Raw genomic sequence first — 57,671 nt, 5'->3', positions numbered from 1 at the left:
CACCCGGGCCACCACCCATGCCGCCGCCGAAGGCGCGCGTCACGCCTTCCGGGGCGTCGGCGGGAAGCCTTCCCGGGCCGCCGCCGTTGCCCGCGCCGCCGAAGATCCGGCCCAGGCCGTTGTATCCGATCACCAGGTCCCAGACGGTGTTGTCCGTGCTGCCGCCGATGTACGGGCGCGAGGACGCGGGCCACCGGTCGACCACGACCATCCACCACGCACTGGTGACCACGAGGACCGCCCCGGCGGACAGCAAGCGCCCGATCCGGCGTACGAACGTCCCCGGCGCGGCGTAAAGATAGGTCAGCGCGAACGCCGGCAGCACGAGGTACGCCTGGAGCATCTTGGCGTTGAAGGCGAGGCCCACCAGCACGGCGGTGACCAGAAGCGTGCGCAGGCGCCCGGTGCGGATCGCCTCCAGACAGAACCATCCGGCCGCGACCAGCAGCAGCACCAGGACGGTGTCCGGGTTGTTGTCCCTGTTGATGGCCACGGTGATGGGGGTCAGCGTCATGACGAGCGCCGCCAGCAGGGCGGCGGCCCCGGCCGCACGGGCGTCGAGCCCGCCCAGCGCCCGCCGTACGGCGGAGTGGACCAGGGCGACCGACGCCACCCCGGCCGCCGCCTGCGGCAGCAGCATGCTCCACGTGCCGAACCCGAAGATCCGGGCCGACAGGCCCATCACCCACAGCGCGAAGGGCGGCTTGTCGACCGTGATGTACGACCCGGCGTCCAGCGCGCCGAAGAAGAACGCCTTCCAGCTCTTCGTGCCGGAGTAGATCGCGGCGGCGTAGTAGTCGTTGGCGTACCCGTTGCGGCCGAGCGCCCACGTGTAGAGCACGGCGGCCAGGACGAGGACGGCCCACTTCCCCCAGCGCAGGAGCGGGGTCACCCTGTCCGCCGGGGCCCGGCGGCTCATCGGGGTCACGGAGGCGAGGAGGGTCAACGGGAGTCCTTCCGGGGCGCGAAGACCCAGGATCGCAGGAGCAGGAAGCGCAGCAGGGTGGCGAGGCCGTTCGCCACGATGACGGCGGCGAGCTCGGCCGCGCGGGGCGCGCCGCCGGGGAGCACGGACAGACCGGCCGTGGTCAGCGCGAGCCCGGCGACGAAGGCGACGAGCCCGCCCAGGTGATGCCGCAGGGCCCCCGCCCTGCCCCGTACGCCGAACGTGAAGCGGCGGTTGGCCGCGGTGTTGGCGACGGCGGTGACGAACAGGGCGATCGCGTTGGCCGCCACGGGCGGCAGCACCGAGCGCAGCATCCAGAACAGCGCCAGGTGCGCCACCGTGCTGATCGCCCCGATCACCGCGAAGACGGGGATCTGCGTGCGCACCGACGTCCGGGACGGCGGCGCCGCAGGGGCCGCCAGGCTCCCCCGGGCGACCCGCCACATGCCCTTGAGGTCGTCCACGGCCGTCCTGACGATGTCCACCCGGCTGTCGGGGTCGTCCACCCAGTCGACCGGCACCTCGTGGATGCGCAGGCCGTGCTGCTCGGCCAGCAGCAGCAGCTCGGTGTCGAAGAACCACGCCTCGTCCTGCACGGCGGGCAGCAGGGCCTGCACGACCTCGGTGCGGGCCGCCTTGAACCCGCACTGCGCGTCGGAGAAGCGCGCCCCCATCAGCGAGCGCAGCAGCAGGTTGTACGACCTGGAGATGATCTCGCGCTTCGGGCCGCGCACCACGTTGGACCACGGGGACAGGCGGGTCCCGATCGCCAGGTCGCTGTGGCCGGTCATCAGCGGCGCCACCAGCGGGAGGAACGCGTCCAGGTCGGTCGACAGGTCCACGTCCATGTAGCCCACCACGTCGGCGTCGCTGGACTCCCACACCCGCCGCAGCGCCCGGCCCCGGCCCTTCTGGTCGAGGTGGACGGCCCGCACTCCCGGCAGCTCCCGGGCCAGCCGCTGGGCGATCGTCCACGTGCCGTCCGTGCTCGCGTTGTCGGCGATCGTGACGCGGAAGCCGTACGGGAAGTCGCCGCTCAGGTAGGCGTGCAGCCGCCCCACGCTCGCGGCCAGGACACGTTCCTCGTTGTAGACGGGGACGACGACCTCGACCAGGCGGGTCCTCCGGGACGCCCCCGCCGCCGGCCCGGAAACCATCGTTACGCTCATGCCGCCTCCTCGCCTGACGGCTCGGAGTCGCGTCGTGCCGGGGGCGCGCCGATGACGCCGGCGCGAATCGCGCTGTGCCCATCGATTCGCTCGCTTCGCTCGCTCATGCGCCCACGCTCGCGGGCCGGGATGGGACGCCTCTGAGGCGTTCATTAAGGCCGCATGAATTGCGCCTGCGGTAGGGGTTGACCGGGTAGCCGAGGCGGCCGACGCGCAGGGAGACCCGTGGTCGCAGCTCAAGGTGGAGTGCGCGGCCTTCGTCGCGGCCGGCACTGATCCTGACGTGCAGCGGATCACGCTGTGGTGGGCCTCCGTGGGCCGCTGCTGAAGGATGGTGCCCCAAGCCTGTTTGGTGAGTGAAGAGATCCCTTGATAACCCCGGTTATCAGGGTTCCGGGACAATGGCTCCCGCGTCACCGCTAAGGTGCTGATCACGCCGGATACAGGTGCGCCTGAGGGAGGAGGTGGTGGGGATGCACGAGGACGTCCGCTGGCCGATCTCCTATGCCGAGATCGCGGCGTTGGCGGAGGTGCGCCGCCCCGTGGCCACCACCTGGGCTCGTCGGCACACGGACTTCCCGAAGCCGATGCGGCACGAGGCCGGCCGGCCGATCTTCGACGGACGGGAGGTGGTCGACTGGCTGGTGGCCACCAACCATGGCAACGCCTCCCCCCGCAAGCTCCGGTCGGAACTGGCGCTGCACACACTGGCCGGATGGCGCGACCGTCTGCCCGCTCGCGTCCTGGTGAACGCGCTCACCGCACTCATCTGCCTGCGGCAGCAGCAGGACGCGCCGCTCTCCGGCTGCGGCTGGCCGTCTGTCCTGCGGCACGCCGCCCGCCTCGACGCCGAAGACATGTTCCTCCTCGCCGAGCTGCGCGCGCTCGCCGAACCGGGCGCGGGGGCCGACGCGGAAGGCGTCGGTGCGGCTCTGGCGGCACTCGCCGACGAACTGGTCGAGGCCGCCTACACGCCCGCCGAAGCCTTCGACTGGGTGCTGGACGCACGCCGCCGCCTGGGCGCCCACGAGTGGGTCGCCGACGAGCCCGCACCCGTGCTCACCCGCGCGCTCGCCCGGCTCTGCGGGATCGCCGAGATGGAAGACGGAGCGGTCCTCGCCACGCCGTACGCCCGCAGCGGCGATCTGCTGGCCGCCATGCACGCGCAGGCCGCCCCCGACGCCGGTCACACCTACCTCGCCTCCGACCCCGAACCGGACCTCGCCCGGCTGGTACGTCGCCGGATGCTCGTCCGCGAGGTCTATGAGTTCCAACTGGGCGTGACCGCTGGGCCGGAGCTCGCGCTCGACGACTGGGACGACCCCGACATCGTGCTCTGCGCACTGCCCTACGAGCCCTCCGAGACCCGCAGCCCCCTGGCCGTGCTCGAGCAGGTCCAGGCGCTCGCCGACCTGCTCGGCTCCGGCCGCGCCGCGGTCGTTATCGGCCCGGCCGACGCTCTGGTCCGCCCGCTGGCTCCGCAGAGCGACGCCGACCGGCTTCGCCGGTCTTTCCTCGCGGACGGCCTGCTCAAGGCGGCGGTCAGCCTCCCCGACGGCGCGTTTCGCTACCGCCCCGGCTACCGCACCGCCGTATGGGTGCTCTCTCGCACTCCGGAGAGCGAGCGGCACGGCCTGATCCTGCTCGCGGACCTCTCGGCCCAGCCGCTCGCCGAACAGACTCTCGACGCGCTCGTGGAAGACCTGCACATCTTCCGGGCGGCGAGCTGGCGGGAGGACCACCGGCACACCCCGCGGCATGCGGTGATCCTGCCTGCCAAGGTGCTCGACGACCGGCCCGGCGCCGCCTTCACCCCGCAGCACCGGCCGCACGAGAGCCGTTACACCCGTGCCGTCATGGAGCGGCCCGAGCGCGTTTCGCAATTGGAGATCCGGCTGAGTGAGCTGGCCGAGCAGCTCCGCCGTGATCTCGACGGCGAATCCGGGCTGCGCACGCACGCCGTCCTCCGATCGGAGGATCGGCCTGTACGGCGCACGACGGTCGGGCGCATGCTGCGCGAACGCCGTCTCCGCCGCCTGCCCGGCCACCGCATCAAGGCCGAGCACCTCATCTCCGAGGGCGGCTACGCCGTCCTCAGCTCCGCCGAGGTCCTCGGCGCCGCGCCCGCCGGCGGCCGGCGCATCGACCCCCTGTTGTTCACGGCTGCGTACGAGCATGCGAACCTCACCCGGCCCGGAGACGTCATCGTCACGACCAGCCCCGAGTTCGGGGCGTACGTCGATGAGGAAGGGCTCCGCGTCGTCGCCTACCCGGCGCGGATCCTGCGGGCTCGGCCCGAGGCCGAACGTCCGGTGCGTCCCCGGGTCCTGGCGGCGCTGCTGCGGGCCGCGGCCATGGAACACGGTCGCGCCAGAGGGGCCGTGCGGGCCTCCAGGCGGCTCGAAGACCTGCTCATCCCCGATCTCGCTGCGGACGAGGCAGAGCGATACGACGCTCTTCTCGCCGAGATCGGCCGGCGCGACGCGCTCCTTCGGGCGCAGATCGCCGCGCTGGACGATCTGAACCGGCTCACCGCCGCCGGCCTCGCCGACGGCACCCTCACGCTCCTGCCCACACCCCACGCTGTTTGAAGGAGAAGGCCGCCCCGATGCCCCCAGCGAAGAAATCCGCCGGCGCCCAGGCCGAGCTGTTCAACGCCTCCAGCACCAAGGAAATCCGCGACATCCTCTGGAAGACGGCCGACAGGCTCCGCGGCTCCCTGGACGCCGCCCAGTACAAGGAGTTCGTCCTCGGACTGATCTTCCTCAAGTACGTCTCCGACGCCTTCGAGGAGCGCCGCACCAAGCTGGCCAAGGAACTGGCCGAGGAGGGCATCGCCGAGGAGCGGCTCGAGGAGTTCCTGGAAGACAGGGACGAATACACCGGCCACAACGTCTTCTGGGTCCCGGAGGAGGCACGCTGGTCGTGGATCTCGGCGCACGCCAAGAGTCAGGCCGCGGGCCTTCTGCTGGACAACGCGATGGACGTGATCATGCGCGAGAACAGCGCGCTGACCGGCGTCCTGCCGAAGATCTTCAATCAGGACCGGGTGGATCAGAAGGTCCTTGCCGGGCTGGTGGACCTCATCAGCGACGCCCGCTTCTCGGGAAACGGCGACAAGCCGGCCCAGGACGTGCTCGGGGAGGTCTACGAGTACTTCCTCGGCAACTTCGCCCGAGCGGAGGGGAAGAAGGGGGGCGAGTTCTACACCCCGCGCTGCGTCGTCCAGCTGCTGGTCGAGGTGCTGGAGCCGTACAAGGACCGGGTTTACGACCCGTGCTGCGGCTCGGGCGGCATGTTCGTCCAGGCCAGCAAGTTCATCGAGGCCCACGCGGGCAACAAGTCGGACATCTCGGTCTTCGGCCAGGAGCTCAACGAGCGGACCTGGCGGCTGGCGAAGATGAACCTCGCCATCCACGGCATCGACGGCAACCTCGGCCCCCGCTGGGGCAACACCTTCGACGACGACAAGCACCCGGATCTCAAGGCGGACTTCATCCTCGCCAACCCGCCGTTCAACATCAAGGACTGGCCGCGCAACGAGAACGACCCCCGGTGGAAGTACGGCGTGCCGCCGAAGAACAACGCCAACTACGCCTGGCTGCAGCACATCATCGGCAAGCTGGGGGAGCGCGGCACGGCGGGCGTGGTCCTTTCCAACGGTTCCATGAGCTCCCAGCAGAACGGCGAGGACGAGATCCGGCAGGCTCTCGTCGAGGCGGACCTCGTGGCCTGCATGATCGCGTTGCCGTCGCAGCTCTTCCGCACCACGCAGATCCCGGCGTGCCTGTGGTTCCTCGCCAAGGACAAGACTCCGCAGGGCGGGAAGCGGCTGACGGACCGGCGCGGCGAGATCCTCTTCATCGACGCTCGCCGCATGGGCGAGATGGTGGACCGCACCGAGCGCGTCCTGACACCGGCCGACATCGCTGAGATCGCGAGCGCCTACCACGCGTGGCGTGGAACCGCCTCAGCGCGCGACGCCGGGCTCACATACGAGGACAAGCCGGGCTTCTGCTTCTCGGCGGATCTGGAAACGGTCCGCTCGCATGGCTACATCCTCACCCCAGGACGGTACGTCGGGGCCGTCGAGGCCGAGGAGGAGGACCCCGAGGCGGTCGCGGAGAAGATCGCCGCGCTGACGGAGGAGCTCTTCGAGCTCTTCGACAGGTCGGACGAACTGGCCAAGACGGTCCGCGAGCAACTCGGGAGGCTCGGATGAGCCGGCTGCGCGCCTTCACGCTGGGTGAGGTGACGCGGAACTTCGACGCCGTCCGCGTCCCCATCAAGTCCACAGACCGGATCCCGGGGCCGTACCCCTATTACGGGGCTTCCGGGATAGTCGACCAGGTCAATGAATATCTGTTCGACGGAGAATACCTCCTCGTCGCGGAGGACGGCGAAAACCTTCGAACGCGGAAAACTCCTGTCGCGTTCGTGGCGACCGGCAGGTTCTGGGTCAACAACCACGCTCACGTGGTCCAGGCGAACCAGTTCGCCAACACGCGCTACCTGGGGTACGCGCTGAACCAGGCGGACATCTCCGGGTATCTGTCGGGGTCCACGCAACCCAAGCTGACCCAGGCCGCGCTCAACTCCATCACCCTTCGGCTTCCGAGCAGAGCGGTGCAGGACGCGGTGGTCGCCGTACTGGTGGCCCTGGACGACAAGATCGCCCTCAACGAGCGCATCGCGGCCACCGGCGAGAAACTGGTGCTGGCCATGGCCTCCGGGAAGCAGTGGGCGTCCCGCGTCCGCCTCGACGAGATCGGCTCCCTTTCGAAGGAGCAGGTCTCGCCGGCGGAGATGGCCGACAGGCAGGTGGATCATTACAGTCTGCCCGCGTTCGACACCGGCAAGTCTCCGGAGCGCGTGGCCCCGGAAACCATCAAGAGCAACAAGTTCCTGATCAGCAGGCCCTCGGTACTGCTCTCGAAGCTGAATCCGGACATTCCGCGCGTCTGGGACGTGGAGCCTCAATCCGGGACTCCGGCACTGGCCTCGACCGAATTCCTGGTCCTGGTGCCACGTGCGGGCCTGACCCCCCACGAACTGTGGGCGGTCATCGCGCAGCAGGAATTCCTCGACACTCTTGCGTCGAAGGTGACAGGGACCTCGAAGAGCCATCAGCGGGTCCGGCCTGCCGAGGTTCTTTCCGCGGAGGTCGTGGATCCGCGCCAGTTCGGCGAAACGAGTCTGCGGATCCAGACCCTGGCCCGCTCCGTGGCCGCGATGCGCCAGGAATCCCGCGCGCTCGCCGCCCTGCGCGACACCCTCCTCCCCCAACTCATGTCCGGCCGGCTCCGCGTCAGGGACGCGGAGAAGATCGTCGAGGACGAAACGTGACCCCTCCCCCCGGGCACCCCCGCTTCCGTCCCCTGGAGATCGACTGGGAGCTTCTCGCTCTCGACGAACTCGCCAGGCTGAACTGGCTTCCCGCCAACGGCAACGAGCTCGCTCCCGGCTCCGATCAGCGCAAGTCCTGGGACGACCTCATCCTCTACGCCGACCTGCGCGAGGCGATCGAGCGCCTCAACCCCGAACTGCCCCCCGACGCCGTACGCAGGGCGGTGGAGGAGGCGGCGCGGGCGAGGTCGAGCGATGCCTACGAGGAGAACCGGACCGCGCACGGCCGTCTGACGGGCGGCATCCGTTCGGTGACCTACACCGACGAGTTCGGCGCCGAGCACAACCCGACGATCCGGCTGATCGACCTGGCGGATCCGACCGCGAACGTCTACCGGGCGGTCCGGCAGGTCACCGTCATCCAGAGCGAGAAGAACCGTCGCTTCGATCTCGTCCTCTACGTCAACGGCCTGCCCCTGGCGGTCCTCGAGATCAAGCGTGCCGGCGACGAGCACGCCACGCTGCAGGACGCGCACGCCCAGATCGGGTTGTACGTCGCGGAGTTCCCGACCGCCTTCCGCTACAACGCGGTCGTCCTGCTCTCCGACGGCGTCACCGCGAAGTACGGCACGCCGTTCACGCCCTTCGAGCACTTCGCGCCGTGGAACGTGGACGAGGCCGGGGAGCCGGTCGAGTCGCTGGACGGCGCGGGTCTGTCGGAGTCGGCGCAGAACCTCGCGCTGCACGGCCTGTTCACGCATGACCGCTTCCTCAAGCTGATCACCTCCTTCATCAACTTCGTTCCGTCGAAGAAGACCAAACGGATCGCCAAGCCGCACCAGTTCTTCGCCGTCAACCGGGCGGCGGAAGCCGTACGGGAAGCCGCGGCGACCGACGGCAGGGCCGGCGTGGTCTGGCACACGCAGGGCTCGGGCAAGTCCGAGGAGATGGTGCTGACCAGCAATCTGGTCATGCGCGACCCGGCCCTCCTCAACCCCACGATCATCGTCATCACCGACCGCAACGATCTCGACGACCAGCTCCACTCCACGTTCCTGGAGAGCGAGATCCTCCCCGAGAAGCCCCGGCAGATCCTCACGCGTGCCGAGTTGCGCGAGGAGCTGGCCGCCAAGCGGACCGGCGGCATCCTCTTCACGACGCTGCAGAAGTTCGGCCGGACCAAGGAGGAGAAGGAGTCGGGCACCGATCACCCGCTCCTGTCCGACCGGCGCAACATCGTCGTCGTGGTCGACGAGGCGCATCGAAGCCACTACGACACCCTTGACGGTTACGCCCGGCACCTGCGTGACGCCCTGCCGCACGCCACTCTGCTCGCCTTCACCGGCACCCCGATCTCCGCGGCCGACCGTGACACCCGGGCCGTTTTCGGAGACAGGGGCGCCCACGGCGGCTACATCGACGTCTACGACCTCAAGCGGGCCGCCGACGACGGCGCGACGGTGAAGGTCTACCACGAGAGCCGTGTCGTCGAGCTCGTCCTCGACGACAACGTCGACATCTCGAAGATCGACGAAGAGGCGGACCGGATCACCGAGGGCCTCGACGACACCGAGCGCCGCAGGATCGAGCAGGCCGTCGCCACCATGAACGCGATGTACGGCGCGCCGGCCCGCATCCGCGACCTCACCGACGACCTGGTCGCGCATTGGGAGGCCCGGCGCGAGCGGATGAAGCCGTTCGTCGGCGTCTCGGAGAAGGGCGGCGTGCCCGGCAAGGCGATGATCGTTTGTGCGACCCGGGAGATCTGCGTCCGCGTCTACGACGCACTGCGCGAACTGCGCCCGGAGTGGCACAGCGACGACCCCGCGAAGGGCGCGATGAAGATCGTGTTCTCGTCGAACTCCCGGAAGGATCCCCAGCGTCTGCGGGCCCACGCGCTGAGCGACTCCCAGCGCAAGGCCGTGATCAACCGTGCCAAGGACCCCGACGACGAGCTGGAGTTGCTCATCGTCAACAACATGCTGCTGACCGGCTTCGACGCGCCGCCGATCCACACGATGTACCTGGACCGGCCGCTTCGGGGCGCCACCCTCATGCAGGCGCTGGCGCGCGTCAACCGTCGTTTCCGCGGCAAGGAGGACGGGCTGCTGGTCGGTTATGCCCCGCTCACCGAGAACCTCCAGAAGGCGATCGCCGAGTACTCGGCGGCCGACCGCCAGGACCAGACGCTGGGTCAGGACATCGACCGGGCCCTGGACGAGCTGCGTAACGAGTTCGACATCATCGAGGGGATCCTGCGCGGCTTCGACTGGCGTGGCCTGCTGGCCCGGCCCAGCCGTACCTCCTTCGTCGACGCGGCGCTGCGCACCGCGAACCACCTGCGGGATACGAGGACCCCTGGCAACAACCCGGAGAAGCTCGACGATCCCAGCAGGACCCTCGGCCGCCGTTTCCGGGAACACGCGCACCTGTTGGAACGCTTCTACGCGCTCACCGCGTCTTCGGCCACCATCGGCGAGCGGTTTCCCGACCACCCGAAGACGTGGCGGCGGGACATCCAGTTCTTCGTCGAGGTCCGTGTCTACATGGCGAAGCTGGACGCAATGGACCGCGAGGCGAGGGGCCTGCCCGGCACCACCCGCGAGATCGAGCTGTATCTCGAGCAGCTGACGTCCACGGTCGTGGAGACGAGCGGGGTCACCGACCTGTTCGCCGAAGCGGGTCTGGAGACCGCCGACCTGACGCACCTCAACGACGCGTTGATAGCCAAGCTGACCGACAGCGAAACGCCCCACCTGGCCGCCGAGGCGCTGCGCCGGCTCATCGAGCGCAAGATGCGCGAGGTCACCCGGCACAACATCGTGCGGCGGACGACGTTCTCCGAGCGTCTGCAGGACCTCATGATCAGGTACATGCGCGAGCAGCTGACCAGCGCCGAGACCATCGCGAAGCTGGTCGAGCTGGCCAAGGAGATCGCGAACGACCCCAAGCGCGGCGAGCGGTTCACGCCGCCCCTGGACTGGCAGGAGCTCGCGTTCTACGACGCGGTCGCCGACCACGGCACGGCACGCGAGGTGATGGGAGACGAGGTTCTCGCAGGCATCGCCCGTGACCTGGTCGTCCAGGTGCGGAAGAACCTCAAAAAGGACTGGATCTCCCGCGAGCCCGTCCGCGCCCGGCTGCGCGCCACCATCAAGCGCCTTCTGGCCCGCTGCGACTACCCGTCGGATCAGGAGGTCAAAGCCATCGAGCTGGTCCTCCGGCAAATGGAGCACTTCGCCGACGTGTGGTCCAAGGACGGCACGGTCGACTGACAGAACCGTCCGAGTCCGCAGCGAACCGTTCTTCCTCGGCTCGTGCCGCGGGCCGACCGTTTGCGAATTCCGTGAGGTGCCATGGCTCACGACACCCGCCGAGTCCAGACCCCCCTGGGGGCGAGGTGACGGCCTGAGGGCTGGGCCCGCCGGTCAGACGATCGGGGGGCGACCCGCGAGGGTGAGCCGTGCCACGGTCGCCCACGACATGGGTCGGCGCTGCCCGTGCCCGCCCTTCAGGCCCTCGCGAAGCCCCCTGAACCACACAGCGAGGTTCGCACGGGAGCGAATCCGGACGGCGCTGACCACGCTCCAGACGGCCAGGTAGACAGGGATGAGCGGGGCGGGGAGCCTCCGGTAGGCGAGCCACACCCGGTTGCGCGCGACGAGACGGTAGAAGGGGGCGTGCCTCGCCGGGTCGGTGGCGGGGTGGTGGATGACGACGTCCGGCGCGTAGTAGCCGGTGCGTCCGAGATCCCACAGCCTCCAGCTCAGGTCGACGCCCTCGTGGAAGAGGAAGAAGTGGCCTGGCCAGCCCCCGGCGGCTTCGTAGTCGGCGCGGCGGAGAAGGACGACGCCTTCGGCCATGACGGTGATGGTGCCCGGCCGCGTGGCCGTGCCGGCGCGCAGGCGCGGCACCCAGCGGCGCAGCGTGACCCCGCTGCGGGGGTCGGCGATGCGCGGCTGGACGTAGGCGGCCCCGGGGTGGCGGCGGGCGACGGCGATGAGCCGGGCGAGGGTGTCGGGGGCGGGCAGGACGGCGTCGTTGTCGAGGAAGAACACGAACTCTCCGGCGTCCGGCCCGGCGAGGGCGTCGGCGCCGGCGTTCCGCCCGGCGGGGATGCCCTCGTTGACCGGCAGGACCACCGTGCGGGCCCCGGCGGGCACGTGGTCGGGTTCGACGCCGTTGCCGACGATGACCACACGCAGGTCGACGTCCCGCTGGGCCAGGAGGGATTCCATCGCCCGTTCGAACGGCTCGGGCCGGTCGTTCATGGTGAGCACCACCACGTCGACGGTGGCCTTCGGGCTGGTCATCGTGTCTCCCTGATGCGTGTGGCACCGGCCGTGTCACCTAGCGGGGTCTCGTCACGCGCCGTTCCCGGCGTGTTAACCCACCACCCTAGTGGTCGTCACCTCCGGATTCGGGCCGATCGCGGACGCCCGGGCGTGCTCGGCCGGACCTCGGCGTCCAAGCGTCCGAGCGTGCCCAGGCAGGTCAGGCGGCGGGCGGGCCGCCGGGGAGTTCGACCGTGGCGAGAGTCCCGCCGCCGGGCGCGTTCTCGATCGCGACCCGTCCCCCGGCGTCCCGTACGGCCTGTGCCACGATCGACAGGCCGAGGCCGGAGCCGGGCAGGCTGCGCGCCGACGGCGAGCGCCAGAACCGCTCGAAGACGTGCGGCAGCTCGTCCCCGGGGATGCCGGGGCCCTCGTCGCGCACGGTCAGCACGCCGCCCTTGAGCCGCACGGTCACCAGGCCGCCGGGCGGGCTGAACTTCACGGCGTTGTCCAGCACGTTCACCGCGGCCCGCTGCAGGCCCCGGGCGTCCCCGTGGACCTGCCACGGCTCCAGGTCCACGTCGAAGCGCAGCCCGGGGCCGCGCCGCCTGGCCCGCTCGACCGCCGACGCCACCACCTCGTGCAGGTCGATGTCGGACGACAGCTCGCCGCTCTCCGCCTTCCTCGACAGCTCCAGCAGGTCGCCGATGAGGCTCGACATCTCCTCGAACTGCTCCTTGACGTTCGCCAGCAGCCGCCGCTTGGCCGAGGGCTCGATGGCGCGGCCGGTGTTCTCGCTGCGCAGCAGCAGGTCGATGTTGGTGCGCAGGCTGGTCAGCGGGGTGCGCAGCTCGTGCCCGGCGTCGGCCACGAGCCGCCGCTGGCGTTCCTGCGAGCTGGACAGGGCGGCGGTCATCGTGTTGAACGACCGGCTGAGGCGGGCGATCTCGTCCTCCCCCTCGACCGGGATCGTCACGCTCAGGTCCTCCGTCCTGGCCACGTGCTCGACCGCGCGGGTCAGCCGCTCCACCGGGCGCAACGCCGTACGGGCCAGCCAGAGGCCGGCCACGGCGGCGCCGAGCACGCCGAGCACGCTGACAGAGCCGAAGACGAGGGCGAGAATGCGGAGCGTCTGGTCCATCTCGCCGGTGGAGCGGAACACGCTGACCGTCACCGGGCCCTGCGGCAGGGGCGGCTCCGCGAACTGCGGGGCGTCGCCCGGCGGGCCGCCGAGACGCGGCTCATACCTGAAGGTGTAGACGAGCACGGAGGTGCCGTCGGTGGTCACCGCGTCGCGCAGCACGGGCGTGCCGCCGGAGACGGCCATCGCCCGCTCCCGCGCGGTCGGCGTCACCTGTGCGGATCCGGACGCGACGCACACCGAGCCGTCCGCCAGGACGACCTGCCAGCTGCGTCCGGAGGGGTCCCAGTCGGGCCGCGGGTGGCCCTCCCTGCGCCCCTGACCGGCGCAGTCCCGCAGCGCGAACCCGACCTGTTGCGCCGGCGGCTGCAGGTGCGTGATCGAGCCGACGATCTGGCCGCGCATCTCGCCGCGGACGAGCAGCCAGCACACCGCCGCCGCCACCGCGACGGCCAGGGCGACCGCCGCCGCGATCAGCAGAGTGAGCCGGGAGCGCAGGGATCGGCGCCTCACGGGGACGACCGCAGCACGTAGCCAACGCCGCGCACGGTATGGATCAGGCGGGGCAGCCCGCCCGCCTCGGTCTTGCGCCGCAGGTACATGACGTACACGTCGAGCGAGTTCGACGACGGCTCGAAGTCGAAGCCCCACACCTCTCGCAGGATCTGCTCTCGGGTGAGCACCTGACGGGGGTGGGTGAGGAACAGTTCGAGCAGCAGGTGCTCGGTGCGGGTGAGGTCGAGCCTGCGGCCGGCCCGGGTGACCTCCCAGCTCACGGTGTCCATGCGCAGGTCGCCGAAGGCGAGGACGTCGCCGCCGCCGTCGTTCTGCGTGTACTGCCCGCCGCGCCGCAGCAGCGCCCGCACCCGGGCGAGCAGCTCGTCGAGTTCGAACGGCTTGACCAGGTAGTCGTCCGCTCCGGCGTCCAATCCGGAGACGCGGTCGCCGACGGCGTCGCGGGCGGTGAGCATGAGGACGGGGATCCGGCTGCCGGCCGCGCGCAGCCGGCGGCAGGCCGTCAGCCCGTCGAGCCGGGGCATCATGACGTCGAGGAGGACCGCGTCGTACGTCCCCCCGTTCTGCGCGGCGCGGTCGAGGAGGTCGAGCGCGGTCAGCCCGTCGGCGGCGGTCTCGACCACGTAGCCCTCGAACTCCAGGCTGCTGCGCAACGCCTCCCTCAGGGCGGGCTCGTCGTCCACCACCAGCAGTTTCGCCGCTTCCTCACGCACCGGCACAAGCTACCCGAGGGTCATGAGAATCGGGTTAACAGCGCCATCGCGGCATTGTGCCCGGGGATGCCGCTGACGCCGCCGCCGCGCCGGGCGCCCGCGCCGCACAGCAGCACCCGCTCGTGCGCGGTCTCGACACCCCACTGAGCAGGCCGAGCGCCGTGGTCGCCCTCCTCGCCGTACGGCCAGGACAGGTCGTGGTGGAAGATGTGGCCGCCGGGCAGGCCCGCGTCCCGCTCCAGGTCGAGCGGGGTCTTGACCTCCAGGCAGGGCTCGCCCGAGGGCGCGCGCAGCAGGCAGTCCTCGACGGGCTCGGCGAGCACGGAGTCGATCGAGGCGAGCGTGCGGGCCAGCGCCTCCCGCTTGGCCGCCGGGTCGGCGAACAGGCGCGCCGGCATGTGCAGGCCGAACAGCGTCATCGTGTGCGCCCCCGCCTCCCGCAGCTCCGGGCCGAGGATCGAGGGGTCGGTGAGCGAGTGGCAGTAGACCTCGGCGGGCGGCAGGTCCGGCACCTTCCCCGCCGCCGCCTGCGCGTACGCCGCCGCGAGCTGGTCGCGGCTCTCGTTGATGTGGAAGGTGCCGCTGAACGCCTCGGCGGGATCCACGGCGGGGTCCCGCAGCCGGGGCAGCCGCGACAGCACCATGTTGATCTTGAGCTGGGCGCCCTCGGGCTGCTCGGGCGTCTCCCCGAGCAGCCGGGCGAGCACGGCGGGCGGCAGGTTGGCCAGCACCTTCCCCGCGGTCACCGCGTGCTCCGCACCGTCGTGGAAGGTGACCTCCCCGGTGCCGGGGTCGATCGCCAGCACCTCGGCCCCGGTGCGGATCTCGGCGCCGTGCCGCCGGGCGACCTCGGCGAGCTCGGCGGTCACCGCGCCCATGCCGCCGACCGGCACGTTCCAGTCGCCCGTGCCGTCGCCGATCACGTGGTAGAGGAAGCACCGGTTGGCCAGCAGGTCGGTGGCCGGATCGGCGAAGGTGCCGATCAGGGCGTCGGTGAGGACGACCCCGCGCACCGTGTCGTCGGCGAACCGCTCGTCCACGACCTGGCCGATGGGCCGTTCGAACAGGTCGCGCCACGCCTCGTCGTCCCCCACGACCTCCCGCAGGGCCGTACGGTCGCGCAGCGGTTCGAGCAGCGTCGGCGCGACCCGCCGGGCCACGTGGGCGGTCATCCCGTAGAACCGCTCCCAGGCCGCCAGGTCGTGCCGTCCCCCGGTCACGGCCTCGAAGGAGGCGGCGGTGCGCGCGGCGTCCTCGTTGTCCACGAGCAGGCCGGTGTCGCCGGCCGGGGTGTAGGAGGCGAAGCGGCGGCGGCGCAGGTCGAGGCGCAGCCCGAGATCTTTCACGATCTTCGTGGGCAGCAGGCTCACGAGGTAGGAGTAGCGCGAAAGCCGCGCGTCCACGCCGGGGAACGCACGGGCCGACACGGCGAGGCCGCCCACGTGGCCAAGGCGCTCCAGGACCAGCACGCTGCGCCCGGCCCGGGCGAGATAGGCCGCGGCGACGAGGCCGTTGTGCCCGGCGCCGGCGATGACGACGTCGTAGTGCGAGCGTGGCATGGAGCGTTCTCCCGGGTCGTACGTGGCTCGGTGTCTGTGGCTCGGTGTCTGTGGCTCGGTGTCTGGGGCTCGATGTCTGGGGCTCGATGTCTGTGGCGGGCCGCCAGGCTGTCCACGGGCCGGATTCGGCGCGTGTGGGCGGGCGTGGGAGGGTCTCGGAGGGGGTGACGGGAGGATGCGGCGTCGGACGGGCCTGGGCGGACGCCCGCAACTTATCGCAAGGTCCCCCGCAAGACCCGGGCAGAATATGCCGAAGCGGACAATCTTCCGCCAACGAAAGAACCCCAAACGGGAAACAGGAGAGACATGCGCGTTTCCGATGAGGTCGCCGAGGCGCTGGCCGCCGGCCGTCCGGTCGTCGCCCTGGAGTCCACCATCATCTCCCACGGGCTTCCCCAGCCCCGCAACCTCCAGGTCGCCCTCGAACTGGAGGACCTCGTCCGGCAGGCGGGAGCCGTGCCGGCGACGGTCGCGGTGCTGGACGGTGTCCCCCGGGTCGGCCTGGACAAGGACGGGCTGGAGCGGATCGCGACCGAGCCGGGCCTGCGCAAGCTCGGCTTCCGCGACCTCGCCCCGGCCGCCGCGCTCGGGCTGAGCGGCGCCACCACCGTGTCGGGCACCTCGTTCCTTGCCGCCAGGGCGGGCGTGCGGGTGTTCGCCACCGGGGGTCTCGGCGGCGTCCACCGCGGCTGGACCACGGTGCAGGACGAGTCGGCCGACATCGACACGCTGAGCCGCACCAGGATCACGGTCGTGTGCGCCGGGGTGAAGTCGATCCTCGACGTGCCCGCGACGCTCCAGCGGCTGGAGACCAAGCAGGTCACCGTCGTGGGCTACCGGACCGACGAGTTCCCCGGCTTCTACCTGCACAGCTCCGGAGAGCCGGTGGACTGGCGCATCGAGACGCCTCAGGACGCCGCCGGGATCATGCGGGCCCAGGACGCGCTCGCCGGGCTGGAGACCGCGCTGATCGTGGCCAACCCGGTGCCCGCCGACCTCCAGCTCGACCCGGACCTGCACGACCGGGTGCTCGCCGAGGGCCTGCGCGCCGCCGAGGAGCGCGGGGTCACCGGGCAGGCCATCACCCCGTTCCTGCTGGAATACCTGGTCGAGGGCACGGGCGGCGCGTCGCTGGAGGCCAACCTCGCGGCCGTACGCGGCAACACCCGCCTGGCCGGGGAGATCGCGGCCGCCTGGGCGGCCGGGTGAGCGGTCTGCTGGTGATCGGCGACGTGGTCACCGACGTCGTCGCGCTGCACGACGGCCCCGCGGCCACCGGCACCGACACGCCCGCCGACATCGCGTTGCGCCCGGGCGGCTCGGGGGCGAACACCGCCTCCTGGGCCGCCCGGCTCGGCGCCGACACCCGCCTGCTGGCGCGGGCCGGGTACGACACAGGTGAATGGCACGCGGCCGAGCTGGCCAAGGCCGGGGTCCGGCCGCACCTGCGGATCGACCCGGAGCGGCCCTCGGCCGTCGTGATCGCGATGGTCGACTCCACCGGGGAGCGGTCCATGCTCACCAACCGCGGGGCGAGCGGCCGCATCGGGGTCGGCGACTGGACGCCCGACCTCCTGGACGGGGTCGGGCATCTGCACCTGTCGGCGTACACGATGTTCGCCGAGCCGGGCCTGGAGCTTGCGCGGCTGGCCATGCGCGAGGCCGCCGGGCGCGGGATTCCCGTCAGCGTCGATCCGGCCTCCTGCGGGCCCCTGCGCGCGTTCGGCCCCGAGCGGTTCCTCCGCGAGACGGCCCCGGCCGGCGTCGTGATCCCCAACCTGGAGGAGGCACTGCTGCTCGCGGACGCCGCGGATCCCGAGACGGCGGCCCGCACGCTCAGCGCCCACTACGGCACGGCGGTGGTCAAGCTGGGGGCCGGCGGTGCCCTGCTGGCCCGCGATGGCCGTATAGTCGCCAGAGCGGCCGCGCCCTCGGCGGAGGTGGTCGACTCGACGGGCGCGGGAGACGCGTTCGCCGCGGGCTTCCTGGTCGCCTCGATGGCCGGCGGCACACCCGAGGAAGCCCTACGCAAGGGATGTGAGGCGGGTGCGGCGGCGGTCGCCCAGGTCGGCGGCAGACCGAATTCTGGGAACTTTACCCTATTGACACCAATTGCTGGTTTGCAGCGTAAGCTGCACCATTAGCAACATGCGTCACTCTCGGGAGGGTGCGGTCATACCGATGGACGCCGAGTCAACGATCTGCCTGAGCGACCTGGTCCCGGCCCTGCGCTGGAGCCGTCCTCAGCAGGTGGCCGAGATGCTGGCCGACCCGCGCCTGCCCGGCGGCTGGTGGGCATCCGTCGGGATCGGCCGCGTGATGCGGGCGACCGGCGTTGACTGGCTCTGCGAGCGGCTCGCCCGCCTGGCCGTCGGCCGTTTGGATCACCTGCCCCTCACCGACCTGCTCCCGGCGCTCCAGGTGCAGACCGTGGACCCGGCCATGCCCGGCTGGCCCGATCCCGTACGCACGGTGGTCAACCACCTCGGCGGGTGGTACCGGCTGCGCCGCCTGACCCCGTGCGATCTCCAGGCCCCGGCCGCTCCCGCCTCGCCCGAGGTCCTGCTGACCACGGTCTTCCGGGAGGTGTTCGGGCGCCTGGAGAGCGACCTGGCGTCCGGGCCGTCCGCGCAGGCGCTCGCGGGGGGCGAGGCAGCGGCCCAGGTCCAGACCCGGGTCCAGCCCCCGGCGCAGGCGCAGTCCCAGCCGCAGGCGCCCGCCGGTCCCCCCTCCGAGCCCCTCCCGCAGGCCGCGCCCGGGACGACCTCCCAGCCGTTCCCCCAGGCCACACCGGGAACCACCTCCCAGCCGTTCCCCCAGGCCGCACCCGGGACAACCTCGCAACCCTTCCCCCAGGCCGCACCCGGGACAACCTCGCAACCCTTCCCCCAGGCCGCACCCGGGACAACCTCCCAGCCCTTCCCGCAGGCCGCACCGGGAACCACCTCGCAGCCGTTCGCCCGGCCGGTCGCGCCGGCCCCCGGGCAGGCCGCCCAGACGCCCACCCAGACGCCCGCTCAGCAGGGTCAGGCGCCCGTCCGGCCCGGGCAGGGCGTGCCGTCGCCGGCCCCGTCGCCCGCCTCGCCGCCTGTCGCGGAGCCGGTCAAGCCCGCCACCCAGCCCTTCGCCCGGCAGTCCGGGGCCTCGCTCCCGCAGCCCGCGGCCTCCCCCGCCCAGCCCACGGCCGAGACGGCACGGGAGCGGCAGCCGGCCGACCTCAGCGCGCACCCGATGGTCGCTGTCATCGAGGGCCTGTTCCGCGACTGGGACCCGCTCGCCAGGGCCGTCGCGGCCGAGCGGCTGTTCGCCGCGGAGCCGGTGAGCCTGCGCACACTGGCGCACAACCTCAACGTGGACCGCGAGCTGCTCTCCCAGGCCCAGCGCACGGCCGAGGAGCGGGTTTTGCTGTGGCTCCGCTCCCCCGACTCCGCGCCGCTCACCGGCCATCTGTTCGGGCTCACCGAGTGGCTGGGCGCCGCGGCCACACAGGAGCAGCTCATCGCGGCGGACCCGTCCCACCCCATCGAGGTCCCGGCCCTCGGTACGCCGCTGTGGCGGGTGCTGGTCACGCTCATGCCCGACCGCCGCCTGCAGGACGGCTGGCTCGTGGTCGGCGACCTGGTGGGGCTGCGTGACAAGACCCGCCAGCTGCTGGCGAGCAAGCCCGCGGACGCCGACGTCGTGGAGCTGCTCGGCCAGCTCGGCATCCGCGCCCACTCCGCCAAGGCGTGGCTGGACTCCATGCCGCAGGCCGGCTCCCCGTCCGAACCCGGCCCCCTGCCCACCCGGCACGGCCCCGACCACCAGACGGCCAAGCCCGCTCCGCTGCCCCGCCGTACGCCCGGCGCGAACGGGCACCACCACGGCCGCGGCGGGGTCCCGATCCCCTCACAGGCCAACAACGGGCCCGACGCCGCCACCGCGCTCGCCGCGCTCAACGCGCTCACGAACGGGAACCTGGGCGGCAACCTGAACGGGAACCTGGCGGGCGGAAACCTGGCGGGGGGCGTGCCCCGGCCGCATCTGGTGCCGAACCCCCGCCCGACCTCCAGCCCGGCCTCCGATCCGCGCCGCTGGCAGCGGATCGACGTCACCAGCGGCCACCTGCGCGGCGAGCCGGTGGCGGTCCCCGAGGGGTACGCCGCCCAGCTCGGCATGCGCCCGGGGACACTGCTGTCGGTCACCGGCCCGGGAGACAACGCGGTCGTCCTGGTGTGGCGTGACCGGCAGCCGGTGTTCGACTCGCTCCAGCCGGTCCTGATGCGGCTGAACGCGCGGCCCGGCGACTCGGTCTACGTGACCGTGGACGGCTACCGCCTGGACGCCCAGCTCACCTCGACCGTCTGACCGTCCCTGCCGCGCGTGGCGTACGGCGCGACGCGCGGCATCTCTCCGGAAGGGCCGGTCGGGTCATGCCCGCATGCCGGCCCCGACGGTGAGCGTGTAGTTTGCGCCGACGCGGAAGCCTCCGGAGGACCCGTGGATGGTCAGCGTGTGGCGGCCGGGCCGCAGCGGTTGCAGACGCACCCAGAGCCCGCACGCGTAGAACGTTTCCGTTCCCTCCACGCCGGTCAGAGGATTGCCCGCCACACCGGTCACGGCGACGTCGTCCTCTTCCATCCGTTCCGGCCTGGCCGGTCGGCCGTCGAGGACGGCGCCGCCCTTCGCGGTGGCCATGAACTCCTCGCATTGCGCCTGGGAGCCGACCAGATTCACCAGCGGGAACACCACCGGCCTCCCCGTGGGAAGCGCGCATGTCCGCCTTACGGTGCCGCCGAAGGTCCCGGCGAGGAACCAGACGTCCTCCGGCTGGTTCCGATCGCAGAACTTCCCGGTGTCGTCCGCGACGGGGTTGGTGCTCTCGGTCTCGGAGGACGCCCACGTCCACCAGCGTCCCTGGATCGACTCCGCGGGCGAGGCGGACGGCTCCGGAGAGACGACGTCGTCCGCGCCGCTCGTGCGGGCCGTCGCGCCACAGCCGGCCAGGAGACTGACAAGCACCAGAAGTGGCAATAGGGATCTTGGGGACATCCGGGAATCATAGACTCGATCACCGCCGACCTCACGGCGATTAGGAGTTTCCGGATCCCGCGAGCCCGTATAACGGGCTCACATCTTCGGTCTGAGCATCTTGCGGTAGTAGGTGGCCGACACCTCGTAGCCGAGGGCGCCGTAGAACTCGGCGGCCCGCCGGGTCGCCAGCGCGACGTATCCGGCCTGCCGTGAGCGCGCCCACGTCTCGAACTCCTCGAGCAGCCGCCGCCCGATGCCGTGGCGGCGGTAACCGCTCTCGATCATCGCCTCCTCCACCCAGGCGACCCTGCCGTTGGCGAACAGCGTGATGTGGGTGAAGCCCAGCAGGTAGCCGCGTACGGTCCCGTCGACCGTGGCGACGATGAGGAAGGCGTCCTCGTTCTCCAGGAGTTGCGGCAGCGCCGCGTCGAACGGCGCGCGCTCGGGCCGGAACGTCAGCGCGAACTCGCGGGCGAGCGCGAAGATCTCGTCCGCGTCGGTCTTCTCGGCCCTCCGGAGCTGGAGATCACCAGACGTCATGAAAGGGACTCTAGGAGTACCCGCGCACATACGTCCAATCCAAGCTCACCCCCCGAGACCGGCGGCAGGCAGGACCCCCTCGCGTCCGCGGGCCGTCCGGCCGTTCTCACCCGGGAGTGCCGTTTCATCCCGAAGCGTCGTTTCATCCCGAAGCGCCGTTTCTCACCCCGTGCCGACGGCGAAGGCCCTCCGGCCGTACCTCACGAACTCGCGCACGGCGGGGCCCTGCCCGCCACGCCACACGAGCGCGAGCAGGGCGGGCGTCTCCACGTCCTCGATGGTGAGCGCGGTGAGCCGGTCGCGGTGGGCGACGGCCATCGACTCACTGAGGACGGCGACGCCGAGTCCGCGGGCCGCGAGGTCCGCGACGGCGTCGGCCGCCCCGGCCTGCAGCGAGATCACCGGCTGGAGGCCCTGGGCCGCGCAGGCCCGGTCGAACACCGTGCGCAGGCCGGTGCCGTACGGCATGCAGACGAGCGGATACGAGCCGAGGTCACGCAGAGTGACGGCGCCCCGCTCCGCGAGGGGGTGGCCGGGCGGGACGGCGGCGACGAGCCGCTCGCTGACGATCGTCAGCGTCTCCAGACCGTCCGGGGCGGCGGCGAGCCCGGTGAGGGCCAGGTCGAGGGCACCGGACCGCACCCCCTCGACGAGCCGCTCCGAGTTGTCCTCCAGCAGGACGATCTCGACCCCCGGATGGGCCCGGTGGAACGCCGCGAGGGCGTCGAACAGCGGCGTGACGGTGCAGCCGACGACCATCCCCACGGTGAGCCGGCCCCTGATGAGGCCGGTCACCTCGCCCACCGCCTGTCCCAGCGCGCCGGCCGCGGCGAGCGCGGCGCGGGCGTGGTCGAGCGCGGCCTTCCCCGCGACGGTCAGCGTGACGCTCCGCGCCGACCGGTCGAACAGCTCGGCGCCGAGCTCGCGTTCGAGCTGCCGGATCTGGGCGCTGACGCCCGACTGGCTGATGTGCACCCGCTCGGCGGCGCGGGTGAAGTTGCGCTCCTCGGCGACCGCGACGAAATACTCCAGCTGGCGCAGTTCCATAACTCCTGATTCTAGTTTCCATCCGAACCATCTGTTGGACTTCTGACACGCGGCTCGGCAGGCTGGAGGCCGTACGAGAGATCGGGAGGAACCCATGCCGGAGTACGAGAAGGCCATGCGGCCGGAGGACATCACCCGCCTGTTCGTCGAGCGGTCCAACGCCGGGGACGCCGCGGGGGTGGCGGCGCTGTACGAGGAGAACGCGGTGCTGGCCTACCCGCCGGGCGGCGTGACGGTCGGCCGGGAGGCGATCCGCGCCCTGTGGGAGAAGGTGCTGGCGAACCGCCCCCGTTTCGAGCCCGAGGAACCGCTGCCGACCCTGGTCAGCGACGACATCGCGCTGACCTCGACCCCGCCGAAGGACGGCGCCGGCGCCCGGGCCCAGGTCGTACGGCGCCAGCCCGACGGGAGCTGGCTGCGGGTGCTCGACCAGCCCGAGTTCGCGCCGCCCGCCCGCTGATCCGGTTACGGGTGAGCCGCCGGGGCGGGGGCGGGGGCGGGGCCCGCCTCGGGGGCCGGGGCGGCCGCCTCGGGGGCCGGGGCGGCCGCCTCGTCGTCCACGAACGTCGCCTCGTCGAAGGGGGCCCGGCCGGCCAGCACCTCCTCCGCCCGCGAGCGGTCGAAGTCGCCCACCCACGTGCCGATCAGGACGGTGGCGACCGCGTTCCCCGCGAAGTTGGTCAGCGCCCGGGCCTCCGACATGAACCGGTCGATGCCCACGATCAGGCCGACGCCGTCCACGAGGGCCGGCCGGTGCGACTGCAGGCCCGCCGCCAGCGTGGCGAGGCCCGCGCCGGTGACGCCGGCGGCCCCCTTGGACGCGATGATCATGAAGACCAGCAGGCCGATCTGCTCCCCCGCAGAGAGCGGGGAACCGGTCGCACGGGCCACGAACAGCGTCGCCATGGTCAGGTAGATGGCGGTGCCGTCGAGGTTGAAGGAGTAGCCGGTCGGGACCGTGATGCCGGCGACGGTGCGGCTCACCCCCAGGTGCTCCATCTTGGCGATCAGGCGCGGCAGCGCCGACTCGGAGGAGGACGTGGACAGGATGAGCAGGAACTCCCTGCCGAGGTAGCGCAGCAGCGACAGCAGGTTGATCCGCGCGCCGAGCCACAGCACCGCGCCGAGCACGACCCCCACGAACAGCAGGCACGTCAGGTAGAACCCGCCCATCAGCACGGCCAGGCTGCGCAGCGCGTCGAAACCGCCCGCGCCGACCACGGCGGCCATCGCGCCGAACGCGCCGACCGGAGCCGCCCACATGATCATCGCCAGGACGCGGAAGACGAGCCGCTGGAGGTGGCCGATCCCCCGCAGGATGGGCGCCGCCCGCTCCCCCATCGCCTGCAGCGCGAAGCCGGTCAGCAGCGCGACCAGCAGGGTCTGGAGCACCTGGCCCTCGGTGAACGCCGAGACGAAGGTCGCCGGGATGATGCCGAGCAGGAACGACGTCGTGTCGCTCTCGCCGCCCTTGGCCGCCTGCTCCTCGGCGGCCTTGCGCAGCTCGTCGGTCAGCTGGAGCCCCTCGCCGGGGTGCAGCACGTTGCCCACGAGCAGGCCGACGGCCAGCGCCACCGTGGACATGACCAGGAAGTAGCCGATGGCCAGCCCGCCCACCTTGCCGACCTTCGCGGCCTGGGCCACCGATCCGACGCCGAGCACGATCGTGCAGAAGATGATCGGGCTGATCATCATCTTGATCAGGGCGACGAAGGCCGTGCCCAGCGGCTTCAGCGCGGCCCCGGCGTCCGGCGCCGCCAGCCCCACGGCGATCCCGAGGACGACCGCGGCGATCACCGCCAGGTACAGGTAATGGGTCCGGTCCCGGGGCGCCCGGTTCATCGTGGTCGTCACACGACCCTCCTCGTCCTCATGCGGCCCGCGACGGCGCGGGCGGAGATGTGATCTGGTCGGTGACTATGCGCCGCGGTAGTGACCTGGGTCACTATTGCGTACATTTCGTTCACGGCGGTTTTCACCGGCGCCCCTCGGTGAATCCGCGCAGACCCGCACGTGAAGCGAGGACGCTGAGACCGTGACGACGATGACCGCCAGGCTCGGACGCTGGAGCCTGGCCCGGCAGGTGCTCGTGCTGCAGATCCTGGTCGTCGGGATCACCGTGGCCGGCGCCACCCTTCTCGGTTTCCTGCGTACGCGCGAGCTTCTCGGCGACGAGGCCGCGAGGACGACCAGGGCGGTGGCGATCAGCGTGGCCGACGCGCCCACCGTGCTCGACGCGCTGGACGACCCCGATCCCTCGGCCGTGCTCCAGCCGTACGCGGAGCGGGTGCGCGCGGAGGCCGGGCTCGACTTCATCACGATCATGAACAGGGACGGCCGCAGGTACACGCATCCCAACCCCCGGCAGATCGGCGGGCGCTTCCTCGGCACCACCGCGCCCGCGCTGGCCGGGCGCACGTTCACCGAGACCTACACCGGCACCCTGGGCCCGTCCGTACGGGCCGTCACCCCCGTACGGGACGCCACCGGCCGGGTCCGGGCCCTGGTCAGCGCCGGCATCACGGTGGCGAAGATCAGTGCCGAGGTGCGCGAGCAGATCGGCTCGGCCGTCATCACCGGCCTGCTCGGCCTGGCGGCGGGCATCGCGGGCGCCTACCTGGTGGGCGCCCGGCTGCGCCGCCAGACGCACGGGCTGGGCCCGGCCGAGCTGAGCCGCATGTACGAGTACCACAACGCGATCCTGCACGCGGTGCGCGAGGGGCTGCTGCTCGTCGACCGCGACGGCCGGCTGACCCTCGCCAACGACGGCGCCCGCGAGCTGCTCGGCCTGCCCGGGGACGCGGAAGGGCGGCACGTGGGCGACCTGGGCCTGTCACCCTCGCTGGCCGCGATGCTCGGCTCCGGGGAGAGCCGGTCCGACGAGATCCACCTGACCGGGGAGCGTGTGCTGGTGGCGAGCGCCGCCGTGGTCCGCTCCGGCACGCGCTCGCTCGGCACGGTGGTCACGCTCCGCGACCACACCGAGCTGCAGGCCCTCACCGGGCAGCTCGACGCCGAACGCGGCTTCGCCGAGTCGCTCCGCTCGGCCGCGCACGAGGCCGCCAACCGGCTGCACACGGTCGTCGCGCTCGTGGAGCTGGGCCGCGCCGACCAGGCGGTGGAGTTCGCCACCGCGGAGCTGCGGGCGGCCCAGCGGCTCACCGACCGCGTGGTGGGCGCGGTCCGCGAACCCGTCCTCGCGGCGCTGCTGCTCGGCAAGAGCGCGGCGGCCGCCGAGCGCGGGGTCGACCTCGTGATCAGTCCCGACAGCGAGCTCGACGACGTCGCCCTCGACGCCCGCGACCTCGTGACCATCGTCGGCAACCTGATCGACAACGCGATCGACGCCGCGGTGCAGGGCACTGTGCAAGGCACTGGGCAGGACACTGTGCATGGCGCTGGGCAGGGCGCGCCGCCCGCCCGGGTCCGCGTCCGCCTGCGCGCCGAGGACGGCACGTTCCTGATCCGGGTCGCCGACAGCGGCCCCGGGCTCGACCCCGGCGTCGTACGGGACGTGTTCCGGCGCGGCTGGTCCACGAAGGGCGACGGCCGGGGGCTCGGCCTCGCGATGGCGGGGCAGGCGGCCCGGCGCCTGGGCGGCGGCATCGAGGTGGGCACCGGTGGTCAGGGCACCGGTGGTCAGGGCCCCGATGGTCAGGGGGCGGTCTTCACCGTACGGCTCCCGCTGCCGCCCCGGCCGGCCCACGACGGCGTGACACGCGACCCGGCGCGCGAGGAGGTGCGGCCGTGATCACGGTCCTGATCGTGGAGGACGAGGAGCTCACGGCCGAGGCGAACCGCCTCTACGTCGAGCGGGTGCCGGGCTTCCGGGTCGCCGGCGTGGCCAGGTCCGGCGGCGAGGCCGTCCGCGCGCTACGCCGCGAACCGGTGGATCTCGTGCTTCTCGACCTCTACCTCCCGGACATGCACGGGCTGGAGGTCTGCCGGGCCATGCGGGCCGCGGGCCTCCCCTGTGACGTCATCGCCGTCACCTCCGCGCGGGACCTTTCGGTGGTCAGGTCGGCCGTCTCCGCCGGGGTGGTGCAGTACTTGCTGAAGCCCTTCACCTTCGCCCTGCTGCAGGAGAAGCTCGAACGGTACGCGGCCTTCCGCTCGTCGATCAGCGGGCCGGGCGAGGTCAGCGGCCAGGGCGAGGTGGACCGGGCGCTGTCCACCCTGCGCGGGACCGCCCGCCCCCATCTGCCCAAGGGGATGACGGGCGACACCCTGGAGGCGGTGGCGGGCGCGTTGCGGGACGCCGCCGGCGGCATGTCGGCCCAGGGCGTGGGCGCGGCCGTGGGCGTGTCCCGGGTGACGGCACGGCGCTATCTGGAGCACCTCGTCGACACGGGCGTCGCGCGCCGGGTCCCGCAGTACGGCGGCCCCGGCCGCCCGGAACTCCGCTACACCATCGCCTGAACGAACCCGCGGACCCGCCGAGGCATTTGTCCAGAAATGGGCAGGTACAGGTCGGGGTGAGGGCCATGGAAGATCGTCATCGACAGGACCGGGCCGAGAGCGGAGAGACGGGCTGCTCCCGCCGCCGGTTCCTCGCCTACTCGGCCGCGGGACCGCTGGCCCTGGCCGCCGTACGGCAGGCGCCACCGAGGCAGGCCGCCCCTGGGACCGCCCGGCGGGACTTCGTCGTGCAGGAGACTCCGTCCCGTTACTTCTCCCACCGGGGAAACGGCTCGGAGGAGATGAAGTGGGGTCCGGTGGGCGAATATGGGGACCTGATCCCCAACGACCGGTTCTACATCCACAACCGGGCCCGCCCGCCACGCATCGACCGTTCGTCATGGCGCCTGGAGATCACCGGTGACGCGGTCGCGCGCCCCATGTCGTTCTCGTACACGGACCTGCTCGCGCTGCCCCAGGTCACCCTGCGCCGCACCCTCGACTGCGGCGCCAACTGCTCGGCCTTCTTCCCCGAGCTCCCGCCGTCGGGCGACGGCCGATGGCTTCCCACCGGTTACACCCAGTGGCACTTCGGCGCGGTCGGCGCCGCGGAGTGGACCGGCGTACGGGTCAGGGACGTGCTCGCGGCGGCCGGGCTCGGCCACGCCGCGGACGTGCGGTTCACCGGTCTGGACGAGATCGCCACCCCGGAGGGGACCGTGCACTACTCGGAGGTGGTCGCCGCGGACAAGGCCCTGCGGGACGACAGCCTGCTGGTGCACCACATGAACGGGGCCGACCTGCCGGCCGACCACGGCTACCCGCTGCGTGCCCTCATGTCCGGGTGGGGGGCCAACACGGCGGTGAAGTGGCTCGGCACGATCGAGGCGTCCGTACGGCGCCTGCCTCCGCGGGGCCTGCAGCGCAACCAGGTGCTCATCGGCCCCTCCTACCCCACCCCCGTCCGGCCCACCGTCGGCCGGGTCCGCAGCGCCCTCGAACTCGACGACGGCGTCACGCTCCCGCCCGGCGACCACACGCTGCACGGCCGGGCCTGGTCCGGCGCCGGGGCGATCGACCGCGTCGACGTCGCGATCGAGCGGCTGATCGCCCCCGGGCGGTGGGTGGCGGAGATGCCCTGGCGCGGGGCGGCGCTCCTCACCCCGCCCGAGCCGCTGATCTGGGTGCGGTTCGAGGTGCCGTGGCGCGGGGCCCGGCCGGGGCGATACCGCGTGATGTCACGCGCCCGCGACAAGGCGGGCAACGTCCAGCCCCGGCCCGCTGACGTCCCGTGGAACCAGCACGGGCTCGGCTACGACGGCCACGCCCCGCTGTACCTCACCGTCCTCCCGCCCCGGACCATGCCGTAGAGATACGCGCCCGCCCGTGGGGACTCCCGCCGCGCGCCGCAGCGCGGTGCACGGCACCGGTCATGAACATCAGTCGCGGCGGGCCACCGTGTCGGCGATCCTGGCGAGTGGCGAAGAGGTCACCCGTCCTGCGACCACTTCCTGACGGTCGGCCTCGCGGTAGGCCATGTACATCCCCTGCACGCCCAGCCAGCGCAACGGCTCGGGCTCCCACTTCCTGACCTTCCTGCCCACCCAGGGCAGCCTGGTCAGCGTCGTGTCGGCGCCGAGAACGAGGTCGCGGAGCGTGCGGCCGGCGAGATTCGCCGTGGCCACGCCGTGTCCCACATAGCCTCCCGCCCAGCCGAGTCCCGTGCGCCGGTCCAGCCCGGCGGTGGAGCACCAGTCGCGGGGCACACCGAGCACTCCTGACCAGGCATGCGCGATCGCGGCGTCGGCGGTGGACGGGAACAGCCTGACGAGCGCGTCCCGCAACTGCCGTACGGTCGCCGCCCGGGTGCGGCCGTCGTTGTCCGTCCTCGATCCGAACCTGTACGGCCAGCCCCGCCCGCCGATCGCGATCCTGTCGTCCGCGGTCCGCTGAGCGTAGATGTACGCGTGGGACACGTCGCCGAGCAGTTCCCTGCCCGTCCACCCGATCTGCGCCCAGAACCGCTCGCCCAGCGGTTCCGTCACGATCAGCGAGGAGTTCATCGGCAGCCACGTGCGCCGCTCCCCCGGCAGTCCCGCGGTGAATCCCTCGGTCGCCCTGATCACGAACCGGGCCCTGACGGTCCCGTACGGCGTCTCGGCCGTGTGCGGGGCGATCCCGGTCACCGGGGTGGACTCGTAAATCTCGACACCGAGCCTCTCCACGGCCCGGGCCAGCCCTTGCACCAGCTTGGCCGGCTGGACCCGGGCACAGTGCGGGGTGTAGGAGGCGCCGAGCGCACCGGCGACGCCGATCCTGGCGACCGTCTCCTCCGCGTCGAGCAGCACCACGTCGTCGTCCCACGCCTGGGCGGTGACGACCTGCTGACGCAGCCTGGGCAGCTGGGCGGGCGCGTGCGCCACCCGCAGCATGCCGTTCTTCACGATGTCGGCCTCGATCCCCTCGGCGGCGGCCACCGCGATGATCTCGTCGACGCTGTCGTTCATCGCCTGCTGGAGGTCGAGGACGGCCCGCCGGCCGTGTGTGGCGGCGAAGCGCCGCCGCGACCCGGCGAGGGCCGCCGTGATCCAGCCGCCGTTGCGGCCGGAGGCGCCGTAGCCGGCGAAGCTCCGCTCGAGGACCGCGATCCGGAGGCCCGGATCGGCCTTCTTCAGGTAGTACGCGGTCCACAGGCCGGTGTAGCCGCCGCCGACGACGCACACGTCGACGTCAACGGACCGGTCGAGCGGCCGCCGGCAGCGGGGCAGGCCGATCTCGCGATACCAGAACGACACGCCTCCGTTGACGGTCACCCCGCCACCCCCACGGCAGGAGCGGGCACGGCCCCGCCCTCGCGGACGCGCCCGATGCGCAGGCAGACCAGCGTGAACACGTAGAACAGCACGGTTGTCAGGGCGACCGGCCAGTAGTGGCCGCCGGTCCACTCCAGCGACGCGGTCGAGAACAGCGGCACGACGCCTCCGCCGATGGCCCCGGCGAGCTGGTAGGACAGCGACATGCCGGTGTAGCGGACGCGCGGCGCGAACAACTGGGCCACGTACGCCGCGCCCACCGAGTAGGTGGCGGTCACGCCGATGAGCCCGACGCCGACGCCCACGCAGAGCCAGAAGGCGCTGCCGGTCCCGAAGAGCCAGAACGGCGGCACCGCCCAGAGGAGCCCCGCCACGGCGCCCCAGCCGATCACCTTGGCCTTGCCGTGCCTGTCGCCCATGGCGGCGAAGACGAACATGAGCGCCGCCTCGACCACCGCCGCCACGATCTGCCCGGCCAGTGCGGTGGATTTGGGCAGGCCCAGCTGAGTCGTGGTGTAGGCGAGCATGAACGTGGTGAGCAGGTAGTAGGCGACGAAGCCGCCCGCGAAGATGCCCAGGCCCACCACGATCTGCCGCCATGAGGTGCGCAGGCACTCGACGATGGGCAGCGCGTCCGATCGCGTGGACTTCCGGAAGTCGGGGGTCTCCTCGATCCTCATCCGCACCACGAAGCCCACCACGACCAGCACGATGGAGACGAGGAACGGGAGACGCCAGCCCCAGCTCTCGAACTGCTCGGCGGTCAGCAGGCCGTTGAGCACGGTGAACATGACGGTGGCGAGGAGCAGCCCGACCGGCGAGCCGATCTGCGCGAACGCGCCGAAGAACGAGCGCCGCCGCGCGGGCGCGTGCTCTACGGAGATGAGCGCCGCGCCGCCCCACTCACCACCGACCGCCAGGCCCTGAACGAAGCGCAGGGCGACGAGCAGCAGTGGTGCGAGCGCGCCGATGCCGCTGTATGTGGGCACGCAGCCGACCAGGAAGGTCGCGGTGCCCATCATGAGCAGCGTCCAGACAAGCGACTTCTTACGCCCCATCCGGTCGCCGAAGTGGCCGAACACGACAGCGCCGAGTGGCCTGGCGACGTAGCCGACGGCGTACGTGGCGAATGCCGACAGCACGCCCGCGATCGGAGACAGCGTGGGGAAGAACAGCTTGTTGAAGACCAGCGCGGACGCGGTCGTGTAGATGAAGAAGTCGTACCATTCGATGCTCGTGCCGAGTGCGGACGCGAGCGCTACCCGGCGCATCTGCGGTTTCGTCATTGGGGGGTCTCCTTCACGATCAAGCCGTCCCTCAGGTCGGCCTCGCGGTCTGCCACCGGCCTCTCGGCGGGCGGGCCGTAGCCTCCGCCGCCGCCGGTGCGCAGGCTGACCCGTTCACCGGCGGCGAGCTTGACCGCGTCGATGTGGGACAGCCGCTGGATGGTCCCGTCGGACCTGGTCACTTCGAGCCCGCCGGTGGCGCCGTCGCCGCCGCCGAACAGACCGCGGGCGCCGTAGCGGTGCCGGTCGGAATAGGCGGAGAAGGTCACGCCGTCCCTGGTCGCCTCGTACGTGCGCACGAAGCCGAGGCCGCCGCGACTGCGGCCGTCTCCTCCCGAGCCGGGGATGAGGGCGAACTCCGTCACCCTGAAGTGCGAGTAGTCGATCTCCAGCGCCTCGACGGGGGCGCTGGCGCAGTTGGAGATCGGGTTGTCGAGCCCGTCCGCGCCGTCCTGTCCGGGACCCGCGCCCCAGCCGCCGCCGAGCACCTCAAGGACCACCTGGTATTCGTGGCTGTCGGGGTCGAGGTAGCTGAGCGCCGCGGCGCTGGTCGTGTCGTAGCCCGTGGCCACCACACGGTCGGGCAGCGCGTCGGCGAGCGCCCGGATCACCGCGTCGAACGCGCGGCTGGCCGGGGTGAGCCTGGCCCGGACGGCGGCCGGCGCGGCCGGGTTGAGAATCGAGCCGTAAGGGGCCTTCACGGTGATGGGCCGGTTGCAGCCCTCGTTGAACGGGATGTCCTTGTCCCTGAGCAGGCCGCGGATCGCGCTCTGCACGGAGGAGACCGTCGAGGCGAACGGGCAGTTGAGGTTGGCGCCGACCTGGGGGTCGGTGCCGGCGAAGTCGACCTCGATGCCGGAGCCCCGCACGCGGACGGAGACCCTGACGTGGTGCCGGTCGCCTCCCCAGGACGACGCGTCGATGATCTCTTCGGCGGAGTAGTCGCCGTCCGGGATCTCGGAGATGGAGTCACGCAGCCGCCGCTCGGCGTAGTTCTGCAGTTCCTCCATCACCGCGAAGGTCAGCTCGGCCCCATGCCTGGAGACCAGCTCGCGCAGCCGTTCCGCGGCGACGCTGTTGGCCGCGAACTGCGCGTTCAGATCGCCCACCACGAGGTCGGGAACCCGGACGTTGAGCCGGAAGAGCTGCTCGACGAAGCCGCCGTGCCAGTCACGGGAGATCGAGAACGGCCGGCCGGGCAGGCGCAGCCCCTCCTGGAAGACCTCCGTGGCGTTGATGGTCAGTCCCGGCTCGCCGCCTCCGATGTCCACATGGTGCGCGACACTGGCCGCGAACCCGACGAGCAGGTCCTCGTGGAAGACGGGCGTGAACAGGTAGATGTCCTGCAGGTGCTGACCGCCGTTGAAGGGATCGTTGTAAAGGATCGCGTCGTCGGCCGTGAGAGTGCGCGGGTCGTTGCCGGCCAGCACGGCGGCGATCGCGTGCGAGATGCCGGCGGTCATGATGGGGATGGCCTCGGCCTGGCTGACCACGTTGCCGTGCGGGTCGACGAGCGCCACCGCGTAGTCCCGTGCCTCCCGCACGACCGAGGAGAACGCGGCGCGCCGCAGGTTCGCCGCCATCTCCCGGGGGATCGCCGCCAGCGCGGTGCCGACGATGTTCAGGGTGACCGGATCGACCGTCATGTCAGGCTCCTCGCGTCAGCAGCAGGTTGGTGGCGTCGTCCACGGCGGCTGTCCAGCCGGGCGGCACGTAGGTGGTGGCGGAGTCCTCCTCGATCACCGCGGGACCGGTGATCGCGAAGCCGGGCGGCAACCCCGCCCTCCACAGGAACGCGCAGGTCCGTTCCCTCCCGCCGATCACGACGGGCAGGTCCTCGCGGCGCGCGGAGCCTTCCGCCTGTACGGCGGGCAACGCCGTGTCGCGCCGGGGCAGCCGGAGGGTGAGCCGGTAGGTGACGACCTGAACCGGCTTGTCCCGGGTGGCGTGGCCATACCTGAGGGCGTGGGCATCGTGGAACAGCTCGGCGGCCTCGGCCGGCCCCGCTCCCCTCGGCACCGGCACCGTCAGCTCGAAGCCCTGGCCCCGGTAACGCAGATCCAGCTCGTGCTCGGCGAGCATGTCGTCCGGGTCCATGTCCTGGGCGGCGATCTCGGCACGGGCGTCGGCGAGCAGCTCGGCGAACACGTCGTCGAGCTCGCCCGGCGCCAGCTCGCTCAGGTCGGCCACTCTGGTGACCGCGAAGCGGCGCTGGAAGTCGGAGCTGAGCAGGCCGTACGCCGACATGAGACCGGCGTGCGGCGGGACCAGCACGGTCCTGATGCCCAGCTCGTCGGCGACCGCGGCGGCGTGCAGCGGGCCGGCGCCGCCATAGGCGACGAGCGTGTGATCGCGGGGGTCGTGGCCGCGCTCGGTGGAGACCAGCCTGATCGCGCCCGCCATCGCGACGTTCGCGATGCGGAAGACGTCCTCGGCGAGCTGGGCGGGCGTGCGTCCCAGCGGACCGGCGAGCACGTCGAGCGCCCGCACGGCGGCCGGCCGGTCGAGCGCGTGCCTGCCGCCGAGGAAGTGACCGGGACGGATCAGCCCGCGGGTGACGTTCGCGTCCGTCACGGTCGGGACGGTTCCGCCTCGGCCGTAGCAGGCGGGACCCGGATCGGCGCCGGCACTCCGCGGGCCGACCTGGAGCATGCCGCCCGGATCGAGCTGGACGACGCTGCCGCCGCCCGCACCCACGGTGGCGATGTCCACCATCGAGAGCTTGACCGGAATCCTGTCGATCATGGACTCGTTGGTGATCTGGGGCCGGCCCCCCGTCACCAGGCAGACGTCGGTGCTGGTGCCGCCCATGTCCATGGTGACGATGTCGTCGACGCCCGCCGCGGCGGCGACCGCGACGGCGCCCGCCACCCCGGCGGCCGGGCCCGAGAGCAGCACGTGGATCGGCCGCCGCCGTACGTAGGCGGCGGGCACCACCCCGCCGTTCGACTGCATCATCGACACCGCGCCCATGCCGCGCTCGGCGAGGGAACGCTCCAGGCGGCTCAGGTAGCCGTCGACCGTCGGCTTGACGAAGGCGTCGATGGTGGTGCTGCTCGCCCGCTCGTACTCGCGGAACTCCGCCACGACCTCGCTGGACAGCGAGACGTCGAGGGCGGGCGCGACCTCGGCGGCGAGCTCGCGGACCCGCTGCTCGTGGGCGGGGTTGCGGTAGCTGTGCAGGAAGCACACGGCGATCGAGGTGACGCCGAGCCCGGCCAGCTCGGACACCGCTTCACGGACGGCCTGCTCGTCGAGCGCGACCAGCGGCTTGCCGTTCGCGTCGAGCCGCTCCGGCACCTCGCGCACCAGCTCACGCGGCACCAGTGGCCGCGGCTTGCGGTAATGCAGGTCGTACATCACGTCGCGGTCGTGCCGTTGCAGCTCCAGGACGTCACGGAAGCCCTGGGTGACGATGAGACCGAGCTTCGGCCCCTTCCGCTCGAGGACGGCGTTCGTGGCGACCGTGGAACCATGCAGGAGCGGCGTACCGGACAGGTCGGCCGTCTCCAGACGGGCGATGGCCTCCAGCACGGCGAGGGACGGGTCGGCCGGGGTGGAGAACACCTTCCCAGTGGCGACAAGCCGTCCGACATCATCGAGCAACACCAGGTCGGTGAAGGTTCCGCCGCACTCCACGCCGAGTCTCATCGCAGTCCTCTCTGTCGATTGGAGAAACGGTCACATGGCCTACTATCTGCGGCAATACGTCGATTACCCTATGGACAGCCCTTGCCGGGACCGCACCGCCTGAAGTACGAGGAGACGCCCGTGGATGTGTCCTCCCTGCCGGGGATGGCACGCGTCTCCGCCGACGGCACGGTGATGCGGCTGGACGGCATCGGCGTGGACCTCTCCGGCAGACCGATGCTGGTTCGCGCGGCGATCGCGCTGTTGCGGTCCGGACGCGACGCCCTCACCTTCCTGGAGGTCGAGCGGGACGAGCGCTGGACGCACGTCTCGATGACGGTCGCCCGCGAGACGGACGACGTGCTGGTGTCCGCGGTCGAGGTGCCGCCGCCGTACGGGCTCACCCCGCGCGAGCTCGACGTGCTGACTCTCCTGGCCGGAGGGCTCACCAACACGGACGTGGCGCATTACCTGGGCACCAGTCCGCGCACGGTTTCCAAGCAGGTGGAGAGCGTGCTGGGCAAGCTCGGCCAGGCGACCCGCAGCGGCGCCGCCGCCTTCGCGGTCGACCACGGCCTCCTCAGGCTGCCGATCCCCGGCCGCTGTCCGGAACTGGCCGCCCTCGCGGTGGGCGCCGTGGACAAGCTGATGCACACGACCGGGCCCCTGCCCGCGTTCGCGACCTTCGGGGTGGTGCCACGCCGGCCGGTCGCGGTCGCGCCGCACGAAGTCGGGCTGTTGCTGCCGCTGCTCGGCGCCTCGGGGGACGACGGAGAGCAGATGCGGCGCGGAGCGGAGCTGGCCGTCGAGGAACTCAACGCGCGTGGCGGCGTGGCGGGCAGGCTGGTGCGCACCTATGTCACCGCTGTGGACGCGCTCGACGCCGAGTCGGTCTCGGCGGGCCTCGCGGAGCTCGCGGCCATGGAGGTGTCGGCCATCGTCGGCGGCTATCTGCTGACCGACGAGCGGGCCTCGTACGAGATCGTGGCCGACTACGGCGCGCCCTACCTCAACATCGCCACCAGCGATCTGCAGGCCGCGTGGGTGCGGCAGGAGCCGGACAGGTTCGGCCGGATCTTCCAGACCGGCCCCACTCGCGGCAACTACGGCAAGGGCTTCGCCCGCTTCCTGCACGAACTCCAACCGCACAGGCGAAGCGTCGGCTTCATCGAGACCACGATGCCCGACACGCAGGCGTTCAACGAGGAGACCTCGCGGCTGATCGAACAGGCGGGGCTGACCATCGACTTCGTCGTCAGGCTCACCCCGCCGTACAACGACTGGAACGAGGCGCTGCGCGCCGTCCGCACCCACGCGCCGGGCGCGGTGATGGTCACGCACCACCTGGCCGAGGAGGCGGCCGCGTTCCAGCGGGAGTTCGTGCGCGAGCCGTCGCCGACGCTGGTCTACATGGTCTACACACCGGCCGTGCCGCAGTTCCTGGAGCTGGCGGGGGAAGCCGCGGAAGGCGTGGTGTGGGCGACCGTCACCGGCCTCTACGGCGACAGCCGCGGTCGCGCCTTCGCCGACCGCTTCACCAGGAAGTACGGCACCGCGCCGGGCAGGGCCGTGGCGAGCGCGGCCTACGACCAGATCAACCTGCTGGCCCTGGCCTGGGCATCGTCCGGACGCCCCCAGGACTTCGACGCCGTCGCCCGCGACCTGCGCGCACTCGTCTACCGCGGCGTCAACGGTGTCTACGACCTCGACCGGGGAGGGCAGACCAGCGTGGCCTTCCCCGACGAGATCGCCGACCCCTCGCTCGGTCAGGCGCACCTCATCTTCCAGGTCCAGAACGGCGCACACCGGATCATCAGCCCCACGCCCTACGCGGAGGCGACGTTCCGCCAACCGCCGTGGATCGGCCACGCACCCCATCGGCCGGCCCGGGGACGCCCCAGGTTCCGCTGAGGGGCGGTGTCCGGCTCCCGGCTCGGCGCCGGATGCGTACTCAGGGGGCCTCGGAGATGATCCGGCGCACATCCGCCAGCCACGCCGCCTTGGCCGCGCGCAGGACGAGCAGGGCCCGGCGGTGCCGCTCGGCCGCCTTCCTGTGGAAGGCGGTCTCGATGGCCGACCACGTGCGCACCAGCCCGGCCTGCTCCTTGCAGGCGACATCCGCGACGGCGGTACGGGTCTCCTCCCGGGACGGACGCGGCGATCGCCAGCGCGGGTCGGCGGCGGCGCTCAGGGGGTCGGGGTAGCCGAATCCCCGCCCGGCCATGCAGCGGCTCCAGGCGCGGAACGACGATCGCAGGTGGGGGTCGCGGAGCGAGGTCGCGAAGGACTCCTGCACCAGCCGGCGCAGCAGAGCGTCCTCGGCGGCCGGCATGTCGCGCCAGGCGCGGGCGTTGGCCTCGGCCCAGCAGCCGCCGGTCCCGCCGGTGCCGTAGGCGGCCAGCCTCTGGTCGCGGGTCAGCGCGAGATCGCGCAGGCGGCGATCCCGGCTGCGCTTCCTGTCCGAGGGCTCCTCGACGAGGTGGTAACCGAACGTGGCCGCCACCGCCGGTTCGATTACGCCGTAACGCCGGCGATTGGGGATCTCGGTCACCGTCACGCGGGGCAGCGCCTGCCACCGCAGGCCTCTGGCCGTCATGCACCTGCCGACGAGGATGTCCTCGGCGGTCTCGACCGTCGCTGCCTCCGTGAGGCTGAGCTCGTAGTCCTCCAGAGGAAAGCGCAGGGACAGCACTTCGGCGGTGGGAGCGGGCGGCTCGGACGCCGGCGGAGGAGCGGCCGCGGGCGGCGTGCCCGCGCAGCCGGAACTCGCCGCCGGCACCAGGAGAGCCGTGGCGATCAGGATGCGTCTCATGAGCGGCTCGCACTGTCGTCGCAGGCCGCCGGGGTGGGGCGGGCAGGCCGCTCCACCCCGGCGGGCACGGGGATGAGGGATCAGCGGTGGAAGTAGACGCAACTGGTGCGGTTGTCCCTGATGTCGTTGTTGCTGAGGTCCTTGTCCTCGGAGTTCGGCCTTTCGTAGGAGTGGGCGCCGGTGCAGCCCACGTTCTGGTAGAGCGTGACGCCGTAGCGGGTCTGGTTCTTCACCGAACTGGCCCCGTTGTCGACCCTGCGGCTCGTGCCGTACCAGTAGTTGTCGGTCAGGTCGCGGTCGGTGCCGGTGAACCCCGCGAATCCCCCCTTGAAGCCGTCGTGCTCGTAGAGCCAGAGCTTGCCGCCCGCGGCCTCGCCGCTCGCCTCGGAGGCGGCGAGCCGGGAGTGCCCGGCCTGCCGGGCGGCGGACAGGGAGGTGCTCGCACCGACCGCCGCGGTCCCCGACCCGACGAGAACCGCCGTCAGCGCCGCACCGCCGAGAATACGATTGCGGATCCTCATGAGCGTGCTCCTTTCTGTTTCCGTGGTCCCGAACGGCGAGAGGCGCGCCGGCATACCGCCAGGGAGAGCCGAACTTCGCCGATTCGGCACATCCCACCTTTTCGGGGAATTTTGATTAAATGGGTTTACGAGGATTTAGACGTCCTTGAGATGGTTTCTCCGGCCAATCTGGATAGCGCGTCCACCTGGCCGACACCGCGGTGCACCTGCCGGCCTCGGCGATCCGGGATTGCGACCGGCCGACTCGCCCGGATTGCCGGATGCCACGCGTCCCTCTCACGGATAAAGCTTTACAGAATCGGCACACAGACTTGTAAACACGTTCGCCTGAATGCAAACTCCCTGGTGGGAAGTGCGCAGCCAGGTAGTAATCACGTCGCCGAAGGATCGCCCATGACCCTGCGAATCCACTTCACGGGTGAGGATCTGGCGCGTACGCACATCGCGCCGCAGCCGGATGTGCTGTGGGAGACGATGCTCAGCCTCTACCGGCTGCGGCGCCGGGAGCAGACGCTGGTTTTCGGCGAGTGGAAGAAGACCGCCCTCGGCCGGGTGCCCGGGAGTGTACGGATGCTGACGACGCTGGTCCCGGTGCGGGGCTACACCGTCGACTTCCTCACTCCTCGGGCGGAGCCCGGCTCGGTGGCGGGGGGCATGGAGGCGCTGCGCCGCACCACAGGGGAGCGGTTGCGCGGGGACATGGCCGAGCTGCTGGCGAGGCACCCGGGGAAGCGGCTGCCCGGGTGGGCCGAACGACTCGCGGCGGGCTGTCCGGACGCGCTGGACGCCCTTGTCGGCGCAGTGGACGGCTACTTCCATGCCTGTCTGTCCCCGTACTGGCCGCACGTCCGCGCCCAGGTCGACCGGGAGCGCGCCCGCCGCGCGAGGCTGCTCTCGGCGGGCGGCTGGGAAGCCGTGTTCTCCACGTTGCACCCGTCCGCGCGATGGAGCTTCCCGGTGCTCGAACTGTCCTATCCGGCCGACCACGACATCCATCTGGGTGGCCGGGGCCTGCTGCTACAGCCGTCGTTCTTCTGCCGGCAGACGCCCATCACCCTGCGCGACCCCCACCTGCCCCCGATCCTGGTCTATCCGATCGAACACGACCTCGACTGGGCGCGCGGGCAGGCTCCCGACCGGCGTACGACGCTGACCGGGCTGCTCGGCGCCACCCGCACCCGGGTCCTCGAGACCCTCGCGGAGGGCGACTGCACCACCACCGAACTCGCCCGGCGCCTGGGCGTCCCGCCCTCCACCGCAAGCCGGCAGGCCACAACCCTGCGGGAGGCCGGACTGGTGAACAGTCACCGTCTCGGCCAAGCCGTGCTGCACACCATCACCGACCTGGGCGTCGCCGTCCTCGGCGGCCGCTGGTCCGGTCTCATCGCCTGACGTCCGCCGAGCGGTCTCCGTACCCGCGCCAGCCGGTGGGCAGCGATCCGGGCCAGGCGGAACGGGCTCAGGCGGGCAGGCCGAGCTCGCGGGCGATGAGCATGCGCTGCACCTCGCTGGTGCCCTCGCCGATCTCCAGGATCTTCGCGTCGCGGTAGAAGCGGCCGACGGGGAACTCGTTCATGAAGCCGTAGCCGCCGAAGATCTGCGTGGCGTCCCGGGCGTTGTCCATCGCGGCGTTGGACGACACGAGCTTGGCGATCGCGGCCTCCTTCTTGAACGGCAGGCCGGCCAGCATGCGCTCGGCGGCGTGGTAGTAGGCCAGGCGGGCCGTGTGCGCCCTGGCCTCCATGTCGGCGATCTTGAACTGGATGGCCTGGTAGCGGCCGATCTCCTGGCCGAAGGCCCGGCGCTCCCGCACGTACCGCAGCGACTCGTCCACGCAGCCCTGGGCGAGGCCCACCGACAGCGCGGCGATGGCCACCCGGCCCTCGTCCAGCGTCTGGAGGAACTGCGCGTAGCCCCGGCCGCGCTCGCCCAGCAGGTTCTCCTCCGGCACCCGGCAGTCGGCGAACGACAGCTCGCGGGTGTCCGAGGCCGACCAGCCGACCTTGGAATACTTCTTCGACACCGTGAAGCCGGGGGTGCCCGACGGCACGAGGATCGTGGAGATCTCCGCCCTGCCGTCTTCCCGGTGGCCGGTGATCGCCGCCACCGCGACGACGCCGGTGATGTCGGTGCCCGAGTTGGTGATGAACGCCTTCGAGCCGTTGATCACCCATTCGCCGCCGTCGAGGACGGCCGTGGTACGCATGCCGCCCGGCACGTCGGACCCGCCGCCCGGCTCGGTCAGCCCGAAGGCCCCGAGGGTCTCCCCCGCCGCCATCTTCGGCAGCCACCGCTGCTTCTGGGCGTCCGTGCCGAACCGCAGGATCGGCATCTCGCCCAGCGAGACCGCCGCCTCCAGCGTGATCGCCACCGAGGAGTCGACCCTGGCCAGTTCCTCCAGGGCCAGGCACAGCGCGAAGTAGTCGCCACCCATGCCGCCGTACTCCTCGGGGACGGGCAGGCCGAACAGGCCCATCGCGCCCATCTTGCGGACGATGTCGTACGGGAACTCGCACCGCTCGTAGTAGTCCCCGATGACGGGGGCCACCACCTCGCGGGCGAACTCCTCGACCGACTTGCGCAGTTCGACGTGCTCGTCGTTGAGCATCTAGATCTCCTTGGCGAGAGCCTGGACGACGCGGGAGGGGCTCGGCCGGCCCAGGATCTCGGCGAGCCAGAGGCTGGTGGCGGTCAGCGACCTGACGTCCACCCCGGTCTCGACACCGAGACCGTCGAGCATCCAGACCAGGTCCTCGGTCGCGAGGTTGCCGGTGGCGCTCTTGGCGTACGGGCAGCCGCCGATGCCGCCGGCGGAGGAGTCCACGACCGTGATCCCCCGCTTGATCGCGGTGAGCGTGTTGGCGAGGGCCTGGCCGTAGGTGTCGTGGAAGTGGACGGCCAGCCGCTCGGGCCCGACCCCGGCCTCGGCGAAGGCGTCGAGCAGCGCCTCGACGTGCCGGGGCGTGCCGACGCCGATCGTGTCCCCCAGCGACAGCTCGTAGCAGCCGAGGTTGAGCAGCCCGCGCCCGACCCGGGCGACCTGCTCGGGCGCCACCGGCCCCTCCCAGGGGTCGGCGAAGCACATCGACACGTACGCCCTGACCCGCATGCCGTGGGCGAGGGCCCGCTCGACGACGGGGGCGAACATCTCGAACTGCGACTCGACGGTCCGGTTCAAATTGCGCTGGGCGAACGACTCGGTGGCGCTGCCGAAGATCGCGATGTCGGTCACGCCCTGCTCCAGAGCGCGGTCGAGGCCCCGCTCGTTGGGGACGAGCACCGGGTAGCGGACTCCCGGCACCCGGGGCAGGCTCTCCAGCAGCTCCCCTGCGTCGGCGAGCTGGGGCACCCACTTGGGGTGGACGAAGCTCGTCGCCTCGATGGTCGTCAGCCCGGCCTCGGCCAGCCGCCCGATGAACTCGCGCTTGACCTCGACGGGCACGACGGCGGACTCGTTCTGCAGGCCGTCGCGCGGGCCCACCTCGTAGATCGTCACTCGCACGGTGTCACCCTCGCCAGGACCGCGTCCAGCTCCACCGTCTGCCCCGGCCGGGCCCGCAGCTCGGCGAGCACGCCGTCGGCCGGCGCCGTCAGGGTGTGTTCCATCTTCATCGCCTCCACGACGACCAGCGGCTGCCCCGCCGTGACCCGGTCGCCCTCCGCCGCCTTGACCAGCAGCACCGTTCCCGGCATCGGGCTGCGGACGACCCCGTCGCCGGCGAGCGCCCCGCCCGCCCGGTCCTTCGGATCGCCGGGCTCGTGCCGGGTGACCGGCCAGGCGCGGCCACCCTCGGCCAGCCACACCGTGTCGCGGTTCCGGGCCACCGCGTACCTCCGGGTGATCCCGCCGAGGGTGACCGCCGCCTCACCGGAGCCGGTCCACTCCAGCCGCGCCCGGCCGAGTGAACGCTCGTTAACTTCGATCTCCGCGTCACCGGCGGCGCCCCGGACCCGTACGGGCACGCCGAGCCGGTGCACGGTCCAGGCGGGCTCCCCGACGCGCCAGCCGTCCGCGACGTCCCACGGGTCGTCCGCCGTACGCCCGGAGACGTCGAACCCGGAGACGTCGAACCCGGAGACGTCGAACCCGGAGACGTCGAACCCGGAGACGTCGAACCCGGAGACATGGAATCCGGCGTGGAAGACGAGCGCGGCCGCCGCCAGCACCTCGTCCGGCACCCCGCCGCTCACCAGGTCGCCGAGCCGCCGCTCGACCAGCCCGGTGTCGAGCCGCCCGGCCGCGACCTCCGGGTCGGCCAGCAGCGCGCGCAGGAACCCGATGTTCGTGGTCACCCCGAGGATCACGGTCGAGGCCAGCGCCCGGTCGAGGGCCGCGAGCGCGCCCGCCCGATCGGGGGCCCAGGCCACCGCCTTGGCCAGCATGGGATCGTAGTCGCTGCCCACGGCCGTCCCCCCGGTCAGCCCGGAGTCGAACCGCACGCCCTCGCCCGCCGGCTCGCGCAGGGCCAGGACTCGGCCGCCGGTCGGCAGGAAGTCGCGGGCCGGGTCCTCGGCGTAGACGCGGGCCTCGACGGCGTGGCCGCGCAGGCGCACCTCGTCCTGCCCGAACGGCAGCAGTTCCCCCGCCGCGATCCGCAGTTGCAGTTCGACCAGGTCGAGGCCCGTGACCATCTCGGTGACCGGATGCTCGACCTGCAGCCGCGTGTTCATCTCCATGAAGAAGAAGTCGCGGGGATGGGAGCCGGGAACGATGAACTCGACCGTGCCGGCGCCGACGTAGCCGACCGACCGGGCGGCCCGCACCGCCGCCGCCCCCATGCGGGCCCGCGTCTCGTCGTCGAGCAGCGGCGAGGGCGCCTCCTCCACGATCTTCTGGTGGCGCCGCTGCAGGCTGCACTCACGCTCGCCGAGGTGGACGACGTTCCCGTGGCCGTCGGCCATGATCTGGATCTCGATGTGCCGGGGCCGGTCCACGAACCGCTCGATCAGCAGGGTGCCGTCCCCGAACGCCGCCGTCGCCGTACGGCGGGCCGACTCGACGGCCGCGGCCAGGCCCTCGGCGGACTCGACCCGCAGCATGCCCTTGCCGCCCCCGCCCGCGGACGGCTTGATCAGCACGGGGAAGCCGATGCGCTCGGCGACCTCGGCCAGGTCGTCGTGCGGTTCCGCGCCGCCGGGCACGACCGGCACGCCCGCGCCGGCGACCGTCTCCTTGGCCCGGATCTTGTCGCCCATGGCCTCGATGGCCCCGGCCGGCGGGCCGACGAACACCAGGCCGTCGGCCGCGCAGCGCTGAGCGAACTCGGCGTTCTCGGCGAGGAAGCCGTACCCGGGGTGGACGGCCTCGGCGCCGCTCGCCCGGGCGGCCTCGACGATCGCGTCGATGTCGAGGTAACCGCGCGGGAGCCGTACGGCGAGGTCGGCCTCGCGCACGTGGCGCGCGTCGCGGTCGGCGTCACTGTGGACGGCGACGGCGCGCACGCCCAGGGCGCGCAGCGTACGGATGATCCGGACGGCGATCTCGCCCCGGTTGGCGATCAGGACACTGGAGAACATCACTCACATCCGGAAGACGCCGTAGCCGACGGGTTCGAGGGGGGCGTTCGCGGCGGCGCCGAGCGCCAGGCCGAGGACGGTCCTGGTGTCCACCGGGTCGATCACCCCGTCGTCCCACAGGCGGGCGGTCGAGTAGTAGGGGTTGCCCTGCTGTTCGTACTGGGCCCGGATCTCGTCGGCGTCGGCGTCGCCGACCATGGTGAGCACGGTGGCGGCCTGCTCGCCGCCCATCACGGAGATGCGGGCGTTCGGCCACATCCACAGGAAGCGGGGCGAGTAGGCGCGGCCGGCCATCGCGTAGTTGCCCGCGCCGAACGAACCGCCGATGATCACCGTGAACTTCGGCACCCGGGCGCAGGCGACCGCCGTCACCATCTTCGCGCCGTGCTTGGCGATGCCCCCGGCCTCGTACGCCTTGCCGACCATGAAGCCGCTGATGTTCTGCAGGAACACCAGCGGGATCGACCGCCGGTCGCACAGCTCGACGAAGTGCGCGCCCTTGAGCGCCGACTCGCCGAACAGGATGCCGTTGTTGGCCACGATGCCCACGGGGTGCCCGTGGATCCTGGCGAACCCGGTGACCAGGGTCGGGCCGTACTCGGCCTTGAACTCCAGGAACCGGCTGCCGTCGACCACCCGGGCGATCACCTCGCGCACGTCGTACGGCTGGCGGGTGTCCTGGGGGACGATGCCGTACAGGTCGCGCGGGTCCCACACGGGCGGCTCGGACGGCGCGACCTCCCAGGGGCGTGGGCCTTTCGGGGCGAGCGTCGACACGATGTCCCTGACGATCTTCAGGGCGTGCGCGTCGTCCTCGGCGAGGTGGTCGGTGACGCCGCTGACGCGGGCGTGGACGTCGCCGCCGCCCAGTTCCTCGGCGGTGACGGTCTCGCCGGTGGCGGCCTTCACCAGCGGCGGCCCGCCCAGGAAGATCGTGCCCTGGTTGCGGACGATCACCGCCTCGTCGCTCATCGCCGGGACGTACGCGCCGCCCGCGGTGCAGGAGCCGAGCACGGCCGCGATCTGCGGGATGCCCCGCGCCGACATGGTGGCCTGGTTGTAGAAGATGCGGCCGAAGTGCTCGCGGTCGGGGAAGACCTCGTCCTGCTTCGGCAGGAAGGCGCCGCCCGAGTCGACCAGGTACACGCACGGCAGGTTGTTGTGGAGGGCGACCTCCTGGGCGCGCAGGTGCTTCTTGACCGTCATCGGATAGTAGGTGCCGCCCTTGACGGTGGCGTCGTTGGCCACGATCACGACCTCGCGTCCGGCGACCCGTCCCACGCCGGTGATGATCCCGGCCGCCGGGGCCTGGTCGTCGTACATCCCGCCGGCCGCGAGCGGGGACAGCTCCAGGAAGCGCCCGCCGGGGTCGAGGAGCGTGTCGACGCGGTCCCTGGGCAGCAGCTTGCCGCGCTGGACGTGCCTGGCCCTGGCCCGCTCGGGGCCGCCACGCGCCGCCGCCGCGAGCCGTTCCCGCAGGTCCGCCACCAGGCGTTCGTTCGCCTCCGCGTTGCGCTTGTACGGCTCGCCGCCCGGGTCGCACCGGCTCTCCAGCACCGGCCAGTCACTCGTGCTCATGCTCGGATGTTAATCATCATTAACAGACTCCGTCTACCATGGTGCCGTGAAGACCGGGAGGACCGTGAAGACCCCTACCCGCAATCGGCGGGCCGAGATCCTCGAAGCGGCCGCGGACCTCTTCGCGGCGCGCGGCTTCCACGGCGTGTCCATCGAGGACATCGGCGCGGCCGTGGGCGTGTCGGGACCGGCGCTGTACCGGCACTTCAGCGGCAAGGAGGCCCTGCTCACCGAGATGCTGCTGGACATCAGCGAGCGGCTGCGCGAGCAGGGGGCGCGGCTGGCGACCACCGCCGACCCGGACACGGCGGAGGCCGCGCTCGACGCGCTGCTGTCCGGGCACATCGAGTTCGCGCTGAATCACCCCGCGCTCATCCGCGTCCACGAGCGCGAGCTGGACAACGTGCCGGAGCAGGCCCGCCGGGCCATCCGGCGGCTGCAGCGGCTGTACGTCGAGGAGTGGGTGACCGTGCTGTCCGAACTGCACCCCGCGTGCCCGCCCGCGCGGCTGCGTGCCGCCACGCACGCGGTCTTCGGCCTGCTCAACTCCACCCCGCGCAGCGCCGGGGAGCTCGCCCCCGAGGCCATGGCCGACCTGCTCCGCACCATGGCCCACGCCGCGCTGGCGCGGCTCTGAATCCCCCCGCCGCCGGGCTCGCGCCCTGCTTCCGGCGTAGGTCCGGGCCGTACGCCGCATCGCGGCTTTGACCGCCCGACCGATCAGCCGATCAGCATCTTCCGGGCGGCGCGTTCGATGTCGGACTCCGACAGCAGGACGGTGTCGGCGGCCGGGCCGAGCGGCACAAAGCTGTCTTGCGAGGTCACCCGGGCGATCGCACCGCGGAAGCCGTTGTCGACGAGCGCCGTGACCACGCTCTCGGAGACGCCGCCGGTGCGGCGGGTCTCGTCGGCGATCAGCACGCGGCCGGTCAGCTCGGCCGCGCGCATGAGGTCGTCGACCGGCAGCGGCGACAGCCACCGCAGGTCGAGCACCCGGCAGCCCATGTTCTCCGCGGTGAGCCTGACCGCCGCCCGCAGGCTCATGCGCAGGCCGTTGCCGTACGTGACGATGGTGAGGTCGCGGCCGTCGCCGTAGGAGCGGGCGCGGCCGACCGGCACGTGTGTCTCGGCCCAGCGCGCGGGCGGCGCGTACGGCGCGAGCCAGCCGTCGTCGCCCTCCTCGAAGAGATCACGCGTGTGGTACAGCGCGATGGGTTCCAGGAACACGCAGACGCCGCCGTCCGCGCGGGCGGCGGCCAGGCAGGTGCGGAGCATCGCGGCCGCGTCGTCGGGCCGTGCCGGAGACGCGATGATCACGCCAGGAATATCGCGCAATGCGGCAATTGAGTTGTCATTATGGAAATGTCCCCCAAAGCCCTTTTGATAGGCATATGAGGCGACTCGTACGACCAGAGGATTGCGATACGCGCCCTGCGAGAAGAACTGCATGGTCGACGCCTCGCCGCGAATCTGATCAAGCGCGTTGTGCAGGTAGGCCAGGTATTGGATCTCCGGCACCGGCAGCAGCCCCGACACCCCGGCCCCGAGCGCCAGGCCGAGGATGGCCTGCTCGTCCAGGAGCATGTCGAAGACCCGCTCGGCCCCGAACCTGCGCAGCAGCCCACGCGTCACGCCGTACACCCCGCCCTTGCGGGCCACGTCCTCGCCGAACACCAGGACCCCGGGGTCCAGCGCCATCGCGTCGGCCAGCGCGCGGTTGACCGCCTGGGCCACCGTCAGTTTGCCCTCCTGCTCCGGCAGGGTGGCGAAGGCGCGCTCGCGCGCCTCGGCGGGCGCGGACCGCACGGCCTCGGCGGCCACGGCCTCGGGACGGCGCGGCGCGAGCGGGGCCATCACCTCGGCCGCCGTGGCGAGCCTGGGCCGCCGCGCGCACTCCATCGCGAGCTTCAGCACGTGGTCGCGCTCGGCCTCGTAGCGCGCCAGCAGTTCGTCCGGCTCGGCCAGGCCCGCCTCCACGAGCAGCCGCGCCGTACGGACGAGGGGGTCGCGGTCCAGGTCGGCGGCGATCTCCCGGCGGGTGCGGTAGCCGATCTCCACGTCGGAGCCGGCGTGGCCCATCAGGCGCACGGTGCGCAGGTGCAGGAACGCCGGGGCCCGGTTGACGCGCACGTGCTCGACGGCGCGCAGCGCCACGTCGTAGGTCTCGGCCAGGTCGCAGCCGTCGGCGTGGAAATACTCCAGCAGGGGGTGTCTGGCCTGCTCGATCCACTCCGGCGGCGTCTTCACGCTGATGCCGAGGCCGTTGTCCTCGCACACGAACAGCACCGGGATCTGCAGCCCGCGGAAGCGGCCGTACGCGGCGGTGTTCAGCCCGGTCAGCGCGGAGGCGTGGTTCATCGACGCGTCGCCGAAGCCGCAGACGGCGACGGCGTCCCCGGGCCAGGGTGAGGGCAGGCCGAGGGCGCGGGCCCGCTCGATCGCGAAGCCGACGCCGACGGCGCGCGGCAGGTGGCTGGCGATCGTGGAGGTCTGCGGGATGACGGCGAGGCCGGGGTGGCCGAACACCTTGTGCCGGCCGCCCGCGATCGGCTCCTCGGCCGACGCGGTGATCCCCAGCAGCACGTCGCGCAGCCCCTCCTCGGCCAGTCGGCCGGCCTGAGCCGAACGGGTCAGGTAGAAGGCGCCGGACCGGTAGTGCAGGAGCGCGGGGTCGTCCACGCGGAGCGCGGCGGCCACGGCGGCGTTGCCCTCGTGCCCCGACGACCCGATCGTGTAGAAGCCCTCGTCGCGCTCACGCATGAGGCGGGCGGCGACGTCGAGGAGCCGGCTGCCGAGTTGCACGGCGAACAGTTCACGGCACCGCGTGCCCGTCAGGCCCGTGCCCGGCCGCACCGGCAGGTCCGGATCCCGGGAGGGTCCGGGGGTCAGCGCCCCGACGGCCTCGGCGAAATGCGTCTCCACAGCGTCCCGCACCACACGGCCGATTATGTCGCACGATGCACGCTCCGTCCCGCACAGCGACGACTCCGTGCACGAGCGGTTATGGATCACGCCTTTTGACACGAATCGATGACGATAGGTCAGAGCACTAAACCATCACCGGTGTTCGCCCGTCTACTCGTAATGAATGACGTGGCACCCTCAGGCCGCGTTCAACCACCGGGAAGGATGGTTCACCGGAATGTTGAAACGCATTCATGCCGTGATCGCGGCAGTGGCTCTGGGAGGGGCGGCCCTCGTCGCGCTCCCGGCCACCGCCGGCGCGGCGACGGCAGCGGGTCCCAGTGACCTGACCGTCTCCCCCAGTCCTGTGGTCGTCGGCACCGACGCGGGCACGGCGGCGACCTTCACCTACAAGGCGTCCGCGGAGGGCGCGGCGAGGCTGGTCGACCGCGACGGCCGGGCCGTCCCGCTCGACCCCGCCCCCGCGGGCTCCGGCGCCTACACGGCCAGGTACGGCTTCACCTTCAGGGACGAGCCGGGCGTCTGGAAGCTGGAGGTGCGGGCCGACGGCGGCACCGCGAGCAAGGAGTTCCAGGTCCACTGGACCACCGACCTCGACTTCGACGCGGCACCGGACGTCGTCGACCGGGGCGACCGGATCAGGCTGACCGGCGCGCTGACCTACCGGGACGGCGACGGCCGGCAGGCGTACGACGGGCAGCGGGTGTACATCGCCTTCAAGCCGGTCGGCGGCTCCTACAGCCGGGTCGGCTCGGTGACGACCGACCGGCGCGGCCGGTTCTCCGTCGACGAGAGGGCGGTCGGGAGCGGCTGGTGGCGGGCCGAGTTCGACGGCGCCACCGACGCCGAGCCCGCGACGAGCGACAGCGACCGGGTCGACGTCAGGGCCCAGGCCAGCCGCACCCGGATCACCGGATTCGACGCCTCCCCCGAGCCCGTCGACGCCGGTGACACGCTGCGCCTGCGCGGCCGGCTGGAGATCTCCGGCTTCGCCGGCTGGAGCGGCTACCCGGGCCGGCAGGTGAAGATCCTGTTCAAGCCGGCCGGCGGTTACCGCTGGCAGTACGTCACCTCCGACTGGACCGACTCCTACGGCCGCTTCTCGGCGGACGTCACGGCCAGGACCTCCGGCTGGTGGCGGGCCGAGTTCGACGGCGCCGGCGGAGCGGGATACTCGGCGAGCGCGACCGACTACGTGACGGTCCGCGTGCCCCGGCCGACGCCTCCGCCCACGCCCGTGCCCAAGGCCGACACCCGGGTCGCCCAGTTCAACGCCGCGCCGGAGCCGGTCAGGTATCACAGGTACCTCACCTTCCGGGGCCAGCTCCAGGCCTGGGACGACGGCTGGGAGGGCTACGGCCACCAGAAGGTGACCGTCTGGTTCAAGAAGGCCGGCGGCTCCTGGCACTACGTCAAGACGCTGTCGACGAACAGCTCCGGCAGGTTCTGGGGCAAGACCAAGGCGTCGGCGTCCGGCTACTGGAAGGTCGTCTTCGCCGGGAACGGCGAGGCCGATCGCTCCACCAGCCGGAGCGACTGGGTGCGCGTGAAGCGCTAGAGGATCCGCCAGAGGATCACTGAGCCGGCCCGGGGCGCCCCGTACGCCCCGGGCCGGTTCGCGCATGCCGCCCGGCTCGAGAGCAGACGCCATCGACGCTGTGGGCCCGCACTCTCGATGCGCGGGTTCTCAGTGCCCGCGCGGAAGCCGGTAGAGGGTTCGCGGCGATGAGAACCAGTCCCGGTCGATGAACCGGCCCGTGATCCGCCCCACCATGCACAGGATCCGGTCGAAGACCTCGACGGTGCTCATCCCGTCGCCGAGTTCCACACCGCGCGAGTACGGGGTGAGTTCTTCGACCTCGCCCACCCCGCCGGGATAGGGCGGGGACACGTCGCCGATGCAGACACCGTCATAGGTGTACAGGTTGTTGAGGTGACCGGTTTCCCGGATGAAGAGAACATCGAAAACGCGTCGGCGCCCCGCGCTCAACGTGTCCGTCATCTCCTGGGATGGCGTCGTGCCGCTCAGGGTGAGCATGTGGGCCCAGCCGGGCGCATGTTCGCCCAGCCAGACGACTATTTCGTCGGAGTAGCGGTCATGGGACCGCATGGCTGCCGGGAAGTCACATACGGTCCCCGATGCCGGGTCGACGCCCAGGCGTCTGACCACGTCGCCGACGTCTTCCGTCTGCACCCATTGACCGCTGAACAACTCATGCAAGCCGTGCTCACGCAGCAGATCCCATTGGCCTTCCAGGGGGAAGGTGCCCGACATCGTTGATTCCTTTCGGTCGGAAGGCGGGAGGGAGCGTCGTCCTGCTCCCCCTCCCGCTCACTGGAGACCCGGCCTCGGGCTTGCGACGAATTTGAGCAGGCTTGATCATTCACACCCGCAAGTGCTCAGAATCCCGCCCGCTCGGCACTAGCCGCTTCAGGCCTCTCTCCGCCCACAGCATTGCTTGAACTTGCGTCCGGCACGGCTCCTGCATGGACAAGGGCCGTTCCTGCTGGGGCGCACCACGGTCAGCGGGACGGCACCACCAAGCGCCTTTCCCAGTGCTATGGCACGTATGAGATAGGAGGGATCCTCCGCCGCCATCCCCTGCAGGTTCCTGCCGAGTACGACGATCAGCGAACCCTCACTTGCCCTCCGATACCAGCGGGGGAGGAAGTTGAGTGGCATCCGACGCAGGAGTTGGCCGTGTGGGCCCGTGATCGAGAGATTGTTGTCCTCGAGTCGCGCCTGGACTTCCTTGCCGACGCAGGGGATGTCGCGCAGGTCCAAGGGCTGACCGTCGTCCAGTCGGAGCATCTTCTGCAGGTTGGTGAATCCTGCCTGATGGTAGGTCTCGAGGACGAGGTCTTCGAGTCGCCCGTCGTCATGCGCCGCCCACCCGCCATAGCAGTCGGCGACGATCCCAGCTCTATCGCCGCCGAACAGGATGCATTCCACCTCAAAGATGACTTTCGGCTTCTTCGAGGTCCTTCCCTGCGTCTGGATCACTTTGGAGGATATGCAGTGAGGGTGCGCGAGTCGTACTGCCTCGTGGCCCATCTTCCGATCGTGGAAGAGGAGCAGTTCGGCCTCCCCTGTCTCCTCGATCAAGAGATCGCAGGCCGAACATACCTGCCGGGAGTTTCCGAGATGGGCGATGAGCTGTTCGATGTCGAGTCCGGTCAGTGCCCGTCGTACGGCATCCGAGACGTTGATCTTCCTCCTTTGAGCGATGGTGGCCGAATAGCCGGCCTCTCGATCGTCCTCGATGACGACCCTGTAATCAGAAGAGCCGAGCTGGGAGGCGAGGGCCTCCATCACGCGGTCGTCGAGGTATTGCCCGGCACCTAGCAGGTCGTTGAGTGAGGGCTTCTCGGCAATTGGTGCCGCGTCCCAGTGAAGCCTTGCGAGCAGCAGAAGTGCGTCGCCCGCGGATGACCAATTGCCGAGTCTCTGATGGAGAACGAAGGCTTCACGTGCATAACTGCGTGCCTTCACGGCGTCTCCGAGATCTCGGTAGGAGCGGGCCAGGTTGAGCAGACATGGTGCGCGCATGGTGTCGTCATCGACTTGGACCACGAGCGCCAGGGCCTTCCGGAATTCAGCGACCGCCTTCTCGTGATCAGCGAAGCACGCGTGGTACACGCCGATGTTGAGATGCAGGCTGGCTTCGACCGACTGCATGCCCAACTGCTTGGTCAGCGGCATCAGTTTGGCGATGCTGACAACCGCCTTCTCCTTCTCCTCGTCCTCACCATGAAGTCGGCATATAGCCGCCATGCTCCGGGCGGTAAGGAGCAAATGAAGGTCCTTCCGCTCCGTAGCGAGCTCGGCAGCCCTGTTGTACTGATCAAGCGCCTTGGACCACTCCTGTCTGCGGGCGTGAACACTCGCAAGAGCCATCCTGCATTGCAGAATGCCTGGCTTGTCACCGGACTGCTCGCACTGGTCGAGCGCCTTGGTGATCGCGGACATAGCTTCCCTATGGAGATCTCGACGCGAATAGAGGATGGCGAGCGCGCGGTATGCCCGAGCCCTGGTGGCAGGCGACACGTCGTCCGACAATCGGGAGATGATTGACTCCAGGATCTGGGCGCCCTCCTGCCATCGTCCCGCGACGATGAGTGCTTCCCCTAGAGCTGTCCTGACCTGAGCCAGGGCCTTTTTGTCCTCGGTACCCTCCAGCAGGCGAACCGCCTCTGTCAGATGGCCGACGGCCTCGCCAATCCGGCCCAGGTGCCACAGATATTCGGCGTTCCTCTGCAGAGTCGCGGCGATCAAGATGGCGTTGCCCAGGTGGCGGGCCATGCTCCGGGCGTCAGCGAAGTATGCCTCCGCTTTGTCGAGATGCCCGATGCCTCCGTAGTAGGACGCCAGATAGGCCAGTGCCCTCGCCGCATGCTCGTAATCGCCGATCCCCGCGGCGAGATCAACACACTCCCCGAGGCGGTCGACAGCCTGGTAGACATCTGCTCTCTCCGCGGCCTGACTGCCGAGCCGAAACAGCGCCCGGACCTGTCCCTGAGCGTCGCCTGTGTCACGGTAAATGGCCAGCGCGGCTTCGAGGGGTTCAACGGGAGCTGAGCTCGGCCGTTCCGCTACGGGGGTTTCGGCCAGCTCCATCAGCGCCTCTGCCTCCCAGTGCCGGCTCCCAACGGCTCGTGCCCGTTCGACGTCAAGCGAGGCCTCCTGTGCCGCTTCAGCCAACCTGCCCGTACTGCGGAGCAGCCCGGCGATCGCTCCGCGGTTCCATAGGTCCGCACCGCTACCGGGCCGAGACAGGTTCTTGCTGTTGTGCAGGTACCGCTCGGCCCGGCGGAGTTGGCCGAGAGCCAGGTAGGCCTGCCCCAGGTTGGCCAGAGCCAGGGCCAAGATCCGGGAATCCTCAAGCATCCGCCAGAAAGGCAACCCGCTGCGCAGGTAAGGGACTGCATGACGCGCTCGGCCGAGGTTGATCAGCAGCGTTCCGAGCGCGAGCTGAGCAAGGTGCGTCAGGTATAGATCCCCGGCCTCGTAAGCGGTCTGGGCGCTGCGCTGAAACAGCTCGGCAGCCCGCTCGCTTTCGCCGAGATGGCTGGCGGCTATGCCCAGGTTGTGCAAGGCCGTCGCGGTCCAGCTGGGTTTGTCGGACTGGCTACCGGCGTCGAGCACGCACTGATAGACGCGGTCCAGATCAGTCCAGTGGCTGCCCAGCGACAGTGAGGCTGTGAGCTCGGCCGCGAGAAGGACGAGTGGCCCCCAAACCTGATGCTGCCGGGCCAGCTCCGTCATGGCGACGGCTCCGAGGCGATCCGCGTTCAGGTCACGCAAAGCATGTGCATTACTCCGCGCAGGCACCTTGGCTTCCTTGTCCATGAAGCCGATCGACTCCGTCGCGGACCGTGCCCGCGCAGCCAGCACGAGGCAGGTCTGCCGGATTACAGCTTCCCGAAGCTCCGTTGGGATCGGGGCCGACTTGAGCCGGGCGAAACGATGCAGGATCTCGTGGAGAACGAACCGGTCCTCGTCGACCTGCTCGATGAGGCTGAGTTCGAATAGCGAGTCCAGCAGCTCCATCACGGCGTCTACGCGAGTTTCCTTGAGTTCGTCCTGTGACAGCAAGGTGGCAGCGGCGACGTCCGGGGTGACGGACATGTGAGGCAGGATCCCGAGCCTGGTGAACAGCTCCTTCTGATCAGGGCTGAGTGCGGCGAAGCTTCGCTCGATTACCGGCTCCAGTGCGGTCTGACCCGCGCGCAGAGCTCTCAATCCTCGATCCGGGCTGGTGATGTCGTCCAGGAACCGGTCGACGCCGACTTTCGGCCGGCGCGCCAGGTGGGCGGCTGCGATGTGCAGCGCGAGGGGATGTCCGGCACATGCTTTGGCCAGGGAGAACGCCTGCTCGCCGGTCAGCCTGGCAGGTCCGGCGATCGCCCTGACGAGTGCGGCGCTGTGCTGGTCGGGCAGCGGTCCCAGCTCGATGAGACGCACAAGCCCGGTAAGCCCGCTGAGTTTCGCACGGCTGGTGCATACCACAGCAAAGGGGCCATCCATCCGGACGATTTCGAGAAGCGCCTCCTCTGAGGAGACATCGTCGATGAGTAACAGAACTCTGCTGCGGGACAGTGTCGCGCGCAGCACGGCGAGTTGGCGTGCACGGCCTTCGGGAAGCGATTCACCGCGGGGGCCCAGCGTGTGCAGGAGTGGCGGCACTAAATCCGCCGGATGCTCGCCGTTGGCGAACAGCGCAAGGTCGATGTGGAACTGCCCGTCCGGGTAGACGTCCGCGACGAGTCGGGAGATGCGCAGCGCGACAGCGCTCTTTCCGATCCCTGGAGGACCGGTCACTACGACTACCGGCCTAGCATCACCGTCTGGCCTCTCAAGCAGCCTTCGCCCCTCGGCCACCTCTGTCTCCCGCCCGAACAGTGGGCGCAACTCCCTGGGAAGGGAAGGGGCCGTCTGAGTATCGGCCAGAGGAGGGGCGGATGCCATCTGCTCGACGTACTCGTGCAGGCGCGCCAGGACGTCGCCGGACAGTACGGCATCAGCGTTAGCATGGCGAACGTCCTCGTTGTTGTCCAGCAACCGGCAAATCTTGTCGTAGTGCCAGACGTCCCAGCCTTTGAGTGGAAGGCCGAGTTGGTCCACCCGCTCCTGTAAGGCTTTCCGGACGCGGTCGATGCCGCCGCTACCTGGAACCGGTGACAGAATGACGTTGCTGGTGATGAGCAGGTACTCGGGCAGACGCCCCCTTCGTACGCGATTCGACGCCGGATTGGCCCAGGCACGGAGTTCGGAATCAATCTGGTCGATGAGCCAATCGGCGTCCTTCGCGGTGCCTTCCGGACGCTTGCGGAACTTGGCCTGCAGCACTCCGTAGCCCGCCCAGGGTGCCTTTGACGTGGGAAAATGGGTTACGCCCTGAAATGAGGCCTCGCGTCCACCGTCAGGGCCATATCCGAAAATCTCCACGGATAGCCCCAGTTCCTTGAGGGCAAGAGCCTGGGACAGTTCTTCGAACCGCTGCGGCCCCAGGTTGGTGAGTGCGTAGTCGGCCATGGTTAGCATGATGGGACATGGCACTGACAAGAAGACGCCCTGGAACAGAGATTCGTACGGGTCGTGCCGCTGCAGCAGAGTTGTCGATCCTGCCCCTAAACGCGATATTGCATGTTTCCTCCCAAGGCTGGCGAGCCGCCGGATGTGCTCTACAACCAGTCGCGGCGTTTGAACACCAGGTAGAGCGTGAGGCAGACGACGCCCATGAGCATGATCGCCATGGGGTATCCGAGCAGCCAGTGCAGCTCGGGCATGTGGTCGAAGTTCATCCCGTAGATCGTGCCGACCAGCGTCGGGGCGAACAGGATGGCCGCCCACGCCGAGATCTTCTTGACCTCGTCGCCCTGGGCGATGCTCGCGGCGGTGAGCTTGGTCATCTCCTCGTTCTGCTGCTGGCTGACGAGTGTGGAGTTGACGACGAGGATGTCCTGGAGCATCTGCCGGAAGCCCGCCACGCGCTCGGTGACCGTGATGGCGTGGTCGGACACGTCGCGCAGGTAGCGCTGCAGCTCCTCGTTCACGCCGTATTTGGGCGAGCCCGCGATGAAGCCGTCGAGCATCGGGACCAGCGGGCTGGTGGCCCGCTGGAACTCGATGACCTCCCGTGACAGGGCGTAGATGCGCCGGGGCGCGGCCGGGTCCCCGCCGAAGACCTGCACCTCGATCTCGTCGATGTCGTTCTGCAGCCCGGCGACCACCGGCGCGTAGCCGTCCACCACCGCGTCGAGGATCGCGTACAGCACGGCCTGCGGCCCCTGGCGGAGCAGGTCGGGGTCCGACTCCATGCGCCGGCGCACCTTGGACAGGTCCGGCGCCTCGCTGTGCCGTACGGTCAGCACGAAGTCGGGGCCGACGAAGACGTGCAGCTCGCCGAAGGCCACCTTCTCGGGCTTGTCGAGGTACTGGGCCGCCCGCAGCACCACGAACAGCGTGTCGCCGTACCGGTCGGCCTTGGGCCGCTGGTGGGCGACGATGGCGTCCTCGATGGCGAGCTCGTGCAGGCCGAACTCCTCCGCCGCCTTGATCAGCTCGGCCTCCTCCGGCCGGTAGAGGCCGATCCAGGCCATCGCCCTCGGCCGCGAGCGCAGCGAGGCGATCGCGTCGCCCAGCGACAGCGGCGAGTCCACGCGCTCGCCGTCCACGTACACCGCGTTGTCGATCACGCTCTGCCTGAACGTCTCCTCCTCGCCCGCACGGGGGTCCATGGAGTGCTCGGGAGCCTGCTCCGGTTTCGCCCTCATCAACCCGCTCAATCCCCGCAGTCCACGCATACGCCGCTCAGCCACACGTAGAAGGTAACCACCTTCGTCGTGCTTACTCAGCCGCACCGTACGGACGAGAGCGAAGGCACGGGGAGCACGGGCGGAGGCGGCGGGCCGTACGATCTCGGGGGTGAACCCCCTGAAGGCCCTGTGGAACCACCTGACCGCCACCCAGATCGCGCCCCCGCTCTGGCTGGTCGTCCTGTCCGGGTTCGCCGCCCTCGCCGTCGTCGCCTACCCGGCGTCGTGGCACATCTCCCGCGGCATGATCACGATCGCGCACGAGGGAGGCCACGCGCTGGTCGCGGTGCTGACCCGGCGCAAGCTGCGGGGCATCCGCCTCCACTCCGACACCTCGGGCGTGACGCTCACCAGGGGCAGGCCCACGGGACCCGGCATGATCGCCACAGCCGCGGCGGGGTACGTCGCGCCCTCCCTGATCGGGCTCGGGTCGGCCTGGCTGGTCTCCGGCGGGCGGATCACGATGCTGCTGTGGGCCGTGCTCGCGCTGCTGACGTGCATGCTGCTGATGATCAGGAACTTCTTCGGCGCCGTGTCGCTGCTCGCCGTGGGCGGCGCGGTCTTCGCGCTGTCGTGGTTCGCCCCGCCGGACGTCCAGTCGGCCTGCGCGTACGCCGCCGCGTGGTTCCTGCTGCTCGGCGGCGTACGGCCGATCCTGGAGCTGCAGACCAAGCGCCGCCTCGGCCGCGCCCCGGACTCCGACGCCGACCAGCTCGCCCGGCTGACCCGCGTGCCCGGCACGCTCTGGGTGCTGCTGTTCCTGCTCGTCTCCGCCGCCGCGCTCGTCTACGGCGGCTATCTCCTCACCGCCCGCTGGCTGCCCGTCTGAGCCCGTTGGCCCGTTGACCTTGACGCGACGTCAACGTCTCTAATGAGGGCATGCGGATCGGAGAACTCGCCGCGCTGGCCGGGGTGTCCACCCGTACCGTGCGGCACTACCACCATCAGGGCGTGCTGCCCGAACCGCCGCGGCGGGTCAACGGCTACCGCGAGTACGGCCTGCGCGACGCGCTCCGCCTCGCCCGGGCCCGCAGGCTGACCGAGCTGGGCCTGTCGCTGGACGAGGTGCGCGACGTGCTGGCCGGCGACTCCGCGCGGGAGCTGCGGGAGATCCTGCTGGAGCTGGACGCCGACCTCGCACGACAGGAGGCGGCGATCCGGGCCAGGCGCGGGCGGCTCGCCGCGCTGCTGAGCGAGGAGTCGCCGTCGCCGGACGACGCCGTCTCGCCGCGGATGGCCGAGTTCCTGCGGTGCCTCGAACCCGTGCGCGACTCGCCGTTCGCGGCGGCGGACGCCGAACTGCTCGCCCTCCTCGACGCGGCGGCCGAGCCGGACGACCGGGACCGGCTGCTCGCGCTGATGCGGCCCATGACCACGCCGGAGGCGCTGGCCCGGGCCGAGGTGTTGTACCGGAGGCTGGCGGAGCTGGACGGCGCCGACCCCGCCGATCCCCGCGTCGGCGCCCTCGCCGCCGACTTCGCCGGCCACCTGCCGCGCGAACTCGCCGCCGCGCTGGCCCGCGCGATGCCCGGCGCCGACGACCCGTTCTTCCGGGCCTTCGTCGCCGATCTGTCCCCCGCGCAGGCCGAGGTCGCGCGGCAGGCCATG

At 71.1% G+C, this 57,671-nt stretch carries 41 protein-coding genes (2 of these 41 cut by a window edge); 17 read left to right on the top strand and 24 right to left on the bottom strand.

Features of this window, described 5'->3' with window-relative positions; translation table 11 throughout:
• Positions 1-946, bottom strand: partial view of a glycosyltransferase family 39 protein gene (locus ABZ857_RS21375; protein WP_357045418.1) — the 5' portion only. The gene continues 1,250 nt to the left of window position 1, outside the view; the window shows 946 of its 2,196 coding nt (coding positions 1-946); it begins with the start codon at positions 944-946; its stop codon lies off the left edge, out of view.
• Positions 943-2,115, bottom strand: a complete 1,173-nt coding sequence (locus tag ABZ857_RS21370) for a bifunctional glycosyltransferase family 2/GtrA family protein (protein ID WP_357045416.1) — start codon at positions 2,113-2,115, stop codon at positions 943-945. Before ABZ857_RS21370 ends, ABZ857_RS21375 begins: the two co-directional genes overlap by 4 nt.
• Before the next feature lie 473 nt (positions 2,116-2,588).
• On the opposite strand from ABZ857_RS21370, the gene ABZ857_RS21365 reads away from it, so the two are divergent.
• From ABZ857_RS21365 to ABZ857_RS21350, 4 genes are read left to right on the top strand one after another with little or no spacing between them, the layout of a single operon-like run.
• A complete protein-coding gene (locus ABZ857_RS21365) occupies positions 2,589-4,706 on the top strand; it encodes a hypothetical protein (protein ID WP_357045414.1) in 2,118 nt (705 codons plus the stop codon).
• 17 nt (positions 4,707-4,723) lie between these two features.
• Positions 4,724-6,337 carry a class I SAM-dependent DNA methyltransferase gene (locus tag ABZ857_RS21360; protein WP_357045412.1) on the top strand — a complete coding sequence of 538 codons (1,614 nt, stop codon included), beginning with the start codon at positions 4,724-4,726 and terminating at the stop codon, positions 6,335-6,337.
• Positions 6,334-7,461 carry a restriction endonuclease subunit S gene (locus ABZ857_RS21355; protein ID WP_357045410.1) on the top strand — a complete coding sequence of 376 codons (1,128 nt, stop codon included), beginning with the start codon at positions 6,334-6,336 and terminating at the stop codon, positions 7,459-7,461. The genes ABZ857_RS21360 and ABZ857_RS21355 overlap by 4 nt, the downstream gene beginning before the upstream one ends.
• Positions 7,458-10,736 carry a type I restriction endonuclease subunit R gene (locus ABZ857_RS21350; protein ID WP_357045408.1) on the top strand — a complete coding sequence of 1,093 codons (3,279 nt, stop codon included), beginning with the start codon at positions 7,458-7,460 and terminating at the stop codon, positions 10,734-10,736. Before ABZ857_RS21355 ends, ABZ857_RS21350 begins: the two co-directional genes overlap by 4 nt.
• A 153-nt stretch (positions 10,737-10,889) precedes the next feature.
• On the opposite strand, the gene ABZ857_RS21345 is transcribed toward ABZ857_RS21350, so the two are convergent.
• The 4 genes from ABZ857_RS21345 to ABZ857_RS21330 form a co-directional block, all read right to left on the bottom strand.
• Positions 10,890-11,774 (bottom strand): glycosyltransferase, encoded by an 885-nt coding sequence (locus ABZ857_RS21345; RefSeq protein ID WP_357045406.1) that lies wholly within the window; start codon positions 11,772-11,774, stop codon positions 10,890-10,892.
• 181 nt (positions 11,775-11,955) lie between these two features.
• Positions 11,956-13,389: a HAMP domain-containing sensor histidine kinase gene (locus ABZ857_RS21340; RefSeq protein WP_357045404.1), complete on the bottom strand. Its 1,434-nt coding sequence runs from the start codon at positions 13,387-13,389 to the stop codon at positions 11,956-11,958.
• On the bottom strand, positions 13,386-14,105 hold the full coding sequence (locus ABZ857_RS21335; protein WP_357045402.1) for a response regulator transcription factor: 720 nt from the start codon (positions 14,103-14,105) through the stop codon (positions 13,386-13,388). The genes ABZ857_RS21340 and ABZ857_RS21335 overlap by 4 nt, the downstream gene beginning before the upstream one ends.
• 20 nt (positions 14,106-14,125) lie before the next feature.
• Entirely contained in the window at positions 14,126-15,664 is a 1,539-nt protein-coding gene (locus ABZ857_RS21330; protein ID WP_357045400.1) for an NAD(P)/FAD-dependent oxidoreductase, read from the bottom strand.
• Between the two features lie 306 nt (positions 15,665-15,970).
• Between ABZ857_RS21330 and ABZ857_RS21325 the strand changes: the two genes are divergently transcribed.
• The 3 genes from ABZ857_RS21325 to ABZ857_RS21315 are packed head-to-tail and all read left to right on the top strand — an operon-like array spanning position 15,971 to position 20,011.
• The gene (locus ABZ857_RS21325) at positions 15,971-16,873 is read left to right on the top strand and encodes a pseudouridine-5'-phosphate glycosidase (protein WP_357045398.1); all 903 of its coding nucleotides are present in this window, start codon (positions 15,971-15,973) and stop codon (positions 16,871-16,873) included.
• Positions 16,870-17,808, top strand: coding sequence for a sugar kinase (locus ABZ857_RS21320; RefSeq protein WP_357045396.1), 939 nt, complete (start codon positions 16,870-16,872; stop codon positions 17,806-17,808). The genes ABZ857_RS21325 and ABZ857_RS21320 overlap by 4 nt, the downstream gene beginning before the upstream one ends.
• A 37-nt stretch (positions 17,809-17,845) precedes the next feature.
• Positions 17,846-20,011 carry a hypothetical protein gene (locus ABZ857_RS21315; RefSeq protein ID WP_357045394.1) on the top strand — a complete coding sequence of 722 codons (2,166 nt, stop codon included), beginning with the start codon at positions 17,846-17,848 and terminating at the stop codon, positions 20,009-20,011.
• A gap of 63 nt (positions 20,012-20,074) precedes the next feature.
• Here the strand turns inward: ABZ857_RS21315 and ABZ857_RS21310 are convergent, their stop codons facing one another.
• The 3 genes from ABZ857_RS21310 to ABZ857_RS21300 all read right to left on the bottom strand — a co-directional run bounded on the left by ABZ857_RS21310 (position 20,075) and on the right by ABZ857_RS21300 (position 22,264).
• Positions 20,075-20,665 (bottom strand): signal protein, encoded by a 591-nt coding sequence (locus ABZ857_RS21310; protein ID WP_357045392.1) that lies wholly within the window; start codon positions 20,663-20,665, stop codon positions 20,075-20,077.
• Positions 20,666-20,773: 108 nt separating this feature from the next.
• Positions 20,774-21,217, bottom strand: a complete 444-nt coding sequence (locus ABZ857_RS21305; protein ID WP_357045390.1) for a GNAT family N-acetyltransferase — start codon at positions 21,215-21,217, stop codon at positions 20,774-20,776.
• A gap of 162 nt (positions 21,218-21,379) precedes the next feature.
• The gene (locus ABZ857_RS21300) at positions 21,380-22,264 is read right to left on the bottom strand and encodes a LysR substrate-binding domain-containing protein (RefSeq protein ID WP_357045388.1); all 885 of its coding nucleotides are present in this window, start codon (positions 22,262-22,264) and stop codon (positions 21,380-21,382) included.
• Between the two features lie 94 nt (positions 22,265-22,358).
• On the opposite strand from ABZ857_RS21300, the gene ABZ857_RS21295 reads away from it, so the two are divergent.
• On the top strand, positions 22,359-22,724 hold the full coding sequence (locus ABZ857_RS21295) for a nuclear transport factor 2 family protein (RefSeq protein ID WP_357045386.1): 366 nt from the start codon (positions 22,359-22,361) through the stop codon (positions 22,722-22,724).
• 5 nt (positions 22,725-22,729) lie between these two features.
• On the opposite strand, the gene ABZ857_RS21290 is transcribed toward ABZ857_RS21295, so the two are convergent.
• Positions 22,730-24,118: a cation:dicarboxylase symporter family transporter gene (locus ABZ857_RS21290; RefSeq protein ID WP_357045384.1), complete on the bottom strand. Its 1,389-nt coding sequence runs from the start codon at positions 24,116-24,118 to the stop codon at positions 22,730-22,732.
• Between the two features lie 190 nt (positions 24,119-24,308).
• Here ABZ857_RS21290 and ABZ857_RS21285 point away from each other — a divergent pair, with 190 nt between their 5' ends.
• From ABZ857_RS21285 to ABZ857_RS21275, 3 genes are all read left to right on the top strand, one after another.
• Positions 24,309-26,015, top strand: a complete 1,707-nt coding sequence (locus ABZ857_RS21285; RefSeq protein WP_357045554.1) for a sensor histidine kinase — start codon at positions 24,309-24,311, stop codon at positions 26,013-26,015.
• Complete coding sequence (locus ABZ857_RS21280) at positions 26,012-26,683, top strand: response regulator (protein ID WP_357045382.1); 672 nt, start codon at positions 26,012-26,014, stop codon at positions 26,681-26,683. Before ABZ857_RS21285 ends, ABZ857_RS21280 begins: the two co-directional genes overlap by 4 nt.
• 65 nt (positions 26,684-26,748) lie before the next feature.
• Positions 26,749-28,032, top strand: a complete 1,284-nt coding sequence (locus tag ABZ857_RS21275) for a molybdopterin-dependent oxidoreductase (RefSeq protein ID WP_357045380.1) — start codon at positions 26,749-26,751, stop codon at positions 28,030-28,032.
• Positions 28,033-28,101: 69 nt separating this feature from the next.
• Here ABZ857_RS21275 and ABZ857_RS21270 read toward each other — a convergent pair whose 3' ends face one another.
• The 4 genes from ABZ857_RS21270 to ABZ857_RS21255 are packed head-to-tail and all read right to left on the bottom strand — an operon-like array spanning position 28,102 to position 34,412.
• The gene (locus tag ABZ857_RS21270) at positions 28,102-29,475 is read right to left on the bottom strand and encodes an FAD-dependent oxidoreductase (protein WP_357045378.1); all 1,374 of its coding nucleotides are present in this window, start codon (positions 29,473-29,475) and stop codon (positions 28,102-28,104) included.
• Complete coding sequence (locus ABZ857_RS21265; RefSeq protein ID WP_357045376.1) at positions 29,472-30,761, bottom strand: MFS transporter; 1,290 nt, start codon at positions 30,759-30,761, stop codon at positions 29,472-29,474. The genes ABZ857_RS21270 and ABZ857_RS21265 overlap by 4 nt, the downstream gene beginning before the upstream one ends.
• A complete protein-coding gene (locus tag ABZ857_RS21260; protein WP_357045374.1) occupies positions 30,758-32,407 on the bottom strand; it encodes a hydantoinase B/oxoprolinase family protein in 1,650 nt (549 codons plus the stop codon). The genes ABZ857_RS21265 and ABZ857_RS21260 overlap by 4 nt, the downstream gene beginning before the upstream one ends.
• Position 32,408: 1 nt before the next feature.
• Positions 32,409-34,412: a hydantoinase/oxoprolinase family protein gene (locus ABZ857_RS21255; protein WP_357045372.1), complete on the bottom strand. Its 2,004-nt coding sequence runs from the start codon at positions 34,410-34,412 to the stop codon at positions 32,409-32,411.
• A 120-nt stretch (positions 34,413-34,532) separates the two neighbouring features.
• Between ABZ857_RS21255 and ABZ857_RS21250 the strand changes: the two genes are divergently transcribed.
• Positions 34,533-36,302 carry an ABC transporter substrate-binding protein gene (locus ABZ857_RS21250; protein ID WP_357045370.1) on the top strand — a complete coding sequence of 590 codons (1,770 nt, stop codon included), beginning with the start codon at positions 34,533-34,535 and terminating at the stop codon, positions 36,300-36,302.
• Positions 36,303-36,342: 40 nt separating this feature from the next.
• Here ABZ857_RS21250 and ABZ857_RS21245 read toward each other — a convergent pair whose 3' ends face one another.
• Entirely contained in the window at positions 36,343-37,203 is an 861-nt protein-coding gene (locus ABZ857_RS21245) for a hypothetical protein (RefSeq protein WP_357045368.1), read from the bottom strand.
• A gap of 80 nt (positions 37,204-37,283) precedes the next feature.
• Positions 37,284-37,724: a peptidase inhibitor family I36 protein gene (locus tag ABZ857_RS21240; protein WP_357045366.1), complete on the bottom strand. Its 441-nt coding sequence runs from the start codon at positions 37,722-37,724 to the stop codon at positions 37,284-37,286.
• A 393-nt stretch (positions 37,725-38,117) separates the two neighbouring features.
• Between ABZ857_RS21240 and ABZ857_RS21235 the strand changes: the two genes are divergently transcribed.
• On the top strand, positions 38,118-39,116 hold the full coding sequence (locus ABZ857_RS21235) for a winged helix-turn-helix domain-containing protein (protein WP_357045364.1): 999 nt from the start codon (positions 38,118-38,120) through the stop codon (positions 39,114-39,116).
• 67 nt (positions 39,117-39,183) lie between these two features.
• On the opposite strand, the gene ABZ857_RS21230 is transcribed toward ABZ857_RS21235, so the two are convergent.
• Genes ABZ857_RS21230 through ABZ857_RS21215 form a run of 4 tightly spaced genes read right to left on the bottom strand, consistent with a single transcriptional unit; the run spans position 39,184 to position 44,819 of the window.
• Positions 39,184-40,332 carry an acyl-CoA dehydrogenase family protein gene (locus ABZ857_RS21230; RefSeq protein ID WP_357045362.1) on the bottom strand — a complete coding sequence of 383 codons (1,149 nt, stop codon included), beginning with the start codon at positions 40,330-40,332 and terminating at the stop codon, positions 39,184-39,186.
• Entirely contained in the window at positions 40,333-41,226 is an 894-nt protein-coding gene (locus ABZ857_RS21225; protein ID WP_357045360.1) for a hydroxymethylglutaryl-CoA lyase, read from the bottom strand. It abuts the gene before it with no gap.
• Entirely contained in the window at positions 41,217-43,241 is a 2,025-nt protein-coding gene (locus tag ABZ857_RS21220; protein WP_357045358.1) for a biotin carboxylase N-terminal domain-containing protein, read from the bottom strand. The genes ABZ857_RS21225 and ABZ857_RS21220 overlap by 10 nt, the downstream gene beginning before the upstream one ends.
• A gap of 3 nt (positions 43,242-43,244) precedes the next feature.
• Positions 43,245-44,819, bottom strand: a complete 1,575-nt coding sequence (locus ABZ857_RS21215) for a carboxyl transferase domain-containing protein (RefSeq protein ID WP_357045356.1) — start codon at positions 44,817-44,819, stop codon at positions 43,245-43,247.
• A 46-nt stretch (positions 44,820-44,865) separates the two neighbouring features.
• On the opposite strand from ABZ857_RS21215, the gene ABZ857_RS21210 reads away from it, so the two are divergent.
• Complete coding sequence (locus ABZ857_RS21210; protein WP_357045354.1) at positions 44,866-45,456, top strand: TetR/AcrR family transcriptional regulator; 591 nt, start codon at positions 44,866-44,868, stop codon at positions 45,454-45,456.
• A gap of 83 nt (positions 45,457-45,539) precedes the next feature.
• Here the strand turns inward: ABZ857_RS21210 and ABZ857_RS21205 are convergent, their stop codons facing one another.
• Positions 45,540-47,756 carry a thiamine pyrophosphate-dependent enzyme gene (locus tag ABZ857_RS21205; protein ID WP_357045352.1) on the bottom strand — a complete coding sequence of 739 codons (2,217 nt, stop codon included), beginning with the start codon at positions 47,754-47,756 and terminating at the stop codon, positions 45,540-45,542.
• Between the two features lie 205 nt (positions 47,757-47,961).
• Here ABZ857_RS21205 and ABZ857_RS21200 point away from each other — a divergent pair, with 205 nt between their 5' ends.
• The gene (locus tag ABZ857_RS21200) at positions 47,962-49,302 is read left to right on the top strand and encodes a hypothetical protein (RefSeq protein ID WP_357045350.1); all 1,341 of its coding nucleotides are present in this window, start codon (positions 47,962-47,964) and stop codon (positions 49,300-49,302) included.
• Between the two features lie 129 nt (positions 49,303-49,431).
• On the opposite strand, the gene ABZ857_RS21195 is transcribed toward ABZ857_RS21200, so the two are convergent.
• The 3 genes from ABZ857_RS21195 to ABZ857_RS21185 form a co-directional block, all read right to left on the bottom strand.
• On the bottom strand, positions 49,432-50,019 hold the full coding sequence (locus ABZ857_RS21195) for a hypothetical protein (RefSeq protein ID WP_357045348.1): 588 nt from the start codon (positions 50,017-50,019) through the stop codon (positions 49,432-49,434).
• A 156-nt stretch (positions 50,020-50,175) separates the two neighbouring features.
• Positions 50,176-54,780 (bottom strand): tetratricopeptide repeat protein, encoded by a 4,605-nt coding sequence (locus ABZ857_RS21190; protein WP_357045346.1) that lies wholly within the window; start codon positions 54,778-54,780, stop codon positions 50,176-50,178.
• Positions 54,781-54,929: 149 nt separating this feature from the next.
• The gene (locus ABZ857_RS21185) at positions 54,930-56,021 is read right to left on the bottom strand and encodes a magnesium and cobalt transport protein CorA (RefSeq protein ID WP_357045344.1); all 1,092 of its coding nucleotides are present in this window, start codon (positions 56,019-56,021) and stop codon (positions 54,930-54,932) included.
• 151 nt (positions 56,022-56,172) lie between these two features.
• Between ABZ857_RS21185 and ABZ857_RS21180 the strand changes: the two genes are divergently transcribed.
• The gene (locus tag ABZ857_RS21180; RefSeq protein WP_357045342.1) at positions 56,173-56,892 is read left to right on the top strand and encodes a M50 family metallopeptidase; all 720 of its coding nucleotides are present in this window, start codon (positions 56,173-56,175) and stop codon (positions 56,890-56,892) included.
• A gap of 50 nt (positions 56,893-56,942) precedes the next feature.
• A protein-coding gene (locus ABZ857_RS21175; RefSeq protein ID WP_357045340.1) for a MerR family transcriptional regulator crosses the window boundary here: on the top strand, positions 56,943-57,671 show its 5' portion. 30 nt of this gene lie beyond the right edge of the window; only the first 729 of its 759 coding nucleotides appear in the window; the start codon lies at positions 56,943-56,945; its stop codon lies off the right edge, out of view.

Origin of the sequence: Microbispora sp. NPDC046933 (assembly GCF_040644635.1) — a bacterium.
In the GTDB taxonomy this organism is placed as follows: Bacteria; Actinomycetota; Actinomycetes; order Streptosporangiales; family Streptosporangiaceae; genus Microbispora.
Note: the sequence above shows the minus strand (reverse complement) of the source record. Positions and strands in the feature narration are given on the sequence as shown.

What these genes read in the sequence shown, in the direction of transcription:
- ABZ857_RS21370 (WP_357045416.1), bottom strand. Translation starts at nt 2,115, where the DNA reads ATGAGCGTAACGATGGTTTCCGGGCCGGCGGCGGGGGCGTCCCGGAGG.
- ABZ857_RS21365 (WP_357045414.1), top strand. Translation starts at nt 2,589, where the DNA reads ATGCACGAGGACGTCCGCTGGCCGATCTCCTATGCCGAGATCGCGGCG.
- ABZ857_RS21360 (WP_357045412.1), top strand. Translation starts at nt 4,724, where the DNA reads ATGCCCCCAGCGAAGAAATCCGCCGGCGCCCAGGCCGAGCTGTTCAAC.
- ABZ857_RS21355 (WP_357045410.1), top strand. Translation starts at nt 6,334, where the DNA reads ATGAGCCGGCTGCGCGCCTTCACGCTGGGTGAGGTGACGCGGAACTTC.
- ABZ857_RS21345 (WP_357045406.1), bottom strand. Translation starts at nt 11,774, where the DNA reads ATGACCAGCCCGAAGGCCACCGTCGACGTGGTGGTGCTCACCATGAAC.
- ABZ857_RS21330 (WP_357045400.1), bottom strand. Translation starts at nt 15,664, where the DNA reads ATGCCACGCTCGCACTACGACGTCGTCATCGCCGGCGCCGGGCACAAC.
- ABZ857_RS21325 (WP_357045398.1), top strand. Translation starts at nt 15,971, where the DNA reads ATGCGCGTTTCCGATGAGGTCGCCGAGGCGCTGGCCGCCGGCCGTCCG.
- ABZ857_RS21315 (WP_357045394.1), top strand. Translation starts at nt 17,846, where the DNA reads ATGGACGCCGAGTCAACGATCTGCCTGAGCGACCTGGTCCCGGCCCTG.
- ABZ857_RS21305 (WP_357045390.1), bottom strand. Translation starts at nt 21,217, where the DNA reads ATGACGTCTGGTGATCTCCAGCTCCGGAGGGCCGAGAAGACCGACGCG.
- ABZ857_RS21300 (WP_357045388.1), bottom strand. Translation starts at nt 22,264, where the DNA reads ATGGAACTGCGCCAGCTGGAGTATTTCGTCGCGGTCGCCGAGGAGCGC.
- ABZ857_RS21295 (WP_357045386.1), top strand. Translation starts at nt 22,359, where the DNA reads ATGCCGGAGTACGAGAAGGCCATGCGGCCGGAGGACATCACCCGCCTG.
- ABZ857_RS21285 (WP_357045554.1), top strand. Translation starts at nt 24,309, where the DNA reads ATGACCGCCAGGCTCGGACGCTGGAGCCTGGCCCGGCAGGTGCTCGTG.
- ABZ857_RS21275 (WP_357045380.1), top strand. Translation starts at nt 26,749, where the DNA reads ATGGAAGATCGTCATCGACAGGACCGGGCCGAGAGCGGAGAGACGGGC.
- ABZ857_RS21265 (WP_357045376.1), bottom strand. Translation starts at nt 30,761, where the DNA reads ATGACGAAACCGCAGATGCGCCGGGTAGCGCTCGCGTCCGCACTCGGC.
- ABZ857_RS21260 (WP_357045374.1), bottom strand. Translation starts at nt 32,407, where the DNA reads ATGACGGTCGATCCGGTCACCCTGAACATCGTCGGCACCGCGCTGGCG.
- ABZ857_RS21255 (WP_357045372.1), bottom strand. Translation starts at nt 34,412, where the DNA reads ATGAGACTCGGCGTGGAGTGCGGCGGAACCTTCACCGACCTGGTGTTG.
- ABZ857_RS21245 (WP_357045368.1), bottom strand. Translation starts at nt 37,203, where the DNA reads ATGAGACGCATCCTGATCGCCACGGCTCTCCTGGTGCCGGCGGCGAGT.
- ABZ857_RS21240 (WP_357045366.1), bottom strand. Translation starts at nt 37,724, where the DNA reads ATGAGGATCCGCAATCGTATTCTCGGCGGTGCGGCGCTGACGGCGGTT.
- ABZ857_RS21235 (WP_357045364.1), top strand. Translation starts at nt 38,118, where the DNA reads ATGACCCTGCGAATCCACTTCACGGGTGAGGATCTGGCGCGTACGCAC.
- ABZ857_RS21230 (WP_357045362.1), bottom strand. Translation starts at nt 40,332, where the DNA reads ATGCTCAACGACGAGCACGTCGAACTGCGCAAGTCGGTCGAGGAGTTC.
- ABZ857_RS21220 (WP_357045358.1), bottom strand. Translation starts at nt 43,241, where the DNA reads ATGTTCTCCAGTGTCCTGATCGCCAACCGGGGCGAGATCGCCGTCCGG.
- ABZ857_RS21215 (WP_357045356.1), bottom strand. Translation starts at nt 44,819, where the DNA reads ATGAGCACGAGTGACTGGCCGGTGCTGGAGAGCCGGTGCGACCCGGGC.
- ABZ857_RS21200 (WP_357045350.1), top strand. Translation starts at nt 47,962, where the DNA reads ATGTTGAAACGCATTCATGCCGTGATCGCGGCAGTGGCTCTGGGAGGG.
- ABZ857_RS21195 (WP_357045348.1), bottom strand. Translation starts at nt 50,019, where the DNA reads ATGTCGGGCACCTTCCCCCTGGAAGGCCAATGGGATCTGCTGCGTGAG.
- ABZ857_RS21190 (WP_357045346.1), bottom strand. Translation starts at nt 54,780, where the DNA reads ATGGCCGACTACGCACTCACCAACCTGGGGCCGCAGCGGTTCGAAGAA.
- ABZ857_RS21185 (WP_357045344.1), bottom strand. Translation starts at nt 56,021, where the DNA reads ATGAGGGCGAAACCGGAGCAGGCTCCCGAGCACTCCATGGACCCCCGT.